Here is a 53,843-nt window from a genome sequence, read left to right as displayed (position 1 = left end):
GCAGTTGCCCGCGAGCGGAATTGGAGAGCGAGGACATCTTCTGCCCGGCCACATAAACCTCGCCCGCGGTCGGCGTATCCAGGCCGCCCAGCAAGTGCAGCAGTGTGCTCTTGCCCGCGCCGGAAGCGCCGACGATGGCCACGGTTTCGCCTGCCTGCACCGACAGATCCAAGCCGTCGAATACCGGCGTCTTCATCTTCCCTTCGGAGTAGGTCTTAGCCAGCTTCTCGGCGCGCATGACTTCGCCAGCGGCGCCTCCGCCGACACCACTTTCCAATGCCCAGGACTTACTCATAGCGCAGCGCCTCCGCCGGGTCGGTACGCGCCGCGCGCCACGCCGGATACAAGGTGGCGAGGAAACTCATGACCAGGGCGATCATCGCGATCACGGCCACGTCGCCGCCTTGCAGGTCGTAGGGCAAGCCAGTGATGTAGTAAACATCGGCCGGCAGCAGAGTGATGTTGAAGGTGGACTCGATCAGGCCGAGGATCGATTCCAGGTTGATGGTCAGCAACACGCCGCCCACCACGCCCAGCACGGTGCCGATGATGCCGATCAGCGATCCCTGCACCATGAATACCTGCATCACCCCGCGCGGAGTCAGCCCCAGCGTGCGCAAGATAGCGATATCGGCCTGTTTGTCGGTAACCAGCATCACCTGCGAGGAAACTAGATTGAAGGCGCCCATCGCGATGATCAGCGACAGGAGTATTCCCATTACCGTCTTTTCCATTTTCAGCGAGCTGTAGAGATTCGCGTTCTCGCTGGTCCAGTCGCTGATGCGGTAAGGTCCGCGCAGGTTTTCTGCCAGATCGCGGGCCACGTTCCAGGACTGGTCCATATCGTGCAGCTTCAGGCGCACGCCGGTAACGCCATCGCCCATCTTCAGCACGCGCTGCAGGTCGGACATATTGACCACAGCCAGGCCCTTGTCGATTTCGTTGTACCCGGCCTCGAAGATGCCGCTGACCTTGAAGCGCTTGATGCTCGGCATGGCACCCATGGGGGTGCTGCGCTCGTCGGCAAGCATCACCACCACGTTGTCACCCACGCTGACGCCAAGCCAGAGCGCCAGTTCCTGACCCAGTACCACATTGAAGGAGCCTGGCGCCAGAGAATCCAGGCTGCCCCGCTTCATCTTGTCCGCCAACACCGAAACCTTCTTCTCCTCGGCGGGAATGACGCCCCGCACGATCGCAGGCTGGTTACGGGCTCCCTTCAGCAGCGCTTGGCTATCGACGTAGGGAGCCGCACCCGCGACCCGCTTGTCCTGTGTAGCCACCATTACCGCATGCGGCCAATCCTGCATCGCATCGCCGGCGGCGCTGACCGTGGCGTGGGCGGTCATCTGCAGCATGCGGTCGCGGATCTCGCGCTGGAATCCGCTCATCACCGACAAGGTGGTGATCAGCACGGTCACGCCCAGGGCGATGCCTAGGATCGAGGCCAGCGAGATGAAGGAGATAAAGCCATTGCGGCGTTTGGCGCGCAGGTAGCGCAGGCCGATGGCGACAGGGATGGGTTTGAACATAGGCCGCTATGGTGCCATTGCGCGCCGGTGCCGCGAAGCATCCAGACTGCCGGCGGCCAGACGCAGTTCACGTCGGCGGGCTGCGGGAAGCGTATCCGGCCACCAGGACAGGCGCCTCGGCCTGCCCTGGCGATCCCGCCAGAGCAGGAAAGCCATCGGGCCGCGCCACTGCAGCTTGACGTTGTCGATGGGCTGGCCGTCCAGCGTTACCGGAAGGTCGTTGCCTGGGAAAAACAACTCATGGCCGGGCAACCGCCACTCCCGACGCGCCTGCCACGCACCATAAGCCAGCACTAAACCGCTTAAGGGCCAGGCGGCCCATCGAGGCATCGCAGAGGCCAGCACGGAGAATGCGGCAACCATACCCAGCACGAGCAGCGCGCCGATAACCCAGCGCGAGGGACGCCATTCAAGGCGGCAGCTGACGAATACGCTGGATAAGTGATGCGAGCGCGTCATCGGGACATTGCTCATAGCCCATGAACCAGCGCCAGAGCTTATCGTCCTCGCAATCGAGCAGCCGTAGGAAAACCCCGCGATCGGCGTCGGAAGCGCGCGCCCACTCGCGGTCGAGGTAACGGCCGAACAACTGGTCGAGCTCGCGCATGCCGCGTCGGCAGCGCCAGCGCAGGCGCTTCAGCTCAATCTCGTCTGCCTCGCTCATCCGCGCAACAGGCCCACCACAAGCACCGCCCACAGCACCCACACCACGCAGGTGGAAAGCACATACACAGTGAAGCGATGCATGACCTTGTTGTAGCTGCACTGGATCAAACTGTGCAGCACACGACCCGCAACGAAGCCCCAGGCGAGCCCAAGCACCAGCGGTGTCACTTGCTGGGTCAGGTAGGCCACGATCAGCGCCAGGTAAAACAGCACCGGCACTTCGAACAGGTTGCTGAAATTGTCGGCGGCACGGGTATCGACCAGGTGGGCGGATTTCTGCGCCGAGGTGGCCACGGCCTGGGGGTGGATCCGCAGGCGCCGCATCTCGGGGATGCGCACGGCATAGAGACGCACCCAGACGACTAAGGTCAGGGCGACCATAGCCAGCACGGGGTGAAAGATTTCGTTTCCGCTCATCCGCAACTCCCCAAATCGTCATTCCCGCGAAGGCGGGAACCCAGCGACTTTGCTATTGATGATCACTTCGGCAATAACTGGAAATCTTCCAGGTTTCGCTTGAGTCTCAGGTAACAAGATCAAAGACACTGGGTTCCCGCCTTCGCGGGAATGACGAGCAGGAAGAATTACGCCCGGCGCGCCAACATCAGCTTCTTGATTTCGGCGATGGCCAGCGCCGGATTCAGGCCTTTCGGGCAGGTCCTCGCGCAGTTCATGATGGTGTGGCAGCGGTACAGGCGGAACGGATCCTCCAGATCGTCCAGACGCGCGCCGGTGTCCTCGTCGCGGGAATCGACGATCCAGCGGTAGGCCTGCAGCAGGATCGCCGGGCCCAGGTAGCGCTCGCCGTTCCACCAGTAGCTGGGGCACGAGGTCGAGCAGCAGGCGCACAGGATGCATTCGTACAGGCCATCGAGCTGCTTGCGGTCCTCCGGCGACTGCAGACGCTCACGATCCGGCGGCGCCGCGGTCTGGGTGCGGATCCACGGTTTGATCGATGCGTACTGCGCGTAGAAATGGGTCAGATCCGGCACCAGATCCTTGACCACATCCATGTGCGGCAGTGGATAGATCGGCACCTCGCTCTTCTTGCAGTCGCTGATCGCGCGGGTGCAAGCCAGGGTGTTGGTGCCGTCGATGTTCATCGCGCACGAACCGCAGATGCCTTCGCGGCACGAGCGGCGAAAGGTCAAGGTGGGATCGATCTCGTTCTTGATCTTGATCAGCGCGTCCAAGACCATCGGCCCGCACGCGGCCAGATCGACCTCGTAGGTATCGGTGCGCGGGTTCTGGTCGTCGTCCGGACTCCAGCGATACACCTTGAAGACGCGCGGATTCTTCGCGCCCTTCGCCGGGAAGTGCTTGCCCTTCTGGACCTTGGAATTCTTCGGGAGCGAAAATTCTGCCATGTCTGTCTTCTATCCCGATCAGTAAACGCGCGGCTTCGGCGGCACCACATCCACGTCCTTGCTCAACGTGTACATGTGCACCGGGCGGAAATCGAAACTGCACTGGCCCTTCTCGTCCACGTTGACCAGCGTGTGCTTCTGCCAGTTGACGTCGTCGCGATCGGGGAAATCCTCGTGCGCATGCGCGCCGCGGCTTTCGTGGCGCTGTTCGGCCGAATTGATGGTGGCCACCGCGTTCAGCAGCAGGTTGTGCAGCTCGTAGGTTTCCAACAGGTCCGAGTTCCAGATCAGCGAACGGTCGGTCACCTTCACGTCCTCGAACGAGTTGAAGATATCGGCCATCTTGTCGCAGCCTTCCTTCAGCGTCTTCGAAGTGCGGAACACCGCCGCGTCGTTCTGCATGGTGGCCTGCATGTTGTCGCGGATCACCGCCGTCGGCGTGCCGCCGTTGGCGTTGCGCAGCTTGTCCAGGTGCGACAGCGCCTTGTCGCAGGCGTCGTCGGCCAGCTTGCTGTGCGGTCCGCCGGTCTTGATGGTTTCGGCGCAGCGGTTGGCGACCGCGCGACCGAATACGACCAGATCGAGCAGCGAGTTGGAACCCAGGCGGTTGGCGCCGTGCACCGACACGCAGGCTGCTTCGCCGATGGCATACAGACCCGGCACCACGGAATCGGGGTTGTCGCCGACCTTGCGCACCACCTCGCCGTGGTAATTGGTCGGGATGCCGCCCATGTTGTAGTGCACGGTCGGGATGACCGGAATCGGCTGGGTGGCCACATCGACGCCGGCGAAGATGCGCGCGCTTTCGGCGATGCCGGGCAGCTTCTCGTGAATCACTTCCGGCCCCAGGTGGGTCAGGTCAAGCAGGATGTGGTCCTTCTTTTCGCCGACGCCGCGGCCTTCGCGGATCTCGATGGTCATCGAACGCGACACCACGTCGCGCGAGGCCAGATCCTTGTAATGCGGCGCGTAGCGCTCCATGAAGCGCTCGCCGTTGCTATTGCGCAGGATGCCGCCTTCGCCACGCACGCCTTCGGTGATCAGGCAGCCCGCGCCGTAGATGCCGGTTGGATGGAACTGCACGAATTCCATGTCCTGCATCGGCAGACCCGCGCGCAGAGCCAGTCCGCCGCCGTCGCCGGTGCAGGTATGCGCCGAAGTCGCGCTGAAATACGCGCGGCCATAACCGCCGGTCGCCAGCACCACGCCCTGGGCGCGGAACAGATGCAGCGTGCCTTCGGCCATGTCCAGCGCGAGCACGCCCTTGCAGGCGCCTTCCTCGTCGAAGATCAGGTCCAGCGCGAAGTATTCGATCATGAAGCGCGCGTCGTGCTTCAACGACTGCTGGTACAGCGTGTGCAGCATGGCGTGGCCGGTGCGGTCGGCCGCGGCGCAGGTGCGCTGTGCCGGCGGGCCTTCGCCGTATCGGGTGGTCATGCCGCCGAACGGGCGCTGGTAGATCTTGCCTTCCTCGGTACGGCTGAAAGGCACGCCGTAGTGTTCGAGTTCGACGATGGCCGGAATGGCCTCGCGGCACATGTATTCGATCGCGTCCTGGTCGCCCAGCCAGTCCGAACCCTTGATGGTGTCGTAAAAGTGGTAGCGCCAGTCGTCCTCGCCCATGTTGCCGAGCGCCGCCGAGATGCCGCCCTGCGCGGCGACGGTATGCGAACGGGTCGGGAACACCTTGGTCAGGCACACCGTCTGCAAGCCTTTGGCCGCCAAGCCGAAGGTGGCGCGCAGTCCGGCGCCGCCGGCGCCGACCACGACCATGTCGTATTTGTGTTCGGTGATCTTGTAGGCCGAAGTCATGTCAGCTTCCTAATGCTATGCGGACCACGGCGAAAACGCTGGCCAGCGCGCCAAGGATGCAGATGAAGTACACCGCGATCTGCGCGGTCAGTGCCAGAGCATGGCTGTGCACGTAATCTTCGATGATCACCTGCAAGCCGAGTTGGGCATGCCAGAACATCGCCACCAGGAAGGCGATCAGCAGCATTGCGTTCCACGGCTTGGCGACGGCGTCGCCGGCAGTCAGGTAATCGGCATGCATCAGCCCGATCACGAAGTACAGGAACCAGCAGGTCAGTACGACCAGGGCGATGGCGGTCAGGCGTTGGACGATGAAGTGGTGGGTGCCTTGCTTCGCAGAGCCCAGCCCGCGCACGTCTTTCAAAGGAGTGCGGTAACGCGCGCTCATAGCCAGCCTCCGCGGGAGAAGATGAAGCCCCAGATGGCGCCGGTCAGCAGCAAGCTGCCGATCACCGACAACCAGCCGTTGCGGATGAAGGCGGGGATGCTGAAGCCGAAGCCCGCATCCTGCACCAGATGGCGGATGCCGTTGAGCAGGTGGTAGGCGAAGGCCCAGGTCCAACCGAACAGGATGGCGAACCCGAACCAGGAGCCGGCCAGCCTGCGTACGCAATCCCAGGCTTCGGGGCCGCTGGCCAAGGCCAGTAAGGCGGCGGCGATGAGCAGCGCGCCGACGGCGAGGATGATTCCGGTGGCCCGATGGACGATGGAAGTCGCCATCTGGATCTGCCAGCGGTACACCTGCAGGTGCGGTGAAAGCGGACGTTGTCGGGTCGCCATTCGCTGGGCTCGTTGTCTCGGCTGGGCGGTCTCCGTAGGACCGCGTTGGCTGGGCAGGCGTTACTCGATGACCGGTGGATCAGAAATCGATGCAACGTCCGTTTTTCTCCCAATCCCCGTAACGCGTCGGCTCGGGACCGTCGCGACCACCGATTTCCTTCGGTGTTACCGCTTCCTGCTCCACAGAGTCCCTTTCAGGCTGCTGTGTTCCGGGTACGGGATCGGGAATGGAAGGGGTTTCGCCTATCATGTTGTTCTCGCAACGCACAAAATTTTAATCCTCCCCCCTTTGCCTGACAACCTGCCCGTCTCCGCTGCGCCTTTCTTCGCCCTGCCCGACCATGCCGTGGTCGCGCTGGACGGACCGGATGCGACTGCCTTTGCGCAGGCCCAATTCGCCAACGATGTGGTTGCCCTGTCGCCCGGACATTGGCAATGGAACGCCTGGCTGACGCCCAAGGGCCGCGTCATTGCTGTGTTTGCGCTGCTCAAGCTGGCCGAGGACCGGATCCTGTTGCTGGTGCCCGACACCGATGCCGGCGAGCTCGGCACTCAGCTGCAACGCTTCGTATTCCGACGGAAGTTGAAGATCTCGGCGCCGGCCGGCCTGAAGGTCGGCGGCGCGTTGCGCGAGCCCGATTCGGCGCAAAGTGCGCGGATCGGCTTCCAGGGCAGCTCGATAGAACTCGATTACGGCGATGACCATCAGGCGCGCAGCTTGCTTATCGCACCGATGGAAGATCTGCCGTATGACTCGGAGTCGCATGCGCGCTGGACCACCCACGATCTGCACGCTGGACTGCCGCGCCTGCCGACGGGCCAGCGCGAACAATGGACGCCGCAGCAACTGTCGCTGGAGCGCCTGCAGGCTTTCAGCGTCAAGAAGGGTTGCTACCCGGGCCAGGAAATCGTCGCGCGCACTCACTTCCTGGGCAAGGCCAAGCGGGGGCTTGTATTGTTCGAAGGCGACGCACCCTTGCCGGTTGGTGCTGAGGTCAGCGATGGAGAACGTACGATCGGAACCCTCGTCAGCGTGGCCGATGGCCAGACGCCGCTCGCCTTGGCGGTCCTGCCACTGGACCGCCCGTCGGCGCCCCTGCAGGCAGGCGACATTGCCCTTCGCGAAATTCCGTTGCGGGACGGCCTGCAACGCTAGTAGCCGGTAGGAACCGCAGGAATCGTAGGAGCGACGTAAGTCGCGACTGATCTGTTATGTATTCGCGACTTACGTCGCTCCTACGCCTACGCCGTCCATCAGCATGCAAGCGATCAGGCCGCCAAGGTCTTGATCAGCCACGCCGAATAACGGTCGACGAAGCCTTGCAAGAATTTCTGCGTGCGCTCGTTGCCAATGCGGCCTTCTTCGTCGATCAGCTCTTCCTGGAACTGCACCGTCACCTCCGGCTGGGCCATGGCCAGCACGTCCAGACCGACGAACACGTTGCGCAGATGCTGCTGCGCCAGCGCCGTTCCGCGCGCGCCCGGCGAAGTGCCGATGACCGCGGCCGGCTTGCCGGCGAATGAATTACTGCCCGGCGGGCGTGAGCCGACGTCGATGGCGTTCTTGAGCACCCCCGGCATGGAGCGGTTATATTCGGGCGTGACGAAGAGCAGCGCGTCGGCTGCTTCGATCGCTTGCTTGAAAAGGATGCCGGGCGCCGGGTAATCGTGGTCGAAGTCCTGGTTATAGAGCGGAAGATCGGCGATCTCCACGCGCTGCAACACGAATCGCTCGGAGAACATCTTCCCCACCGCCAGCGCCAGCTTCTTGTTTATCGAATGCGTGCGCAGGCTGCCGACGATGACTGCGATCTTGATCTGGTCCATGCCGATCTCCTTGGGGAGGTACCGATACTAGCCAGCCATGCGCGACGGCGCCGTGCAGGCCGGCCTCAGGCAAGGCGATCCGCCGCTTTCACGATGTCCTCATCGCCCGGCAGCACCAGCAACGCCGCGCCGGCGAGTGGCGTATACGTATCCACGCCCACCACACGCTGGAACGGACGACCGGCGAAACCGGCTTCGGCGATGGCGGTGATCACGCCCTCGCCCACACCGGCCGAATGACGGCCTTCGTCGACGATCAGGATGCGCTTGGCCGACTTCGCCTGTTCGGCGATGAAGCTCTCATTGAGCGGCACCAGCCAGCGCAGGTCGACCACGCGCACTTTCCAGCCGTGCTTTTTATTGATCTCCCGCGCTGCGCGCAGGCTCATCGGCACGCCGTTGCCGTAAGTGAAGATCACCAGGTCGTCGGCGCGCTTGTCATCGGAATGCACGCTATAGATGCGACCTTCGCCCAAGACCATCGCCTGATCCGGCGCGGGATAAGCGGTCAGCCAGCCGCCGTCGCCGGCCTCGTACAGATCCTTGGTCATGTACAGCGCGATGGGCTCCAGGAAGATGCTCACCCGCCCGTCCACCTTGGCCAAGGCTGCCAATGTGCGCAGCATGGTGGCCGCATCGTCGCCGCGCGACGGACAGCCGACTACCAACCCGGGGATATCCCGCAGCGCGGTGATCGAGTTGTCGTTGTGAAAATGGCCGCCGAATCCGCGCTGATAGCCCAACCCGGCCATGCGCACCACCATCGGGTTGCGATACTGGTTGTTGGAGAAGAACTGCAGCGACGCCGCCTCGCCGCGGATCTGATCGCAAGCGTTGTGGAAATAAGCCAGATACTGGATTTCCGGCACCGGCAGCATGCCCAGGTTGGCGTAACCCTGGGCAAGGCCAAGGATCATGGTTTCATCCAGCAGCGTATTGAACACGCGGCTGTTCTTGAACGCTTTGTGCAGACCTTTGGTGACGGTGTACACGCCGCCCTTCTGCGCCACGTCCTCGCCGAACAGCAGCGCTTCCGGGTATTTGCAGAACAGGTCGTGCAGCGCGTTGTTGATGAGGATGGCCAGGTGCCGCGGCGGCTGAGCTTCCGGCAGTTTCTCTTCGCTTCCGAAGATCTGCAGGCGCTTTTCCGCATAGTCGGCGCGCGTGGCTTCAGCCATCACTTTCGCCGGTGTATACGGCGCCAACGGTGCGATCACGTCTTCCAGGCGCGTCAGCTTGGGCGTTTTGTCCGCAGCGTCGGCGGCGGCGAAACATTTGCGACGGATGCCTTCGTACAAGGCCAGCAGTTCCTGTTTCGTATACGAACCCGATTCCAGCGCGATCGCGGCCGAGCGCAGCAAAGGATCGCCCGCTTCCACCGCAACCAGTTCCTCGATCGGACGCCACTCGATCTCGAAGTCGGTGCCCGCGTGTCCCATGATCCGGGTAGTGCGCAGATGCAGGAAGGTCGGGCGGCGGGTACGGCGGCAATGCTCGACCGCCGCTTGTACCTGGCCATAGCCTTCGGCCAGATCGAGGCCATCGGCATAAAAGTAATCCAGGTCGCTGCGGTTGGAGAAATTGCGCTCGATCCACCCGCCCGGCGTCTTCACCGAGATGCCGATGCCGTTATCCTCGCAGACGAACAGCACCGGCGCCGGTAGTTTCTGGTACGACGTCCATGCCGCGGCGTTGAAGGCCGTCTGCGCAGTGGCGTGGTTGCTGGAGGCATCGCCGAAGGAGCAGATGGCGATGCTGTCGTCGGGAATCGGCGAGACATGGCCGATGCGCTTGGCCTGTTCGATCGCCACCGCCGTGCCCAGCGCCTTGGGCAGGTGCGAGGCGATGGTGGAGGTCTGCGGCAGCACCCATAGCGGCTTGGAGCCCCAGACCTTGTGGCGGCCGCCGGAAGCCGGGTCTTCCGAACTCGCCGCGAAGGACAGGGCCGAATCCATGATCGGGTCCATGCCCGGCAGTTTGCGGAAACGCTCGGCCATGAACGCGCCGGAACGGTAGTGCAGGAAGGCCGGATCGGTGTGACGGGTCAGTCGCGCGACCATCGCGTTGCCTTCGTGGCCGGAACTGCCGATGGTGTAGAAGACCTTGTTCTGCACCCGCAGCACGCGCGCCATCAGATCCAGATGACGCGAAACCAGCTGCGATTCCAGCAGCTCGACGAACGATTGCGCGTCCAGCGCGCTGCCTTCCAGCACCGCTTCTCCCGGTGCGGGTTTCGCGTCGGCCACCCCATTCCACTCCTGCACGAACTCGGTGAAGTTCTGGTCGCAGATTTCGGCGCGGTTGAGGCCTTTCATGCGGGCGGGAATGGGCTTGGCGGTCATTGGTCTTTCCGTAGGTCGGGCCTACGCGCCCGACTGCAATTGGTGGCGTTCCCGGAGAACCGGGCGTCGGGGGCGTAGCCCGACCCACGCTCAATCGATATGGGCCAACAAAGCAGCGTTTTCCGCCGGCGGTTCCGGCATCGCCACGAATCCGGACTGATTTCGCACGCGCGCCAGCCAGTTGCGCAGCGCCGGAAAAGGAGCGAGATCGAAGCCGCCGTGATGAGCGACATCGGTATAGGCGAACAGCGCGATGTCGGCGATGCCGTAATCGGCGCCGGTGAACCACTCGGCCGACTGCAGATGCGTTTCCATCACCGCCAGTGCCTGATTCCCACGCTCGCGCAATCGCGGGAGGTCGGCCCGGCGGGGCGAATCCAGCGGCGTCCATCCGCAGATGAAACGGGCGACGGCGATGTAGGGCTCATGGCTGTACTGTTCGAAGAACATCCAGCTCAACGCCTGCGCGCGCAGCCAGGCATCGGCAGGCAGATAACGGCTGCCTTCGGCCAGATAGCAGAGGATGGCGTTCGATTCCACCAGAATGCGGCCGTCTTCCAGCTCCAGCATCGGCACCTTGCCGTTGGCGTTCTTGGCCAGGTATTCCGGCGTGCGGGTCGCGCCCTGAGAGCTGTCGATTTCCACCCAGCGGTACTCGTGCCCGAGTTGTTCCAGCAACAAGCGCAATTTGTGGCAATTGCCGGAAACCGAATAGCCGTAAACGGTGATCATGCCCTGCTCTCCTTGTTGCGATGGGATATCCACTCTTCGCGCGACTGTCCCCAGATCTCGACCGGTTTTTCATCGTGCGGCGCGGGCAACCAACCCATGCGCAGAAAACGCGATCCCAGCTTCGCCGCAACCGTCTTCGAATTGACGTTGTCTTCGGCGATGGTGTGGATCACCTCGCTCCAGCCCAGGTGACCGAACGCCCAATCGGTCGCGGCGCGCGCGCCCTCCGGAGCGAAACCCCTGCCCCAATGCTCACGTGCGATGCTCCAGCCGACTTCCGTGCCCGGCCAGCCCTCGGGCTGCCATGGCCCCAATCGCCCGACCCATAGTCCGGTGGCTTTCTCGATCACGGAGAAGAACGCGAACCCCTGCAGATGCCACGCCCCGAAGACCGCAGCGAAACTACGCCACGCGATCGACCGTGGCTGTACGCCGCCGATATACCGCGAGGCTTCTTCGTCGGCGATGAAGGCCGCCCACGGCTCGAAGTCCTGCGCCTGTGGCGGGCGCAGGACTAAACGTTCGGTTTCCAGTTGCAGATCGAAGATACTCATGGGCTCTCGCTGTTCCTTCTCCCACTGGGAGAAGGTGCCCGTAGGGCGGATGAGGGTGTGGACTGTCAGCTTGTACAAATCCATCGCTGGTGCGTCATTCTCACGCCCTCATCCGTCGCTTCGCGCCACCTTCTCCCGATGGGAGAAGGAAAATCAGATCAGAACGCGTTTATACCTGTCAGCTCCCGCCCGATCACCAACTGGTGCACGGTCTCCGTGCCTTCATAGGTGATGACCGACTCGAGGTTCAATGCATGGCGGATCGCGGCGTGCTCGGTGGTGATGCCGGCGCCGCCGAGCAGGTCGCGGCATTCGCGGGCAATGTCGATGGCCATGCGGCAGTTGTTCCACTTCGCCAACGATACCTGGGCGGGCTGCATGTTGCCGGCGTCCTTCAGGCGACCAAGTTGCAGCGAAAGCAGCTGCGCCAGGGTGATGCGGCGGGCCATCTCGGCCATCTTGATCTGCGCGCTCTGGGTGGCGGCTACCGGACGCTCGAACAGGATGCGTTCCTTGGTATAGTCCAGCACTTCGTCCAGGCAGGCGATGGCCGCGCCGATCGGACCCCAGGTGATGCCGTAGCGGGCCTGGGTCAGGCAGCCCAGCGGACCCTTGAGGCCTTTCACATTGGGCAGGCGGTTGGCTTCGGGCACGCGCACGTTGTCGAAGAACAGCGCCGAAGTGACCGAGGCGCGCAGGCTCATCTTCTTGTGGATTTCCTGGGCCTTGAAGCCGGCGAAATCCTTTTCCACCACGAAACCCTGGATGCCGTCCTCGGTCTGCGCCCAGACGATGGCGATATCGGCCAGATTGCCGTTGGTGATCCACATCTTGGAGCCGTTGAGGATCCAGTCGTCGCCATCTCGCTTGGCGTTGGTCTTCATGCTGGCCGGATCGGATCCGCCCTGCGGCTCGGTCAGGCCGAAACAACCGATTACCTTGCCTGCGGCCATGTCCGGCAGCCAACGCATGCGCTGTTCTTCGCTGCCGTAAGCGTAGATGGGGTACATGCACAACGAGGACTGCACGCTGACGAAGCTGCGGATGCCCGAATCGCCGCGCTCCAGTTCCTGGCAGATCAGGCCGTAGCTGACCGCATTCAGGCCGCCGCCGCCGTACTGTTCCGGCAGGGAAGAGCCCAGCAGGCCCAGATCGGCGATCTCGGACACCAATTCCTTGGGAAACCGGGCCTGGTCGAAGGCGTCGCCGATGATCGGACGCACACGCTCGTCGGTGAAACGCGCCACCGTGTTCTGCACCGCGCGCTCCTCTTCGCTGAGCAGGGAACGGATGTCGAACAGGTCGTAGGGGTTCAGGGCCATGCGTGGGAAGCCGGTTTCGGACAGTCCACCATTGTATTCGGCGCCTATGTAGCGCCGTAACCCCCTAGTCCGCCGACCGCAAACGGAAAGGCCGGCGAAATCGCCGGCCTTTCTAGTTGATACGCCGAAGCGGCTCAGCCCTTGCTGTCGCCTTCCACCGAAGCGGTCTGGGTGACGACCTGTCCATCGACGACTGGCAGGCGGTCGCCCGGCTTCTCGTCCATGCGGATGGTCTTCTCTTCGCCGTCGAAGCGGTAGGTCACGTCGTAGCCCACCACCTTGTCGGTGTTGCCCATGGCGATGCGGGTACCGGGCTTGCTGCCCATGCGCATGGTGCCGGTGGTGCCGTCGGCATTACGATAGGTCACGTTGTAACCGGTCACGCGCGAGGACTCGGAGCTGGTGTTCTCGGTGTGGCACTGGCGCTCGGTGCGGCTGACCACCCGGCCACCGACATGGTTTTTGTCTACCTTGTTGCCGATTACGCCGCCGACCACGGCGCCCGCCGCGGTCGCGGCCTTCTTGCCGTTGCCGCCACCCACCTGGTTGCCCAGCAGGCCGCCGATCACCGCGCCTGCGACCGTGCCGCCGGCGTTGCCGTCGCGCTCGGGCAGGCGTTCCTGCACTACCACGTCGTTGCACACTTCGCGCGGAGTATTGGTGGTGGTGGTTTCCCGCACCGGCTCGCTGCCGATCACGGTGGCGTAGATCTTGTTCTTGTTGGTGATGGGGTCGACCTTGACCACTTCCGCATACTGCAGAGTGCTCGGTTCGATCTGGTTGTCGAGGGAAGCCTGGTCCAGAGCGGTATCGGTGCCATCGCCCACCGGCTCGCCGGTATTGGCATTGACGAACTCGGCAGGCTTATCGCGATTATTCATATAAGCCGCAGTGGCGATGCCGCCGAAAAGCAGCGCGCCAGTTGCGATGAGGATCGTGGTGGTATTGCTTTTCATGCCAATCTCCAGGCGGGCGGCCCCCGCGTTATCGATAGGTCAATTGCAGCACGACATAGCTGAACGACAACCGGTTTCGACCTGCCGAAACCGCCCGTAGCGTGAACCAGCTCGGAGACCATTGCTCGTGGTAGCGTGTCCTCCGTCACACCACTTCCGAATCAGACAAATGGCTACTCCTCTCCTGTTGCCCCTGCTGAACTGGGCCAGAAAACTGCGCTACCCGACCCTGTTCAAGATTACCGCTGCGCTGTTCGCGATCACGCTGTTTATCCCCGATCCGATACCGTTGGTCGACGAGATTCTGCTGGGTCTGGGCACGCTGCTGCTGGCCAACTGGAAGAACCGGAAAAGCCCCACCGTCATAGATTCGAACGATCCTCCGCGATAGGCATGAAGCATGCTGGTAGACAGCCATTGCCACCTGGACGCATCCGAATTCGATGCCGATCGCGTAGCGGTAATCCGCCGCGCCCGCGCCGCCGGAGTCGTCCAGCAGGTGGTTCCGGCGGTCGATGCCGAGCACTGGCCTCAGCTCCGCGATATCTGCCGAACGGATAGCGGCCTGTTTCCTGCCTATGGCCTGCATCCGATGTTCCTGGACGCGCATAAGCCGGAACACCTGCCGCAACTCGGCGAGTGGATCGCCCGCGAACGCCCCTTGGCGGTAGGCGAATGCGGGCTGGATTTCTTCGTCGAGGGTCTGGACGCAGACGCGCAGCAACTCTATTTCGATGGACAGCTGGCGCTGGCGCACGATTTCGATTTGCCGGTGATCGTGCATGCGCGGCGCGCGGTGGATGCGGTGATCGCGTCGTTCAAGCGCATCGGCAAGTTGCGAGGCGTGGTGCACAGTTTTTCCGGCAGTCCGGAACAGGCACAGCAACTGTGGCAGCTGGGTTTTCTGATCGGTATCGGCGGCCCGGCGACCTATACCCGGGCCAATCGCCTGCGCGGATTGATCGCGCATATGCCGCTGGAATACCTGTTGCTGGAAACCGACGCGCCCGACCAGCCCGATGCGGAAATCCGCGGCCAGCGCAATGAGCCGGCGAGGCTCGCGTACGTGTGTCAGACGATCGCAGATTTGCGCGGCGTGAATGCTGAAGCGATAGCGACGGCGACCACCGCCAATGCCCGGCGTCTTTTCAACCTACCCAATACGACGCAGGAGCTGGAAGGGCGGTAGGAGCGACGTGAGTCGCGAAATAGCGTTCTATGGAGAAGCCTCTTCGCGACTCACGTCGCTCCTACCGCCCCTACGACGCCCCTACCGCTCAGCTGCAAGAGGCTGCTTCTTCAACAGCAGCTCCAGCGCTTTGGCGACCATGGCGAAGGCGAAGGCGCCGGTGATATGCGTGGCCGCTCCGAGACCTGCGCCGCAATCCAATTTCAACGCCGCATCCGCGCCCAGCTGCGGACGCACGCCGCAGACGCTGCCATCGGCCTGCGGGTACTTGACGTTCTCCAGCGAATACACCGCCTGCACGCCGAAATAGCGATCCGGATTCTTGGGGAAATTGAACTCGCTGCGCAGCTTTTTCCGGATCAGCGCCAACAAGGCGTCGTGCTCGGTACGCGACAGATCGCGCAGCCGTATCTGGGTGGGATCGGTGCGTCCACCGGCAGAGCCGGAGACTACGATAGGTAGCTTGCGCCGGCGGCACCAGGCGATCATCTCGACCTTGGTACGGAAGCTGTCGCAAGCGTCCAGCACCAGATCGAACTCCCGGTCCAGCAGCTCTTCCAGATTGCCGCCGGTCAGGAACATGGGCACCGCGTCCACCTGGATCAGCGGATTGATCGCACGGCAGCGGTCCGCCATGGCTTCGGACTTGTTGCGGCCATACTGGCCCTGCAGCGCAGGCAACTGGCGATTGGTGTTGGAGACGCAGATATCGTCGGCGTCGATCAAGGTGAGATGCCCCACTCCGGAGCGGGCCAGCGCCTCCACCACCCACGAACCCACGCCCCCCATGCCGACCACGGCCACGCGGCTGCCGGCGTATTTTTCCACCGCCCCCTGGCCGTACAACCGGTCGATACCGGCGAAACGTTCGCGTAGTTCTTTCTTCATCTCACTATTGTAGACGTGGCGGAACCCGTGACGCGCGTCGTACTATTTCGGCACGACAACCCAAGGAAGCAAGCTTATGTCCAGCCAGCCCACGCCACCGTCCAACGCCACGCGTTATCTGTTCCTTTTCCTGATTGGGCTGGTCATCGGAATCATCGGCGTGGTGATGGTGTTGCGGGCGATCGAAGGACGCAAGACCTGGGAAGACCGTTTCCCCGAGGCGGCGATGCACGTCATGCAAGCCCATGTCGAGCAGCTGCGTTCGACCGCGACGGCCAATCGCTGCAGCGCGTCGGACGTACTGCCGCACCTGCAGACATTGCGGTCGATGGCCAATGATCTCGAGCCCGCCTTTCCCGGCATAAAGGAAGACGCGCGCTTCGCCCAGCATGCGGGAAAATTGCGCGCGACGCTGGACGGCGTGTTGGCGTCGCCGCCGCTCGGCTGTCCCGGCGTGGAAGCTGCGGTCAAGCAGATAGAGGAAGCCTGCAAGGCCTGCCATCAGGATTTCCGCGGCTGAATTCCCGCTGACGCTTTTCCGCCAATAGTCCGATCTTGGTAGGGATTGACGCCTGGTTCATGCAATGACGGACAGCATGGCTCCAGGTAGCGGGGGCTGCGGTGCAGACCCGCGACCACTTTCAACCGCCGCAGCCTGTGAGGGCTCTAAGGAGAATCGCATGAAAATCCGTCTGCTCGCCGTGGGTGCCATCGCGGCCGTTGCACTGGCCGGTTGCGCCACCACTTCACCCAATTATGGTTACGGCAGCCCGTCGCCCGCCTCGTCATCCGCGCGCTGCTACGACTGCGGCATCGTGACCCGTATCGATACCGTCAGCTCCGGCCGCACCGCGCCGTCCAAGACCGGCGCCGTGCTCGGCGGCATCGTCGGCGCGATCGCCGGCCATGAAATCTCCGACAAGACCGGCGGCAGCAAGGGCAACCAGAACATCGCCACCGTGGCGGGCGCAGTCGGCGGCGCCGTCGCCGGCAACGCCATCCAGAAGCGCACCACGGGTGACAGTTACGATGTGCATGTGCGCATGGACGACGGTCGTACGGTCGTCATCAACCAGCGCGACCTGGCCGGTATCCGCGAAAACACCTATGTTCGCGTGGTCAACGGCAAGGTGGTATTGCGCTAACAGCGGCTGTCGGATCGCCGATGAAAAAGGCCCGCAATGCGGGCCTTTTTCTTAGGGCAACGGCAGCTCGCCGCGATGCGCGCAACCGGCCAGTTGCAGTTCGCCCAGGTTGATCTTCGCCTGCCAGGCCGACGCCGCATCGGCCATTCCATCGGCGCAATAGCCGGGCAGTATTTCCACCGCCCCCTTGGGAGCAACCGACGTCCAGGCGTAGCCTGCGCCGACCTTTGTCGGGGCCACCACCTGTAGGGGCGGATTGTCCGGTCGCTGCAGCAGCCAACCGGTCGGCGAGAGCTGCAAGGACCAGAAGGGCTCGGTTCCGCTGGCGACGAATTGCGCCGCCTCCGGCGCGGAACCGCAACGTGCACCTTCGGTGTGCGCACGTTCGATCGCAACCACTTCCAGCTTGTCTTCTTTCTCCCTTACCCAGGCATCCAGAAAGAATTCCAGCTTGCCTCCGGACTGCAGAAAGCGATCCAGGAAAATTTGGGACTGCGGAGAAAGCGTGAGAATGCGCTGTCGATCGCTACCGCACGGCGTGAGCCCATAACCATCCTTGCCGATCAAGGCTTCTCCGCGGATACGCTGCACTTCCGCAGCGGCAGGCTTGCCGGACGGATCCGCATTTCCTGTCGCGGAACCCGCTTCACGCGCTGCACAGCCGGTCAGAACCAGCGCCAGCACGATCGAGACCATCGAGGTTTTCTGGGACTTGCGCGAAATCATCATATGAACACACCCTCCGCTGCACCGACCTGGCCGGTTGGATCATATCCCGGGCGATTCGTGTTGCACGGCATCACTACCACGATCGTTTTTCGCAGTATCTTCCTTTGTCCGCAGCACGGACGGTGTTATTCCCATTACATAAAAGGACTGACAGATGAACAAGGCACTTGGTCGTACGCTCGCCACCAGCACGGTGCTCGCCACCGCAATTGCAGTCGCTGCAGCCGTAGCCGCTCCGCGCAATGCTCCGTTCAATCCCTTGCAGGTCCGCATCGCGGCCGTGAACGCCAAAGCCGGCGACCTGCTGGGCGCCGTGGAAATCGTGATCACCAACACCAGCAACAAAGTGGTCCGTGTGCCCAAGTGGCAGCTGCCTTCCGATTTCCCGGAAACCAGCCTCTTCCGCATCACCCAGGATGGAAAGCCCGTCGCTTACGAAGGCGCGCAGGTCAAGCGCGGCCTGCCGCAGGCCGAGGATTTCGCGATCCTGCGTCCGCAACAAAGTCTGCGCACGGTGGTGGACCTCTCGTCCTCCTACGATCTTTCCAAGAGCGGCAACTACGAAGTCGCCCTGGCATCGCCCTTGCAGTACGCCTCGCTTTCCGACGGCAGCATGCTGCGTAGCGAACGCGGCACGCCCATGGTGATGCGCAGCCAGCCGCTGAAATTGTGGGTGGATGGCAGCGACGTACTGGGCGCGGCGAAAGCCGCCAAGGGTAAACCCGGCAGCGGCGGCACCGTGGTGAACGGAGTCAGCTACGTAGGCTGCTCAACCACCCAGATCAGCACGGCGGGCAATGCGGTCATCGCGGCGCGCAACTATTCCGAGAACGCCAAGAACTACCTGAATTCCGGCGCCACCGGCCCTCGCTATGGCACTTGGTTCGGTGCGTATACCAGCAGCCGCTACAGCACGGTTCGCGGCAATTTCACCGCTATCGATACCGCGCTCGACCAGAACGCCGGGCAGATAAAGATCAACTGCGGATGCAACCAGAGCTACTACGCCTATGTGTATCCGACCCGTCCCTACGAGATCTTCGTCTGCCGCGCTTTCTGGAACGCACCGTTGACCGGCACCGACTCCAAGGCCGGCACCCTCATCCATGAAACCAGCCACTTCAATGCCGTGGCCGGTACGGACGATATCGTTTACGGCCAGAGCGGCGCCAAGAGCCTGGCATTGAGCGACCCCGCGAGCGCCATCCAGAACGCCGACAGCCACGAATATTTCGCGGAAAACACGCCACAGCAGAACTGATCCGACCAAAAAAAGCCCGGCGCAATGCCGGGCTTTTTTTGTTTCGCTTCTACGTGGAAGACGCGGGTCGTGCGATCAGAGCGCTTCCACTGCGTCGGCCTGCAGGCCTTTCTGCCCTTGGACGACGGTGAAGCTGACCTTCTGTCCTTCCTTGAGGCTCTTGAAGCCCTGGCTTTGGATGGCGCGGAAATGCACGAACACATCCTCGCCATTCTCGCGGCTGATGAAGCCGAAGCCCTTGGCGTCGTTGAACCATTTGACGGTACCGTTTTCGCGATCTGCCATTTCTGCTAACTCCCTGGAACGGTTGGTGGATACGCCGTTGCTCCGGCGGCTGGTTGCAAGGAGGAAGCGTGTAACGTTGTAGCGGAACATGGTTCGACCGCATCAGGCCACAATGCACGGTGACCTTGGCAAGCGCAGCGGCTGAACAGTAACCCGCTATTTCTGAAAATGCAATAATTCCGCCAACCTTCGCGATACATCTAAGTTATTGATTTAATGGGGAGAAATTCTTGGAATTGCAGTCGTTGTATTACGCGCTGGCGGTGATCTTGGTTCTGGTGGGCATTGCGGGGGTGATCCTGCCTGCCCTGCCTGGCCTGCCGCTGGTGTTCGCAGGCATGCTGCTGGCGGCCTGGGCCGGCGACTTCCAGCAGATCGGCTGGGTCACGCTGGTGATATTGGGCTTGCTGACCCTGCTTTCGGTAGGCGTGGATTTCTTCGCTACTTTGATCGGCGCAAAACGCGTGGGCGCCAGCAAGAAGGCGCTGCTCGGCGCGGTGCTGGGAACCTTCGCCGGATTGTTCTTCGGTCCTATCGGCCTGTTCGCCGGGCCCTTCGTCGGCGCGTTGTTGGGTGAGCTGTGGCACGGACGTGAAATCGGCCAAGCCGCCAAGGTAGGCCTGGGAACCTGGTTGGGCATCCTGCTGGGCACGGTGCTCAAGTTGGGCCTGGCATTCGCGATGTTGGGCTTGTTCGCATTCGCCTGGTTCGTCTGATCCGGGCGACGGCTTCACCCCACACCAATACCTGGCTCCGGATACTCCCCTAGTCGGGGGAGAACGATGATTCGGAAGAATTGGAGCCGCAAGCGTGTGGCGTGGACGATCGCGATAACGGTGGCGATCACGACGCTGTGCGTGGTGCTGGCGATGAACTTCGCCACCCCGGAGAAAAAACTGGAGAAACCGGTAGCGCATCGGTACGCGATCTCCGATCCGGAATTCAGGCGCGAAATGTCGGTGATGCTGGGACCGACCATTTTGCCGGGCAACCGGGTGAAGTCGCTGCAGAATGGCGATCAGATTTTTCCGGCGATGCTGGAAGCGATCGGCGCGGCCAGGACTTCAATCACCTTCGAGACCTACATCTACTGGTCCGGCGAAGTCGGGAAACAATTCACCGCCGCCCTGTCCGAGCGCGCCAAGGCCGGCATTCCGGTCAACGTGATCATCGACTGGGCCGGCAGCATCAAGATGGACGATGAGCTGCTGGACCAGATGCGCGGCGCCGGGGTACGCATCCACCGCTACCGTCCGTTGCATTGGTACACGCTGGGCCGCATCAACAACCGCACCCACCGCAAGCTGCTGGTGGTCGACGGCCGCATAGGATTCACCGGCGGCGTCGGCGTGGCAGACCAGTGGTCCGGCCACGCCCAGGATCCCGACCACTGGCGCGATTCCCATTTCCGCATCGAGGGTCCGGCCGTTGCGCAGATGCAGGCCGCCTTCAACGACAACTGGATCAAGACCACGGGCGAAGTATTGAACGGACCGGCTTATTTCCCGGAGCTGCAGTCGGTCGGCGACGTCGACGCGCATCTGTTCATCGCCTCCCCTTCGGGCGGCAGCGAAAGCATGCACTTGATGTACCTGATGGCCATCGCCGCTTCCGAACAGTCCATCGACCTGGCCGCTTCCTACTTCGTCCCGGACCAATTGATAGTCCAGGCGCTGTTGGTGGCCCGGAAGCGCGGTGTGCGCATACGCATCCTGTTGCCCGGTGCGCATATCGATTCGGATGCCGTCCGCCTCGCCTCCCGGGCAGGATGGGAAGACCTGCTCTTGGCCGGAATAGAGATGAGCGAGTATCAGCCGACCATGCTGCATACCAAGATGTTGATCGTGGACCGCAAACTGGTTTCGGTAGGTTCCACCAACTTCGATATACGTTCGTTCCGGCTCAACGACGAAGCCAGCCTCAATCTCTACGATCCCGCGTTCGCCGAGGAAATGGCCGCGGTCTTCGAGAATGATCTGCGGCATTCCACGCTTTACACACATCAGATGTGGCAGCAACGGCCTTTAAAGGAGAAACTGATGGAGAAGTTCGTTCTCCCCCTCAAATCGCAACTGTGAGTACCGCATGATTCCGAACCGTTTCCAGTTCAGCCTCCTGGCTTCGGCTATGGCCGCCTCGTCCATTGCGATGGCACAGACCGCGCCTGCGCCCGCCACGCCTGAAGCCTGCGTGGCGATAGAAACCGATGCGACCCGCCTGGCCTGCTACGACCAGGCGCTGGGACGCGCGGCCAGCGACACGCAGGCCGCCGATGCCGCTGCCGAACTGGCCGCCGAACTCGCCAAGCAGGAACGCAAGGCGGCTGCGCCGGATGGCTCGGCGCCGCTGAGCGAACGCGCGCGCCACCGTCTAGGTTCGCTATTCGGCAACGACGATCAATACGCCGAAGCGCGCGCCAATGCCGGCAAAGGCTCGCTGCTGGACAGCCGCTGGGAACTGGCCAAGGACTCCAAGCTCGGCGTGTTCCAGATGCGCGCCTATAAGCCGGTCTATCTATTCCCGGCGTTCTGGACCAGCAACGTCAACGAAACCCCGTCTTCGCCCAATCCCGACAACACGGTCGAGACCCCGCAGAACCTCACCAGCGTGGAGGCGAAGTTCCAGCTCAGCTTCAAGACCAAGTTCGCCGAGAACCTGTTCGGCGACAACGGCGACCTGTGGGGCGCCTACACCCAGAGTTCGCGCTGGCAGGTCTACAACGGCGAGGAGTCGCGGCCTTTCCGCGAAACCAATTACGAACCGGAAGTGATGCTGGTCTTCCACAACAACTACAGCCTGTTCGGTTGGAAAGGCCGCATGACCGGCATCGGCATCAACCACCAATCCAACGGCCGCAGCGATCCGCTGTCGCGCAGCTGGAATCGGGTGATCCTCAACGTGGGCTTGGACCGCGAGAACTGGGCCTTCGTGGTGCGCCCCTGGTGGCGCATCTCCGACGGCAACGACGACGACAATCCGGATATCGAGAACTACGTCGGCCGCGGCGATGCGATGCTGGTGTACAGCAAGAACGGCCACGAATTCTCGCTGGTCGGCCGCCATTCGCTGCGCGGCGGCGAGGATTCGCACGGATCGCTGCAGATGGACTGGGGCTTCCCGATCGACCGCACCCTGCGCGGGCACCTGCAAGTGTTCCATGGGTACGGCGAAAGCCTGATCGACTACAACCACAAGGCCACTTACGTGGGCCTGGGCATCTCGTTGCTCGAGTGGTTCTGAGCGTTCGATCCGGCGCACCGCCGGAACAGGCGCTGGTGGCGGATCAATGCTCGCTACGCCAGCGCCGGTGCTCCACCATCAGGCACTCGTCCTGCACCACGTTGATGCCGCCGCGCAGCAGCGATTCGGCGAACGCGTCGTCGCGGATGCCGGTCTGCAGCCAAACCGTACGCGGACGCGCTTTCAGGATGTCCGGCAGATGCGGGGACAAGTCGCTGGATTTGCGGAACACGTCCAGCACGTCTACCCGCCCCTTGATGTCGCTGACCGCGCGCCACACCGGCCTGCCCAGGATCTCGGTGACCTCCGGGTAATAAACCGGCACCGGAATCACCTCGTAACCCACGCGATGCAGGTAGGCGGGGATCATGTGCGCGGGCTGCGCCGCGTGGGTCTCGGGCTTGATGCCCAGCACCGCGATTCGGCGCATGCCGGAAAGGAGCCGATCTATCTCGCCATGGTCCTGGATGAGTGCGCCGCGCATGGTTGCCCTCGGAATGTGTGTGGCAGGTAGATGCGGACATCCGCGCCGAATCCAAGGGCGCTTGAATGATGCCTGCAGGCAGTGGACTATTCGTGCCTTCCGCCCACAGCCTTCCGCCGCGATCCGTATGTCCAGCTTACCGCGTCCCAAACGCTCCTACGCCGCCTATAGCTCCGCCCTGCTGGGATTGCTGAGTCTGTTCGGCGTGCTGTGCTTCCATTTCCCCGAACTGCTGACCAGCAGGGAGTTCCGCGCGGTCTACAGCGAAACCTTCGCCAGGAACCTGCTGCTGGTGGGTCTGGTCGCCGCTTTCCTGTTGGGTACGCTCGCCATCCTGCGTGGCCGCAACCGACGCATCGCGCTGATCGGCGTGGGCAGCGCGACGTTGGCCGTGCTGGTGGGCGGGACCAACGTGCAGTTCGACTCGATCGGCAAGACCTCCTATTCGCTGGGGCTGGACTGGTTCGTGATCTCGCTGTTCTTCTCGGCGCTGGTATTCGTGCCGATGGAGCGTTTCCTGGGCAAGCGCGATATCTCGCCGCTGCGGCCCGGTTGGCGCACCGATCTGGCCTACTTCTTCATGAGTCACGTGCTGGTGCAGTTCATTCTGATCCTGGTCACCGCCTCGACCTCGACCATTGCCGGCCTGGCCATGTTTCCCTCGCTCAAGGCCGCGATCCAGTCGTTGCCGGTATGGGGACAATTCCTCATCGCCGTCTTCGTGGCCGATCTGGCCCAGGCGCTGCTGCATCGCGCTTACCACAACATCCCCTGGCTCTGGCGCTTCCACGCCGTGCACCACTCCAGCCGCGAGATGGACTGGCTGGCGGGTTCGCGCATCCATTTCGTGGAGATCGTGATGACCCGCAGCGCGGTGCTGCTGCCGTTATTGATCCTGGGTTTCTCGGCCTCGGCCGTGAATGCCTACGTGGTGCTGGTGGGCCTGCAGGCGGTGCTCGCGCACGCCAATCTGGGCATACGCTTCGGGCCGCTGGAATACCTGCTGGTGCTGCCGCGCTACCACCACTGGCACCACGCGCGTCAAAAGGAGTACATCGACGTCAATTACGCCATCCACCTGCCGTTGGTCGACATGCTGATGGGCACTTTCAAGCTGCCGCGCAAGCAGGAGGAGTGGCCGCAGGAATACGGCGTGATGAAGCTGGAGACCGTCCCGCGCGGCATCATGGAACAGCACCTGATGCCGTTCCGCAGAAAGAAGGACTACGACGACTACGTGGCCTGAAGCTCAGGTCCAGTCGGTCAATCCTTCGCGTGCGTAGACTTCCTTGAAGGCGGGGCGCGCCTTCATGTGCTGCGCATAGGCCTGCAATGCGGGCCATTCATCCGAAGGTTTTGGCATATTGCGCGACCAGCGCATCAGCATGGTCAGCAGGAAGTCGGCGGCGGACAGCTTTTCGCCTAGCAGATAGGGACCATTGGCCTCGAGGTGATCGGCGACCCGCTGCCAGGCGCTTTCGATCTTCAGGCGTGCGTGCTGTTTGACCGCTTCGACGTTGTCCGCGCCGGCGATCTCGGGTGGATAGAACCAGGCCCGATACGCCGGCTGCAATGTGTTGGCCATGAACAACGTCCAGCGGTAGTACTGGGCGCGCGCTGGCGAACCGGGCAGCGGCGCGAGGTCGGCTGCCGGATGGCTGTCGGCCAGATGCATGACGATCGCCGGCGCCTCGGTGATGGTCTGCCCGTCCTGCACCAGCGTGGGCACCACACCGGCCGGATTGAGTTTCAGGTATTCGGCCGATTTCTGTTCCTGCTTGTCGAAATCGAGCAGATGCAGAGTGTGCGGAACATCGAGTTCGATCAGCAGCCAGTGCACGACCAGGCTGGCAGTGCTGCGCGAACCATAAAGTGTCGTCGACATTCAAACTCCTGAAAGTTCTGAGCCCCTCTCCTACGGGAGAGGGGTTGGGGTGAGGGTACGGCGAAATCATGAGAGGTGAATCATCCAGACTTTGCCGTACCCTCATCCGCCTTCGGCACCTTCTCCCGGAGGGAGAAGGAGGAAAAAAATCATTCCACCACAACGGGAATCTTGCCTATCCGCGCCTGCCACTCGCGCGGACCGGTCTTGTGCACGGACTCGCCAGCGCTGTCGACGGCGACAGTCACCGGCATGTCCTTCACTTCGAATTCGTAGATCGCTTCCATGCCCAGATCGGCGAAACCGACCACGCGTGCGGCCTTGATCGCTTTCGACACCAGATAGGCGGCGCCGCCGACGGCCATCAGGTAGACGGACTTGTGTTTCCTGATCGCCTCGATCGCCGCCGGTCCGCGCTCGGCCTTGCCGACCATGCCCATCAAACCCGTCTGCGCCAGTACCTGCTCGGTGAACTTGTCCATGCGCGTGGCCGTGGTCGGGCCTGCCGGGCCGACCACTTCATCGCGTACCGGATCGACCGGACCGACGTAATAGATGAAGCGGCCTTTGAAATCCACCGGCAGCGCTTCCCCGCGATTGAGCATTTCCACCATGCGCTTATGCGCGGCGTCGCGACCGGTCAGCAGTTTGCCGTTGAGCAGCAGCACTTCGCCGGGCTTGAAGCTGGCGACGTCCTCGGCGGTGATCGTATCCAGGTCCACGCGGCGGCCTTTCGAAGTGTCGTAGGTCAGCTTCGGCCAGTCTTCCAGCGAAGGCGGCTCCAGCATCACCGGGCCGCTGCCGTCCAGAGTGAAATGCGCATGCCGCGTGGCCGCGCAATTGGGAATCAGCGCGACCGGCAGGTTGGCGGCGTGGGTGGGGAAGTCCTTGACCTTGATGTCCAGCACCGTGGTCAGGCCGCCCAGGCCCTGCGCACCGATACCGAGCGCGTTGACCTTCTCGTACAGTTCCAGCCGCAACTCCTCGGCACGGTTGGAAGCGCCGCGCGCCTGCAGGTCGGTGATGTCGATGGGTTCCATCAACGCTTCCTTGGCCAGCAGCATCGCCTTCTCGGCGGTGCCGCCGATGCCTATGCCCAGCATGCCCGGCGGACACCAGCCCGCACCCATGGTCGGCACGGTCTTCAACACCCAGTCGACGATGGAGTCGGAGGGATTGAGCATGGCGAACTTGGATTTCGCTTCCGAACCGCCGCCCTTGGCCGCCACGATCACATCGACCGTATTGCCCGGGACGACTTTCATATTGACCACGGCCGGTGTGTTGTCCTTGGTGTTGGTACGTTTGCCGGCGGGGTCGGCCAGCACGCTGGCCCGTAGTTTGTTGTCCGGGTGGTTGTACGCGCGGCGCACGCCTTCGTTGGCCATGTCCTCGACGCCCATGGTCGCGTCGGCCCAGCGCACATCCATGCCGATCTGCAAAAACACGGTGACGATGCCGGTGTCCTGGCAAATCGGCCGGTGGCCCTCGGCGCACATGCGCGAATTGATCAGGATCTGGGCGATGGCGTCCTTGGCCGCTTCCGACTCCTCGCGCTCGTAGGCGGCGGCGAGATTGCGGATGTAATCGACCGGATGGTAATAACTGATGTACTGCAGGGCGTCGGCGACGCTCTGGATAAAATCTTCCTGCTTGATCGCAGTGGAGGAATCTGGACTCACGACTGGCTCTGTGGCTGGCTGGGCTGCAAAACCGGATTTTACCTGAGTGGCGGGCCGTCATTGCGCCGGAGACGGTATTGCCGCAACGTTGCTCGAACCCACCGGAATCGCCTATGCCCGCCAATCCCCGCTTCCTGATGTGTCCACCCACGCATTTCGCGGTGGACTACGTGATCAATCCCTGGATGGAGGGGAACCTGCACTCGACGGACCCCGCCCGTGCGCAATCGCAATGGTCGGCGCTGCACGAGGTCCTGTCCGGTCTGGCGCGAATCGACCTGGTCGCGCCCGGCGAAGATCTGCCCGACATGCCCTTCACCGCCAATGCGGGACTGGTGCTGGGCGATGTGTTCGTACCCAGCCGCTTCCGCCATGCGCAGCGGCGTGGCGAAGAGGCTCTGTTCACCGAATGGTTCGCGCAACAGGGATTCGCCATTCGCCAGCTACCCGCGGACATGGATTTCGAAGGCGCTGGTGACGCGCTGCTCGACCGTGAGGCGCCCAGGCTATGGTTGGGCCATGGCCATCGCAGCGATGCGGGCATCGCGCAGGAGATCGCGGCGATGTTCGACTTGGAAACCATCGCCCTGCGCCTGTCGGATCCTCGTTTCTATCACCTGGATACCTGCTTCTGTCCGTTGAGCGGCGGCTGGCTGCTGTACTACCCGCCCGCCTTCGATGCCGAGGCCGTAGGCGCCATCGCCTCCCGCATACCCGAATCCCGCCGCATCGCCGTATCCGAACAGGATGCCCTCGCCTTCGCCTGCAATGCCGTCAACATCGGCACGACCGTGGTGGTCAACCGCGCCAGCGGCGAATTGAAGGCGACTTTGGCCAAAGCGGGATTCGAAGTCATCGAGACGCCGCTGGACGAATTCCTGAAGGCGGGCGGCGCAGCCAAATGCCTCACCTTGCGACTGGACGAACGATAGTCGGCCTCTCGATTTCGTAATTCGCGCCACCCACGGCACAATGCGGCATGGCCGAACCGACCCCTGCCCCGACTGCGCCGGCCACCGCCCATTCCAGGCAGGGCAAATCCGGTCCCAGCCTGCGCGAGCGCTTCAAGGCGATGCGCAACCTGCCGCCGTTCCTCAAGCAGATCTGGCAGACCAGCCCTTGGCTGACGATTTCCAGCCTGGGCCTGCGCCTGATCCGCGCGGTGCTGCCCATCATCACGCTGTACATCGGTAAGCTCATCATCGACGAGGCCGTGCGCCTGGTGGCGCTGGGCCTGCCTTTCGAATCGCTGGGCGAGGCCTGGCGTGGCGGTCAGCTCGACCATCTGCTGTGGCTGCTGGTCTTGGAGTTCGCACTGGCGATCCTGTCGGACCTGCTCGGGCGCATGGTCAGTTATGCGGACTCGCTGCTGTCAGAGCTGTTCACCAACGCCACCAGCATCCGCCTGATGGAACATGCGGCGACGCTGGACCTGGAAGACTTCGAAGACCCCGACCTGCAAGACAAGCTGGACCGTGCGCGCCGCCAGACCATGGGGCGCATGAACCTGATGAGCACGCTGTTCGGCCAGGTGCAGGATTCGATCACCGTCATCAGTTTCGCGGCCGGCCTGCTGGTCTACGCGCCCTGGCTGATCGCGCTGCTCGCGGTCGCGCTGATCCCGGCCTTCGTCGGCGAAGCGCATTTCAACGCGATGGGTTATTCGCTGAATTTCGCCTGGACCCCCGAGCGCCGTCAGCTGGAGTACGTGAAGCAGACCGGCGCCAGCGTGGAAAGCGCCAAGGAGGTGAAGATATTCAATCTCCACCATTTCCTGATCGCGCGCTACCGCACGCTGGCGGACAAGTTCTTCAAGGCGAACCGCTCGCTGGCCAAGAGACGCGCGGTGTGGGGCGCGTTGTTCGCAGCCCTGGGAACCTTGGGTTACTACATCGCCTACGCCTATATCGCCTGGCGCACGGTGCGCGGCGATTTCACCATCGGCGACCTGACCTTCCTGGCCGGCAGCTTCAGGCGCCTGCGGCAATTGCTGGAAGGGCTGCTAGTAGGATTTTCGCAGGTGGCCAGCCAGGCGCTTTACCTGGACGATCTGTTCTCCTTCTTCGAGATCCAGCCGGAAATCACTTCGCCGGAAAACCCCGTCGCCGTACCGAAACCCATCGTGCGCGGATTCGTGTTCGAGGATGTGGGTTTCCGCTATCCCGATGCGGAACGCTGGGCGGTGCGCCATCTCAGCTTCGAACTAAGGGCCGGCGAGGTGCTGGCGCTGGTCGGCGAGAACGGCGCCGGCAAGACCACGCTGGTGAAACTGCTGGCGCGGCTGTACGACCCCGACGAAGGCCGCATCCTGCTGGATGGCGTGGACTTGCGCGAGTACGACATCGAGGACCTGCGCGCCAACATCGGGGTGATCTTCCAGGATTTCGTGCGCTACAACCTGACCGCCGGCGAGAATATCGGCGTGGGTCAGATCGACGCGATGGCCGACGACGCGCGCATCCGCGACGCGGCGCGCCGGGCGATGGCCGACGAAGTCATCGCCACCTTGCCCAACGGTTACGACCAGCTGGTCGGGCGCCGCTTCAAAACAGGCGTGGATCTCTCCGGCGGTCAGTGGCAGAAGATCGCCATCGCCCGCGCCTACATGCGCGATGCGCAAGTGATGATCCTGGACGAGCCCACCGCGGCGCTGGATGCGCGCTCGGAGTTCGAAGTGTTCCAACGCTTCAAGGAACTGTCGGACGACCGCACCGCCGTGCTGATCTCGCACCGCTTCTCCAGCGTGCGCATGGCCGACCGCATCCTGGTGCTGGAACAGGGCCAGTTGGAAGCCAGCGGTACCCATGAGGAATTGCTGGCGCAGGGCGGGCGTTATGCGGAATTGTTCGAACTGCAGGCCTCGGGCTATCGTTGACGCAAGCAACCACCAGAAGGAACGGCATGAAATTCTTCGCATTGATCGCACTGATGGCGCTGAGCGGACCGGTTTGGTCCGAAACCGGCCTCGGCCCCGACTACGCCGTCGCCAAAACGCTCGCCGACCAGGACGAAGCTTCGCTCGCACCGGCCGAATCGGCGAGCTTGCGCGAATTGCAGGGAAAACTACTGGGTGAAGCCGTCGCCGCCTGCGCCACGCCCACGCCCGACCTTTCGCCGTTCGTGGTGGTGATGGAACTCGGCCCCGACGGAAAAGTCGTTCGCACCTGGCTGGAGGGTTCCTCGCTGCTGGGGATGTGTTTCCGAAAATATGTCGCCGGCCGCACTTTGATTGTGCCCTCGCGCGTGCCCTTCTACACATCGATCGAGTTGTCTTTCAGCAAATAGCTCGACAAAACATCGGAACAGTGACGGAACGACCGTTGCTCCGTACGGCGCCGGCATCGGTTCGACTTATGCCCGAAGCGTAGGCACCGTAGGATTAAGTCAGCGAGAACGCGTCGCCATCCAACATCGCCGGGAAGCGCTCGCGATGCGCCGCCAGCTCCGACCCGGAGATGACGCTGCTGACGACGCCCTCCTCACCGGTGGTCTCGATCAGCGGCTGGCCCAGGAAATCGATCACCGCGCTGTCGCCCGAATATTCCAGCCCGTTGCCATCCACGCCGACGCGGTTCACCGCGGCGACGTAGCAGAGGTTTTCGATCGCGCGCGCGCGCAGCAGCGTCTTCCACGCATACGCCCGCGCCGCCGGCCAGTTGGCGACGAAAATCTGCAGGTCGAAATCCAACTGACCCTCGCGCTCCACGTTATAGCGGTTGCGCGAATACACCGGGAAGCGCAGGTCGTAGCAGACCAGCGGATTGATGCGCCAGCCTTTCCATTCGACGGTCAAACGTTTCTCGCCGGCGGCGTAGCGCTTGTGCTCGCCGGCGTAGCGGAACAGATGGCGCTTGTCGTAGTACCGCAGCTCGCCATCGGGCGTGGCCCACAGCAGGCGGTTGAACACGCCGTCATCCGTCCGCAGTTGCACGCTGCCGGTCACTACCGCATTGAGCAAGGAAGCCTGTTCTCGTATCCACGCCACGGTCGGTCCGTCCATCCCTTCGGCCTTGTCGATAGCGTCGTTGCTGAAACCGCTGGTGAAGGTTTCGGGCAGGATCACCAGGTCGGTGATATTCGCGAACGGCTTGATCAGATCGCCGTAGTATTCGCGGTTGCCCGCTGGGTCGTGCCAGCGGGTGGCGCCTTGTACGAGTGAGATTCTGAGATCTTGCATGCCGTTACCTTGCTATTTTCTTGATAGGAATGCCGTAGAAGCGACGTAAGTCGCGAATAAAAAAAAGGCCCGCACGGTATCAATCGCGACTTACGTCGCTCCTACGCGTTCCTAAGCGCCCTACGGCTCTCATTCAGAGCTTCAGCAACCGCTCGATCGCCGCATCCATCGTCGCATCATTCTTGGCGAAGCACAGCCTCGCCAGGCGTTGTCCGGCGGGCGGGGATTCGTAGAACGGCGACAGCGGAATAGCGGTGACCCCATGCTCCACCGTCAGCCATTTGACGAATTCGGCGTCCGGCAGGTCGCTGACCGCCGAATAGTCCACCAGTTGGAAATATCCGCCCGGCACCGGCAGCGGCTTCAGTTTCGTCGCCAGCAATTGCTCGCGGAAACGGTCGCGCTTGGCCTGATAGAACGCGCCCAGCTGCTCGTAGTGTTCCGGCTCGTCGCGGATCATCGCCGCGAACGCGTACTGCGCGGGCGAGAAGCTGGTGAAGGTGTTGTATTGGTGCACCTTGCGGAATTCGGCGCTCAACGCGGGCGGCGCGATCGCATAACCGATCTTCCAGCCGGTGCAGTGATAGGTCTTGCCGAAGCTGGAAACGACGAAGGCGCGCTCGGCCAGTTCCGGATAGCGCAACACCGATTCATGGCGCCGACCGTCGAAGACGATGTGTTCGTAGACCTCATCGGAGACCAGGAAGATATCGGTACCGCGCAGTATTCCGGCCAGCTGGCGCAGATCGGCTTCCCCCAGCATCGCGCCGGACGGATTGTGCGGGCTGTTGATCATCAGCAGGCGGGTGCGCGGGGTGATGGCCTCCTGCACTTTCCGCCAGTCCACGGCGAAGGTCTGCGGATCCAGGGCCACGTGCACGGCCTTGGCCCCGGCCAGGTCGATAGCCGGTTCGTAGCAGTCGTAGGCCGGGTCCAGCACGATCACTTCCTCGCCCGGCCGCACCACCGCATGGATGGCGTTGAAGATCGCCTCGGTGGCGCCGCTGGTCACGGTGATCTCGGTATCGGGATTCACTTCGGCGCCGTAGCAGCGCAGTATCTTGGTGGCGATGGCCTGGCGCAGCGCGGGTACGCCGGTCATCGGCGCGTACTGGTTATGGCCGGCGCGCATGGCGACGGCCAACTCGTCCACCAATCTTTGCGGCACGGCGAAGTCGGGAAAGCCTTGGCCCAGATTGACCGCGCCATATTCGGCAGCCAACTGGGACATGACGGTGAAGATGGTGGTGCCTACCTTGGGCAGCTTGGTTTCGAAGGGCATTGGCCGTTCCGTGGATCGCAGGGGGACGTGGGAAAGGGAGTGTACGCAATGATGGAGACCGGTGATGATGGCGCCATGGACGGGAATGCGATTCAAGACGAGGAAGTGGCGAAGCTGGCGAAGGCCTACGCCGCCGCCCACTATTTCGTGACCGTCGGCCACCGGGAATGGTTGTTCGGCGTAGGCCAACTCGCCGAAGACATCGAACGCGAACTGGGCGCGGAAAGCTATCTCTTCATCACCGCCTGGAATCCGCCCGCCAATACCGCCACCGTGGCCGACAACGTGGCCGCCGACGAGCATCTGCAGGCCCGTATCCGGGACGGCGGGTTCCACCATTGCTCAGCACTGGGAAGCAACGCCCAGGGCGGCGCCGTGGAATACGGCTGGGTCGTCCTGAACGTGCCGCTGGAAACCGGCGACGCCTGGGCGCGCGAATTCGGCCAGGCCGGCACCCTTTACTGGAAACGTAATGAAACGGTGCGCCTGCGCATGCTCTGGCCGCGCCCGTCCGGCGTGGCCGACGAACCCCATATCGACTGGGCGGGATGAGCTAGGGCCGGAAGTAGTGGGAGCGGCGTCGTTATTGTTTCCGGCCGGATCAACAGCAAGGCAAACCAGGCGCGCCGTTTACAATGGGCGTAGATGACCCCTTCCCCGCACTCCTCCCTGCCGCTGCTCGCCGCACGCGGGCTGACCTTCACGCGCAACGACGAGCCAGTGTTCGGGCCGCTCGACTTCGTGGTCGCCGCGGGCGAGGCCTTGTTGGTGCAGGGCGACAACGGTGCCGGCAAGACCACCTTGTTGCGCGTCCTGGCCGGATTGCTGCGCGCCGATTCGGGCGAGATCGACATCGATGGCCGCACCGCCCAGGCCAGTCTCCGCTCACGCGCCATCGCCTACCTGGGCCATCTGCCTGCGATGAAGGCGGACCTGAACGCCTTGGAGAACCTGGATTTCCTGTGCGGCCTGCACGGGCGCCGGGCGCGTCAGCTGCCGGGCGATGCGCTGGGAATGGTCGGGCTGGCCGGTCACGAAGACAGCTTGGCCCGCCAGCTTTCCGCCGGACAGAAAAAACGCTTGTCCCTGGCCCGTCTATGGCTGTCGCCGGCGCCGCTCTGGCTGCTGGACGAGCCCTACGCCAACCTGGATCTGGATGGCATCAATCTGGTCAACCGGATGATTTCCGCGCATCTGCGCGATGGCGGGGCCGCACTGGTAACCACCCATGGCGCCTACGCCGCGCCGCCGGTGCAGACGCGGATGCTGGCGCTGGGACGCGTCGCATGAACGGGCCTTCCCTGTTCCAGGCCGGCAGCGCGCTGTTGGTTCGCGATCTGCGCCTGCTCTGGCGCCGGCGCGGCGATGCCTTCCAGCCGGCCCTGTTCGCCCTGCTGGTGGTGGTGTTGTTCGCTTTGGCGCTGGGCGGCGAAGCGCAGGCGCTGGCGAAAGTGGCCTCGGCGGTGATGTGGGTCGCGGTGTTGCTGGCCGGTCTGCTGTCGCTGGATACGCTGTTCCGCGGCGATGCCGACGATGGTTCGCTGGAGCAATGGATCCTCGCCCCCGTGCCCTTGGCCTGGCTGGTGGCCGTGCGAGTGCTCAGCCACTGGCTGACGACCGCGCTGCCGCTGATCCTGGCGACGCCTGTGCTGGGGGAGCTGTTGCACCTTCCCCGCGACCAACTTCCGGTCTTGCTGGCCTCGCTGGCCTTGGGCACGCCTCTGCTCAGCCTGCTGGGCGCGGTGGTGGCGGCGCTGACGGTCGGCATGAGGCGCTCTGGTATTCTTGTCGCCTTGCTGGCGTTGCCGCTATATGTCCCCGTGCTGATTTTCGGCGCTGGCAGCGTCGCCCGCAGCGCGCAGGGCCTGGACGCCGTCGGCGCACTGCTCTTCCTCGGCGCAGGACTGGTGCTGGCACTGGTCCTGGCCCCTTTGGCCGCTGCGGCGGCGATCCGCATCGCATTGCACTGAAGTTTCCGTACGCATGAATCCCGTCCTGCTCTGGTTCCACCAACTCGGCTCGCCGCCGATCTTCGACCGCTTCGCGGCCCGCTGGGCGCCGTGGTGTTACGCCGTTGCTTTCATCCTGATGGGCGTCGGCCTGTGGCAGGCGTTCCAGGTGCCTGCCGATTACCAGCAGGGCGACAGCTTCCGCATCTTCTACATCCACGTACCCAGCGCGATGATGAGCATGCTGGTATTCGGGTTGATGGCGGTGTATGCGGCCATCGCGCTGATCTGGCGGATCAAGCTTTGCGAAATCCTGGCCATGGCCTGCGCGCCGGTCGGCGCCGCCTTCACCGTCATCACCCTGGTCACCGGATCGATCTGGGGCAAGCCGATGTGGGGCACGTGGTGGGATTGGGATCCGCGCCTGACCACGGAACTGATCCTGCTGTTCCTGTATCTCGGCGTGACCGGCCTGTACCACGCCATCGACGATCGCCGCGCCGCCGCGCGCGCTGCCGGCCTGCTGGCCATCGTGGGCGTGGCGCTGTTGCCGGTCATCAAATATTCGGTGGTGTGGTGGAACTCCCTGCACCAGGGCCAAACCATCAGCCTGTTCGGCGACTCCAAAATGGATCCCAGCATGCAGCTGCCGTTCTGGCTGATGTTCGTGGCCGTGCAGTTCTGGTTCGCGGGTTCGCTGTTGTCGCGGGCGCGCGCCGATAATTTGCGGCGCGAATCGGGGAAAGATTGGGTGGCGAAACTGGCGGCGCAATCATGACTTATGTCAATTATGTGATCGGCGCCTATGCAGCATTCGCCGTCGTCATGCTGTGGGATTTCATCGTTCCGCGTCTGCAGATCCGCCGTGAACTGCGGGCCGCCCGCTTGCGCAAGGCACGCGCCGCCAAGCGCAATGAGTCCGTGGAGCTGAGCCGATGAACCCCGTCCGCCGTCGCCGCCTGTTGTGGGTGCTGCTCTTGGTGGCCGCTGCGGCCATCGCCACTACCCTCGTGGTCTTCGCTCTGCAACGCAATGTCGCCTACCTGTATACGCCCGCCGAAGTGCTGCGCGGCGAAACCGGAGAGCGTGCGCGCTTCCGTCTGGGCGGCATGGTGGAGAAAGGTTCGTTCGAACGCACGCCCGGTTCGTTGGAAGTGCACTTCAAAGTCACCGATGGCGATGCGTTGCTGCCGGTGGTCTACAACCGCATTCTTCCCGATCTGTTCCGGGAGGGTCAGGCGGTGGTGGCGACGGGTACGATGAAGAACGGAGTATTCGTGGCCGAGGACGTGCTGGCCAAGCACGACGAGAACTACATGCCCAAGGAAGTCGCCGACAAGATGGGCATGGCGCACAAGAAGCACGACGTGCAGGCGCCCGCCGCGGCCTCGACGGAAACCCGCTAGGTGCTGCCCGAACTCGGCCAGATAGCGCTGGTCCTGGCGCTGCTGATCGCGGGCCTGCAGGCGGTATTGCCTTTGGCTGGCGCGCAGCGCGGCAAAGCCGGCTGGATGGCAGTCGCCCGTCCCGCCGCCTATGCGCAATTGTTCCTGGTGCTGGGCGCGTTCGTTGTTCTGACCGTCGCCTTCGTCACCCAGGATTTCTCGGTCAAATACGTGGCCGAGAATTCGAATTCGTTGCTGCCCATGGTGTATCGCTACACCGCGGTCTGGGGCGCGCACGAAGGTTCGCTGCTGCTGTGGACGCTGGTGCTGGCGGTGTGGAACGCGGCGGTGGCCGAATTCTCGCGCGGCCTGCCCGAACGCGTGATCGCGCGCGTGCTGGGCGTGATCGGCCTCATCAGCCTGGGCTTCCTGTCCTTCCTGATCTTCACTTCCAATCCCTTCATCCGCCTGTTGCCGGCGCCGCTGGAAGGGCGCGATCTCAATCCGTTGCTGCAGGACGTGGGCATGATCATCCACCCGCCGATGCTGTACATCGGCTATGTGGGTTTCGTGGTGCCGTTCGCTTTCTCCATCGCTGCCCTGATCGACGGCAGCGTGGATGCGCGCTGGCTGCGCTGGACGCGGCCGTGGACCAATGTCGCCTGGGGCTTCCTGACCATCGGCATCGCCCTGGGCAGCTGGTGGGCGTATTACGAGCTGGGCTGGGGCGGCTGGTGGTTCTGGGATCCGGTGGAGAACGCCAGCTTCATGCCCTGGTTGGCCGGCGCCGCGCTGTTGCACTCGCAAGCGGTGACCGAGAAGCGCGGCAGTTTCCGCGGCTGGACTTTGTTGCTGGCCATCGCGGCGTTCTCGTTGTCGTTGCTGGGCGCGTTTCTGGTGCGCTCCGGCGTGCTGACCAGCGTGCATGCCTTCGCCGCCGACCCCTCGCGCGGACTTTTCATCCTGATCTTCCTTGGTCTGGTGATCGGCGGATCGTTGGTGCTCTACGTATTGCGGGTGCCGCGACTCGAACAGGGCGCGCCCTTCACCGCCGGCTCCCGCGAAACCTTGCTGCTGGCCAACAACGTGCTGCTGACCTGCGCCTGCGCGATGGTGCTGCTGGGCACGCTGTATCCGCTGCTTGCCGATGCGCTGGGGCTGGGCAAGATTTCGGTGGGGCCGCCCTATTTCGGCCTGCTGTTCCTGCTGCTGATGGCGCCGCTGGTGCTGCTGCTCCCGTTCGGGCCGCTGACCCGCTGGCAGCGTGAGGAGATGTCGCGGCCGCTGCGCATGCTGGCGCCCTGGGCGGTGCTGGCGCTGGTGCTGGGAGCGATCGCCTACTTCACCGCGCCGCAGGGGAAATGGAAAACCGCCGCCGGCATCGCCACCGCCGCCTGGGTCGCCTTCGGCACCTTGCGCTTCCTGTGGTCGCGCTTCCAGTCCAAGGGCAATCGTTTCACCGCCGAGATGCTCGGCATGACCCTGGCGCATAGCGGCATCGCCGTGTTCCTGATCGGCGCGTTGCTGGTGGAAGGCCTCAATGTGCAACGCGAACTGGCGATGACGCCCGGACAGTCGGAGCAGATCGGACGTTACTCGTTCCTCTACGAAGGCGTGGACGAACTGCAAGGCCCCAACTACCTGGCCACGCGTGGGCATGTGCAAGTTCTTCGCGGCGGCCAGCCGCTGGTGCTGCTCAATCCCGAGAAACGCGCCTACGCCAGCGGCGGACAGGTCATGACCGAAGCCGGTATCCATCCAGGGCTGTTCGGCGATGTCTATGTCGCCCTGGGCGAATCGCTGGGTGGGCAGGCGCGGGCGGTGCGCATCCATATCAAGCCGTTCGTGCGCTGGATCTGGTTGGGCGCGGGCTTGATGGCGCTGGGCGGTTTCGTCACCGCCACCGACCGGCGTTTCCGCAAACCCGAGGACAAGCGATGAGCCAACCCGCACCGAAGAAGCCGCACACCGGCGCGTTCGTCTTTGCCGGCGTGATCATCGCGCTGTTTTTCATCGGCCTGATGGGACTGTTGTATTACGGCGTGCAGCAGTCCGACCGCGCCGGCCGCGACGCCCTGCCCTCGCCGCTGATCGGCAAGCCCGCGCCCGCCTTCGACCTGCCCTTGCTGCACGAGCCCGGCAAGCGCTTCACGCTCGCGGAACTGCGCGGCCAGCCGTTCGTGATGAACGTATGGGGCAGCTGGTGCCCGGAATGCCGCGTCGAGCATCCGGTAATCAGCAAGTTCGCGCTGACCAAACGCGTACGCTTCATCGGCTACAACCTGAAGGATCCGCGCGAGGACGCTTTGCGCTGGCTGGAGCAGTACGGCAATCCGTATCTGATGGTGATCGCCGACGAGAGCGGCCGCACGGCGATCGACTGGGGCATCTACGGCGCTCCGGAAACCTTCCTGGTGGACGCCAAAGGCATCGTTCGTTGGAAGCATGTGGGGGCGATCACCGACGAGATCATCGCCGAGGAACTGATTCCCGCGCTCGAAAAGGCCGAAGCGGATAAGCGATGAGAGCCCTGCTTCTGCTCGCGATGCTGTTGCTGTCTCCGCTGGCGCGCGCGCAGGCCAGCGATCCGACGCCTCTGCGGTTCCGCGATACGGCCCAGGAAACGCGTTTCCACCAGCTCACCGCCGAGCTGCGCTGCGTGATGTGCCAGAACCAGTCGCTGGCCGATTCCAACGCGCAAATCGCGCACGACCTGCGCCGCGAAGTGCTGGACCTGATGAACCAGGGCAAGTCGGATGAGGAGATCAAGCGCTTCCTGGTCGACCGTTACGGCGAATTCGTCCTGTACAAGCCCGATATCGCCGGCAGCACCTGGTTGCTGTGGTTCGGTCCGGCGCTGCTGCTGCTCGCGGGCGGTGGCATCGTCTTCCGCATAGTGCGCAAGCGTAGCGCGGCCGGTGCCGTGGCCAACGACGACAATCAGGAATGGTGATGGGCACGTTCATCGCAATCGCCGTGTTGCTGACCCTGGCCGTCTTGGTCGGCGTCCTGTGGCCGCTGTGGCGCGAATCGCGGACGCTGGTGATCGGGGGAGTCATAGCGCTCGGCCTGGCCACGTTCGCCCTCTACCGGGTCATAGGCACGCCCGCATCGATCGAACAAGCCGCCAACGCGATGCCGGCCTCTCTTGAAGCCGCCATCGCCGAATTGCGGACCGAGCTCAAGCGCAATCCCAACCAGCCCGAAGGCTGGCAGCTGCTTGGAAGAACCCTCGCCTCCGAAGGCAAGCCGGCCGAAGCCAGCGATGCCTTCGCACAGGCGGTGAAACTGTTGCCCGATGATCCGAACCTGCTGGTGGAAGCCGCGCAGGCGCGTCTTTATGCCTCACCCGACCGCAAGCTGGATGCCCAGGCCATTGCCTGGGTGCAACACGCGTTGTCCCAACAACCCGGACACCAGCGGGCGACCTGGCTGCTGGGAATTTCGCAACGCCAGAACGGGCACCCGGCCGAGGCGGCCAAGACCTGGGAACCTCTGCTTTCCGAGGTGGATCCCGCCACCGCCGCTACCTTGCGTCAGCAGATCGACGCCGCCCGCAAAGAAGCGGGCCTGCCGCCGCTTCCGGCGGCCGCTGCGGTCGAACCCGCTGTTCAGACCGCCGGCGCCAATGCGCTGACGGTGAAAGTCGCGCTCGATCCGGACTTCGCATCGCGCGTACGCCTGCGCGGAGAAACCACGGTGTTCGTGATCGCACGCATCCCCGGCGGTCCACCGATGCCGGTCGCGGTGGAAAAGCACACGCTGCAGGACCTGCCGCTCACATTGACCCTGGACGACGGCGACAGCCCCATGCCCACGCAGAAGCTTTCTGCGTTGAAAGAAGTGGAGCTGATCGCGCGCTTGTCGGCCAGCGGCGATCCGATGCGCCAGGAAGGAGATCTGGAATCCAAGGCGGTGCGCGTGACCCTGCCTGCCGCTGCGCCTGTCGAACTGGTGCTCGGCGCTACGAGCCCGTAACTTCCGCCAGAGCAGCGCGGGATTGCTTTTCCTTCTCCCACCGGCGCCCGCAGGGTGGGAGAAGGAAAGAACGCACCGCCTCGGATGCCGTTCGTCGGCGCGACATATAAGTAGCTTGCAATTACATAGCGCGCTATTTATATTTCGCACATGGCAACCAAGACCCCCGCCCGCTCCCCCAGAACCAGCGCCGATGCGCTGCTGAAGCTGGACAACCAGTTGTGCTTCACCCTGTACTCGGCCTCGCTGGCGATGAACAAGGTGTACCGCAAGCTGCTGGCCCCGCTGGGCCTGACTTATCCGCAGTATCTGGTGATGCTGGTGCTCTGGGAACGCGACGAGCTGACGGTGTCCGAGATCGGCGAGCGCCTGTTTCTGGATTCGGCCACGCTGACGCCGTTGCTGAAGCGGCTGGAAGCCTCCGATCTGCTGACCCGCACCCGCTCCGCCGACGACGAACGTCAGGTCGTGATCGCGCTTAGCCGCAGCGGCAAGGCATTGAAGGCCAAGGCGGGACAGGTGCCCGAAGGCGTGTTCTGCGCCGCAGCGCTGGGCATAAGCCAGCTCGGTCAGATCAAGTCGCAGTTGGAAACGCTGCGTAACAATCTCATCGCCAATACCCCCGCTCATTGATTCGCATGCAAAGCTCAATACGTTCGGTATTTATATATAGCGCGCTATAAAATAGCTAACTATTAAACCCGGTGACGGCCACCGGTCTCTTCCCAGCCGTCCTTCAATCAGGAGATACCCCATGTCCATCGAAAAAGTCCTTTACCGCGCCACTGCCACCGCTACCGGCGGCCGCGACGGCCGCGCCGTTTCTTCCGACAACGTGCTGGATGTAAAGCTGACCACGCCGCGCGAATTAGGCGGCGCCGGCGGCGATGGCACCAACCCCGAACAGTTGTTCGCCGCCGGTTATTCGGCCTGCTTCATCGGCGCGCTGAAATTCGTTGCCGGCCGCGAGAAAATCGCCCTGCCCGCCGATACCGCCATCGAGGGCAATGTCGGCATCGGCCAGATCCCCAATGGCTTCGGCATCGAAGTCGAACTGAAGATCTCGCTGCCCGGCCTGCCGCGCGAACAGGCCGAATCCCTGGTCCAGATGGCTCACGTGGTGTGCCCGTACTCGAACGCCACCCGCGGCAATATCGACGTGACGCTGACCCTGGTGTGATGTCGCCGCACGGCGCCGTCTTCCAAGACTGCCGCCGATAACGCGCGCCGCGCGGCTTGAGCCGCGTGGCGCGCTGCTAAACTCGCCCGATGACCGAATTCATTCCAGCGGGCACCCGCTTCCACCCACTGCCCTCGCCTTTCCCGATGAAGCGCGGCGGCGAACTGCATGGCGCACGGGTCGCCTACGAGACCTGGGGCGAATTGAACGCGGCGCGCGACAACGCCGTCCTGATCGTCACCGGCCTGTCGCCGGATGCCCATGCCGCCAGCAATGCCGGCAACCCGGAGGCCGGTTGGTGGGAACCGATGCTGGGCCCGGGCAAGCCCATAGATACCGATCGGTGGTTCGTGGTGTGCGTGAATTCGTTGGGCAGTTGCAAGGGTTCCACCGGTCCGGCTTCGATGAATCCCGCGACCGGTCGCCTGTACCGTCTCGATTTCCCCGAACTGTCGATCGAGGACGGTGCGGACGCCGCCCGCGAAGTCGTGCGCGGTCTCGGCATCGATCGGCTGGCCTGCCTCATCGGAAATTCCATGGGCGGCATGACCGCCCTGGCGTTCCTGCTGCGCCACCCCGGCCTGGCGCGCACCCACATCAATATTTCCGGCAGCGCGCAGGCCCTGCCGTTTTCCATCGCCATCCGTTCGCTGCAGCGCGAGGCGATCCGGCTGGACCCGAAATGGAACGGCGGCGACTACGACGACGCCTCCTATCCGGAATCCGGCATGCGCATGGCGCGCAAACTGGGCGTCATCACCTATCGGTCGGCGCTGGAATGGGACGGCCGCTTCGGCCGGGTACGGCTGGAATCGGACCACCCGGACGAGGAACCCTTTGGCCTGGAGTTCCAGGTCGAGAGCTACCTGGAAGGCCACGCGCGTCGCTTCGTACGCCGCTTCGACCCCAACTGCTATCTCTACCTCAGCCGCTCGATGGACTGGTTCGACCTGGCCGAAGTCGCCGGCGGCGATGTGCTGCAGGGGCTGGCGCGGATCAAGGTGGAAAAGGCGCTGGCCATTGGCGCGGCCACCGACATCCTGTTCCCGCTGCAGCAACAGCAGCAGATCGCCGACGGCCTGCGGGCGGGCGGGGCCGAGGCGGAGTTCCAGCCGCTGGAATCTCCACAAGGACATGATGCGTTCCTGGTGGATATCGAACGCTTCGGACCGGCCGTTCAGGGCTTTCTGTCCGCCTTATAGCGATTGGACGTGGGAGCGGCCTCCGGCCGCGAGCTCTTCCCCAAGGATCCAAGCCAGAGCTCGCGGCCGGAGGCCGCTCCCACATCGTTCTGCTACTGGCGGATTTGAGCGGCTAAAATGCCCCCACGCTTCCGCCGGATTCACGCCATGACCACGCTCGATTTCCCCGGCCACGACAAACTGATCGCCTCGCTGGACGCAGCCGTCGCCCTGGGCGACGACCGCGCCATTACCGATGCGCTGCGCAAGACGCTGTGCGAAATGATCTGCGACGAGGACGTGGCCCTTCCCGAATGCGTGCTTGAGCCCATCGCCGACCACTACGCCCGCCGCGAGCTCTACACCAGTCCCGAACACGGCTACAGCGTGGTGGCGATGACCTGGGGACCGGGCCAGGGCACCAAAATCCACGACCATTCCGGCATGTGGTGCGTGGAGGGCGTCTGGAAGGGCCGGCTGGAAATCACCCAGTACGAATTGGCCGAGCGCGACGACGAGCGTTACCGCTTCGTCGCCGCCGGCACCATCGAAGCCGGCACCGGCTCGGCCGGCAGCCTGATTCCGCCGCACGAGTACCACACCATCCGCAACCCCAGCGACAAGGCCATCGCCGTGTCGCTGCACGTCTACCAGCGCACCATGGTCCGCTGTGGCGTGTTCTCGCCGACTGGTGATGACGCGGAATGGCAAAGCCGCGGCGAGCGTTTGTTGGGCACCGACCAGATCGTGCCGAACTGATCCTGAGCCGCGTAACCACGGCTCTGGCTAAAAACGGGTTGTCGAGATGGTCCGTCAAGATTAAGTGTCGTCATCCCAGCTTTCGCTGGGATGACGATCTCTAGCTCTCAGTGCCCCCCGTCCGCGCTTATCTTGTCCAGGTCGATGCCCTGCGAGCGCAGGATGCCGACCGTGAGCAGCGCATAGACAGCCAAGTAGGCGAAGCAGGCCACACCGACGATATAGCTCATCTGCATGCCGATGCCGTCTGCGGCCAGGCCTTGGATCCAGCTTACGATGCCGCCGCCCATGATCATCATGATCAGCAAGCTGCTGCCTTGATTGGTGTGCTTACCCAGTCCGGTGATCGACAATGCGAAGATGCAGGGCCACATGGTGCTGCAGAACAGGCCGACGCTGATGAAGGCGACCGCGCTGGTCTTGCCGCTGGTGAACATGCCGATCAGCAACGCGGCGATACCGCAGACCGCGAAATACAGCAGCATGCGCGCCGGGCTTCCGCGGCTGGCCAGCGTGGCCAGGATCATCAAGGCGATGACGAACACATAGCCCAGGAACTGCGACACTTCGTGCCTGGCTATCGCATTGACCGCCAGGAACACGCCGAAGGCCAGGAACGGCAGAATCAGCGTCAGTAGACGCTTGGCGCCGGCGCCGACGTTGAAGGCGCCGGCTGCGCCGGTCCAGCGGCCGATCATCAGACTGGCCCAGTACAGCGATACATAAGGGGCCACCGAAGAAGTGGAGATGCCCAGGCTTTCCTGCAGATAGGCCGGTAGGTTGGCCACCGTGGAAACCTCCACCCCCACGTACACGAAGATCGCCAGCATGCCCAGCACCAGCTGCGGGTAACCGAACGCCGAGGATTTATGCAGCAGCTTGGAGTTGTCCCGTGCTTCGGATTCGGTAACCTGGTCCAGGTCGATGCGGTCCGGCACCGAGGAGAATTTCAGGAACACGGCCACCAAGATGAAAGCCAGGCCCAGCACCAGGTAAGGCGTCTTCACGCTTTCGATGCTGGCTTCGGTGCCGCCGGCGGCGACGCTGCCGAAAATCGCCACACTGACCAGCAGCGGCCCAATGGTGGTGCCGAAGTTGTTGACGCCGCCGGCCATGGTCAATCGCTGCGAACCGGTGTGCGGGTCGCCCATCACGATCGCCAGTGGATTGGCCGCGATCTGCTGCAGCGAGAAGCCCAGGCCGACGATGAACAAGCCTGCGAGCATTAGCTTGAACGATCCCAGGTTCGCGGCCGGGTAGAACAGCAGGGTGCCGATAGCCGAAATCACCAGACCCAAGGCGATGCCATTCTTGTATCCGATCCGGTTCAGGACGTCGCCGCCGACGAACATCGACACCACGAAGTAGATAATCGACCCGACCGTATAGGCCACGTAGAACGCCACCGAGACCAGCTGGCTTTGCGCGTGGGTCAAGCCAAAGGCGGTCTTGAACACCGGAATCAGGATGTCGTTGCTGGCCGCAACGAACCCCCAGAAGAAAAATACGGTGATGAGTACACCGAACTGCGACCAGCGGGTCTGTTGTGTCGTCATGGCTGTTGTCGTTATCCCAGAGGTTTGAATGTCGGCAGGACGATGCGGCGGGAACCCCATGCGACCCGCACCACCAGGACTCGGTCCGGACGTGCGGCGCACGCGGATACTAGTGGTTCGTTGCCGCCCGCAGTGGCCCACCTGGCTGACAGCGCTGTCAAGATACCCAAACCTTTCCGGAATGCATCCCGCGCTGCAGCATGGCCAGGCGATCCAGCGGCCTCGCCCGACGTTGACCCACCCGTAGGAAGTGGGCAATCGCCCCGTGCTCGGCTATACTTCGCGGCCGCGCCGAAGTGGCGGAACGGTAGACGCAGCGGACTCAAAATCCGCCGCCCTTAAAAGCGTGTGGGTTCGAGTCCCACCTTCGGCACCAGGAAGCCCCGCATTACGTCGGGGCTTTTTCTTGCCTGTCGCTCTTCCTAGGGAAGTGCGTGCGAAAAATTCTCTTTTGCAGCGACGACTGTCCGTCGACCTCGAGCCCGGTCCGCGAAGGGACAGATTAAAAGTGCCACGACTCACATTAGTTTGATGAACGCCGCTAGCCCCAGCGTGACCAACGCCCGCCGGAAATGAATCGCTTGCACCTGTCAAGGAACAGTTGCGTATCAGCGCGATTAGGCGTAGTTCTGGCCTGGATTCTTTCTCCATTTCGACCAAGCAATGGACCGTCCTTTCCAACCGCAATGTGATGACAGCGATGGACAGGATTGTTCCGCCGGCAAGTAGCAGTCCGTAAGTGCCGCTACTCCTGATCTTTTTGCTAGATTGAGCTCGCGGCGATCTGCCCCGACGAACGCACAGCCCTTGAACGCATCCTCCGATAACTCCAATCAAGGCAAAGTCGATAGCGCCGGATCGTTTCGCGTCCGCTTGCCGGTGGATCTATGTAAGCGCGGGGAGTTGCGCGTAGAGCGCTTCCTGGACGCAGCCACCGAGGTGTTCACCGAAAAGGGCTACCAACACGCGCGCCTCAGCGAGATAGTGGCCCGTGCGGGCGGTTCGCTGGCGACCCTGTACCGCGTATTCGGCGACAAGGAAGGCCTTGCGCACGCCATCATCCAGCGTAGGCTCGAGGACCTCAGCGCGCGCCTTACCGATCTCAACCTGTCGGGCCTGCCTCCGCAACAAGCCTTGCATCAGGCGGCCGAACGCATCGCCGAAGGCATGGCCACTGCGGAATCGGTGGTGATCCACCGCATCGTCATCGGCGAAGGCCAATCCTTTCCGGAAATGCGCGATTGGTTCTTCGATCACGCCGTGGCGGCGGTACGGGGCAGCTTAAGGGAATACTTCGAGCAGGAAGTCGCCGCCGGCCGCCTGAAAATAGCGTCGCCCACCACGGCATCTAGCCAGTTCTTCATGATGCTGTTCGGCGACCTGGTGATTCGCGTTTCCAGCGGCAATCTCAAGGAACCGGACGCCGATGAACTGCGCGCCTACGCCCAGGCAGCGGTCGATCTGTTCCTGCACGGCGCCTTGCCCCGCTAACCCATCCGTTGCGCGATACGGCCGCTCACACGGACCGAATATCCCGCGATGCATGCTTCCGCCCAATTGGTGGGCGCGGACGATGCATGGATCTCAAGAGCGGTTATCCGTATTGGGCTATCAAGAGCGGGCTGATGCAGGCGTTCCCACCGTTGCGAGCGGATCTGCGATGCGAAGTGGCGGTCATCGGCGGCGGTATCACCGGGGCGCTGATCGCCGATGAGTTGGCCGGACACGGCCATGACGTGGCCCTGATCGAACAGCGCGACGTCGGCTGGGGAAGTTCCTCGGCCAGCACCGCCCTGCTGCAGTACGAGATAGACACCCACATGACCGAGCTGGCCAAGCGCTACGGCGAAGCCGATGCGGTGTTGGCCTACAGCAAATGCGCCGAAGCCATCGGCATGCTGCAGGACAAGGCGCGCGACATCCGCGATGTGGATTTCGGCTGGATGGACAGCCTGTACTACGCCAGCAAGCGCCGCCACGCGAACGTATTGCGGGATGAGTTCGAGCTGCGCCTGCGCCATGGCTTCCAGGTGGAGCTGCTGGAGCGCGACGGCGTGCGGGAACGCTACGGTGTCGACGCACCCGTAGCGATACTGAGCCACCAGGCGGCGCGCATCGATCCTTACCGCATGGCCTACCGCTTGCTGGCGCGCCTGCAGAAACGCGGCAGCCCAGTTTTCGATCGCACCCAGGTCGAAAACATCCACGCCACTTCGCGTGGCGTCACCCTGCGGACAGCGGAGGGTCATGCGATCCGTGCCGATCATCTGGTCCTGGCGGCAGGCTACGCCAACCAGCGCTGGTTGAAGAAGAAGGTGGCGCAGAACCGCAGCAGTTACGCCTTCATCACCGATCCCATCGAAGACGAAGGGCTGGGGCCGCTAAAAGGCACAATGATGTGGGAATCGGCACGTCCTTATCTGTATATGCGCAGCACAGGCGATGGACGTCTGCTGGTGGGCGGAGAAGACGACAGCATCGATATTCCCTCCAAGCGCGATGCGCGGGTGAAGAAGAAGGCGCGAACGCTCGGCAAGAAGGTCGCCGACTTGTTTACGCACTTGCCGCTCGCGCCCGCGTTCGCGTGGGCTGGAACCTTCGCCGAAACCGAGGATGGGCTGCCCTTCTTCGGAGCGCACGCGCAGCACGGGCCGCGCGTCCATTTCGCCATGGCCTACGGAGGCAACGGGATTACCTACAGCATGTTGGGCGCCGGATTGTTGCGGGCGTCGATAGAGAAGCGCAAACATCCGCTGAGCGCATTATTCGGCTTCGGCAGACTCGATCGTTGAAGGCACGTCGAAACCGGACACCGCTTTACCTGCGCTGCCTTTAGGCTTGAAACATCGAAGGCCCAGTCTTTCCGGGTTTTATCCCGGATCGGCTGAGCCTTCTAGTTAGAGTCCGGCTTCGTCTTGTCGATTTCTGCCTTTCTCCAACGGTTGCGAGCTTATGCCCGCCGACGTTACCGCCACGTCAAAAATAATCGCCGTTTGTCGGCAGATTCAAGGCCACCAGCCGCGTCCGGTCATAGCGTAGCGATCGGCGGCGCGTTCGAACGGATTGCGAACGCTGACGCCGCCGCAAACCAGGTAAAGAGGCAGGAAAAGCGGACCCAGAACCATGTACTGATAGACGTGCGCACGCTCGTGGTCGCCGATCTTGATTCGCGGGTGGTCGCAGCGGCCGGCGCGATGTTCGTAGGTCAGGCATTCCGAATCCAGCGTATCGCCGGTGTGCAGGATGGTGTTGCCGAAGGTGATCGCCCCACCCGGCCCCCATGGCCAACGATGGAAGACCAGCGCGAAATCCCGGCGGCTGAACTGGGCGCTGGCGCCGAACAGCAGGCCCACGCTTCCGCCGATCAATCCGATCAGGGTATTGGGCAACGTCCACAGGATTCCGAGCAGGCGCAACACAGCCGACGCGATTTTCGCCATCGCCATTCAATCTGCTTCTTGCGGCATCAGCAGCCACAAGATCAGGTACACCAGGATGCCGGGGAAGGCGGCAGAGGCGATCGATACGATCACGAACAGCGCCCGCAACAAGGTCGAGTTCCAGCCGAAGCGGTGCGCAATGCCGCCCATCACCCCGGCCAGCATGCGGTCGTTGAGCGAACGGGCGAAGGGTTTGGTTTGGTCAGCCATTGCGAACTCCCGGGGTAGGCATTGCAAAGTCTAGCGCGTCAACGCGCGGGTGCGATCGTGTGGCGCAGTTTCCGCAGCTGTCCACCGAACCACGTCGAAGCATCCTGCTCCCTGCCCTGGCATTTCACCCGATACGGGCGCCCGCTCATGCTGCTTTCGCTAGCGGCGCGCTGAATGAACTGTTCGGCCGTATCGACCTTGCCTTTCTTCAGCAGGTAGTCGTATTTGCGCTGCAGGTGGGCGCGCGCCTCGACCGCGCCATACCAACTGCCGTTGCGCTGGAACTGGCAGCCCGAATGCGATAGCGCGTCCATCAGTTGTCCGATTTCTTTTTTTGCGGCTGGCGATGGCGCGGCAAAAGCCAGCATCGGGGCCAGCGAGAGTGCGTAGAAAAATAGTGCTTTCGGTAACATTTATTTAATTCGTGTGGAATCTGTAGGAGCGACGTAAGTCGCGACTCACGTCGCTCCTACAACGCTCAACGCGCGCGTTTTGCCAGCCATTCGTGGATCGCCGTGGGCACTTCGCGCTGGGCCCGGCTGGACACATAGATGCCGATGTGTCCGCCCTTGAAGCTCAATTCGGTGTAATCGCGCGTGCCCGCCAGCTTCTGCAAGGCGCGCGATGCATCCGGGGGTACCAGATGATCCTGTTCGGCGAAGATGTTGAGGATGGGCATGTCCACATAGCCCAGGTCCACCGGCTCGCCGTCGATCTCGATACCACCGTTGACGAAACCGTTGCCCTGATAGAACTGCTTGATGAACTGTCGGAAGGCTTCGCCCGCCAGATCGGGCGAATCGAAGATCCATTTTTCCATGCGCAGGAAATCCTCGATCGCATGCTTGTCGTCCAGGATGTCGATCAGTCCCACGTATTTCTGCAGGTGCAGGCGGAACGGCTTCAGCATCAGGTAGCTGGAATTCATCAGGTCCGCCGGCACATTGCCTAGCGTGTCGACGAACAGGTCCACGTCCATGTTCTGCGTCCAATTGGACAGCATGTTGTCCGCCGTGTGGAAGTCCACCGGGGTGACCATGGTGATCAGATTCTTGACTTTCTCCGGGTGCAGCGAGGCATAGCACAGCGAAAACGCGCCGCCCTGGCAGATGCCGAGCAGGTTGATGGCCTCCAGCCCGAAGCTGCGGCGCAGATGGTCGACGGCACCACCGATGAAGCGATTGATGTAGTCGTCCAGCATCAGAAAACGATCGGAGCGGTCCGGATAACCCCAGTCGATGATGTAAACGTCCTCGCCGCGCGCCAACAGCCCTTTCACCAGCGAGCGGTCGGACTGCAAGTCGACCATGTACGGACGGTTGACCAGTGCGTAGGCGATCAACAGCGGCACCCTGGCGGTCGGCGCATGCTCGCCGACGAAGCGGTACAGCACCACCTTGCCGTCGCGCCACACTTCCTGCTTCTGGGTGGCGCCGTACTGGACGTTGTCGACTTCGGGCAGGGTCTGCAATCCTGCGGCGAGCTTCTGCTGCAGGGTCATGGCTTCCTGGGCCAGCGCGTCGGGGGTGATGTTCAACGGTCCGTTCATTTACGTGCCTTCTTGCCGGAACGCTTCTGTTTGCCTGCGGCGTCGGATCCGATAGCGTCGGGTGTGTTGACGGCCGCATAGCGAGCGACCCAGTCCTTCATCGACACTACCCGACCATTTCCCGAAGGGATCGATGCGGCCTTGGCGACTGTCTTCGCTTCGGGCCGCTTCTTGATGGGTGCCGGTTTGCCGGCAGGTTTCTGGCTGACGACCGACGCCTTCTTGGAAACGGCTTTCCTGCTCACGCGCTTGGCCGTCTCCTTCTGCTCTACGACGGCGGGCTTGGCCGCGAGCTTGCGCGCAGCGGTCTTGCGCGGCGGCGTCCGTTTGCCGGCGGGCTTTCGTACCGGCTGTGGCTTACGAGCGACGGATTTGGCAGCGCGGCGCGGCTTGGGTTTCGCAGGCGTAGCGGCAGGTTCAGGCGCCGAAGGCGCCGCCGCTGCCCTGCGCTCGGCGACAGGACGGGAACCTGCGGAAGCGGCGCGCCGCAACGCGCGTTCCAGATCGGCGATCTTGCGGTGCGCCGAATCGATCTCGGTCCGGGTCGGCATGCCGAACAGGCCGGTCAGGTGCTCCACTTCAAGCTGGATGGCGGCGCGCAGGCGCATCTGCGCATTGGTGAGCGCGCCATAGACCTCGCGGAATTCGGCCGACAAGGCGATGCCGGCGTAAGCCTGCTCGGCCGAATCGATCCACAGATCGAACAGCGCCCGTGCACTGGTGATCTGGCGTCCCGGCTCCTCATGGGCGGTGAGCTTGTCTTCGAACACCTCGAAGGCGCGCTGTGCGCACTTCATCATCAGGGCATTGAATGCCTCGGTCTGCTGCTGGTAGTCCTGCTGCGCGAGCTGCAGGGCCTGCCAGCGCTCCTGGTGTTCGCGGTACTGGCCGAAAGCGGGCAATTGCTGCCAGCGCTGGCTCTGCTGCTGGAAACCCTCCAGATAGGGTTTGACCTGGTCCAGCCATTCGTCCAGCCCATTGGCGCCCTGCCCGCGCATGGCTTTGAACATGTCCGGGAAAGGATTGTCTGCGTTCGCGCCCATGGCCCGGCGCCAGGCCTGACTCACGTCGGCGGCGTTGCTGTCCTGGCCCGCGAATTGCGCCGCTACCTGCTGCATCTGCCCGAACCACTGGCTGGCCTGCTGGTTGAAGCGTGCGACCGCGTCGTTGGCCTGGCTGGGTCCGCCGGGCATCAGCTGCGACCACCAATCCACCGCCTGCTGCCATTGGCTGCTGGGTTGCGCCGGTGCCGCGGCGCCCAGTCCACCCTGCCGCATCGCCTGACCCCAGGCGCTCCAGTACTGCCGGGCCATCGATTCGAAATCGCCCTTGTTGTCGAAGCCGCTACCGAAACCGTTGCCGAACATTCCCAACCCTCCCAGGCCACCTCCCGATCATAGCAATCGTCGGTTTCCCCGCGGTTATTTCCACGCTTCGTTCAAGGCTTGGGGATGCGCAACGTCTTGCTGATCATCAGGGAGCCGGACAGCGCGAACACCAGCACCAGCGGATGCAGCAGCCACGGTCCCAGACGGACCGAACCGAACCATACCGATTCTCCCAGGTCGCCGCCGGCCGCGGCCACGGCGAGCAATACCACCAGCAGCAGACTGGTAGGAATGGGCGTACCCTCGAAATACTTCACCTTGTCGTCTTCCCCCGACAACTGTTCGGCGGTGACGTTGTAGCGCGCCAGACGGCTGACGCCGCAGCACACGAAATAGCTCAGCACCACCCAATCCCAACCGCCCTGGAGCCCGCAGGCATAGGCCAGCGCCGCCGGAGCGACACCGAAGGAAATCACGTCGGCCAACGAATCCAGTTCGCGGCCCAGCGTGGACGAGGACTTGCGCCAGCGCGCGATGCGTCCATCCAGCGCATCGAAGATGAAGGCCAGCGGGATCAGCGCCATGCCGATCATCAGATCGCGCACGTTTCCTTCGTGCAGGTAGCGCATCGATGCGAAGACCGCGCCGGTGCCGCAGAAGGCATTGGCCAGGGTGAACCAGTCGGCCAAGTGGAAGTCGCGCAGCATGGAGAAATGGCGGGGCATGGGTGTTCCTGATCGGACAATGCCCACAGACTGCCAAAAGCGGTGTTAAGGCCGCAAGGCGTCGAGAAGGACACGTGGGAGCGCCGTCTCGGCGCGAGCTCTTCAGACACAAGGCAGCCCTTGATCGGCCCTACGATGCTTCGCTGGTGCAAGTTAAAGCCCAAAAGCTCGCGGCGGGACGCCGCTCCCACGTCTTCGAACGCTTTAACCTCCTTCCGAGTAGTCAGGGCTGCACTGGAATCGCGAACTGCCCCTTGTCGACCGTGCCGGCGCCGCGTGGCGTGGGTTCGATCACAGCGTCAGTGGGCTTTTTGCCTTTGCCGTCCAATTGCGCCGACACCTGATCGAGCGCCGCATATACGTATGGCAACAAGGCCACATAGCGCGCGCCATACGCCGGCAGGGCGAGGAAGCCGTCGAAATGCTGGGCATGTTTGACTTGCCAGTAACTGACATCGCGCCCGGCGGCCTTGGAGGCCGCGACATAAGGCGCGCTAGTGAAGGCTTGCGGCACCAGACCGTCGTCCGTTCCATGAATCACCACCACGGGCAGGCCCTTGCGCGGCAACGATGCAGCGGTGGCCGCCAGGCCTTTCTTGAACGCTGAATCATCGGGCTGATCCAGCAAGGCACGCAGGCATTGCAACCCCGGCAGGGTGAGATCGGGCGCCGCCAGCTTGGAATCGATGATGCCCACCCCTGCGCCAGGTGGGATGCCGCTGCCGTCGGACCACCACGCCTGGCGCTCGGCCGAGGTGGCGGCACGTGGCGAAAAATCGGCGTTCTGCGCCGAGAACGAATAGCCGCAGGGATGGCCGCCGGCACCCGCACCGCTATATGCCGAGGCATAGGTCACGGCCACCGCGCGCCACAGATCGAAGCCGACGCTCAACGCCCCCGCAGTGAGCGCCTGATCGGTCCAGCCGCGGCTGCGCAACTGATCGTAAGCGGATTTGGCCTGTGCCTTCGCCTCCGCACCTTCCACCAGTCCCGCGGTCTTCAGCGCGGCGCAGCGTGCTGTCCACAATGGTTCCGCCTGCGCGCGCAGAGGCGGCTGCGGCAAGGACTCGACGGGCAAATGCAGCAGCGCGCAGGGCATCAGCAGCGCCGCTTCGGTGGTGACGTCGTAAAGGGTTGTTCCGCCATTGCTTGGCATATAGACATTGGGTTCGCCAGCGACCACCGCATCCAGCCAGTCCTTGTCGGCGCCGCTGCCTTCCAGTTCGGCGGCACGCAACACGGCGCCGCCGCCATTGGAAATGCCCACCGCGATGACGCGGGTGTTGGCGAAGGTGAAGGGACGCGCCTGCGGATAAGCGCGGCCGAGTGCGGACAGCGCGAATTCAGCCGCCTGCTTCACGTGGCGGCCCCAATCCGCCTCGGGGTTGTCGGTGGAATGCGCATGCTTGAACGCCACCCCGGAGGAAGTTCCGGACACCTCGGGCACGAAGGCCAATCGTTCCTCATCGGACTGGCCGCGGGTGCCGTCCAGGCGGACGCCGGTGCGCGTATCGAGGTCGTAATAATCGGTCCCGGCGCCTTTGTCGGTATAGGCCACGGCGCAGCCTTTCGGCAGCCCCCAGGCGCCGGCGACGGCGATCGAACCGTAGATGCCCCGAGAACCCGACGAGGCGGTCACCACCACGCACCGCTTTTCCAGATCGAAGCTGTCCGGCACCTGCAACAGCACGCGGTGCGGCTGTGAGGCTCCTTCCAACTTCGCGAATGCGGCGAATTCCCGGCCCGGCACGTCGGCGACGCTGCCATAGGCCTGTCCATAGCCGCCGCCAGGCGAAAGGTCGGCGATACCGCGCCAGTTGTTCCAGATCGCGCGCCTGCGCAGCTCGGCCGGCGTCGGATGGTCGGGATCGGCGAATGCGGGAGCGACCATGCCGCGCAGGCCGTCCAGCCCCAGCCCGGCGGTCAGCAGATCGTCGCCGTTGCGGTGTTCGGTGATGCGTTGCGGTTCGATCAAGACGGATTCCTTTGCCGCGTTGCGTTGCGCGGCGCTGCCGGAAGCAGCCGCGGCTACGAGCGCGAAAAGCAGGTACGGCAGTCGCGACGTCATATTTCGTCCAAGGTTCCGGTCCATGCCACGAAACTAAACCATGCGGCCGGCCGCGTCATCGTACTTTGGTACCACGCAGCACGTGTCACTATGCTGCTACGGTTCCTCATCCCCACGCGCGCCAGTCACGCGTCAACCCGGAATACCCAGCCCGCATGCCCAAGTTGCTGATCGCCGACGACCATCCGCTGTTCCGCGCAGCGCTGCGCGGGGCCGCAACCGATGCCGTGGCCCAACTCTCGGTGCTCGAAGCCGAATCGCTAGAGGGCGTTCTCTCTGCGTTGGAAGCGAACCCCGACATCGACCTGGTGCTGCTGGACCTGCACATGCCGGGCAACCACGGCCTGGCGGGGCTGGCCGCGATCCGCGCGCAGTATCCGGAGGTGGCGGTGGTGGTG

62 protein-coding genes and 1 tRNA gene (2 of these 63 cut by a window edge) are annotated in these 53,843 nt (G+C 63.3%); 31 read left to right on the top strand and 32 right to left on the bottom strand.

Annotated elements, in window-relative coordinates; all coding sequences use genetic code 11:
- The 10 genes from lolD to J2W94_RS03870 all read right to left on the bottom strand — a co-directional run.
- Positions 1-295 carry the 5' portion of a lipoprotein-releasing ABC transporter ATP-binding protein LolD gene (gene lolD, locus J2W94_RS03915; protein ID WP_310090392.1) on the bottom strand. It extends 443 nt beyond the left edge of the window, so the window shows 295 of its 738 coding nt (coding positions 1-295); it begins with the start codon at positions 293-295; the stop codon falls past the left edge of the window.
- Positions 288-1,532, bottom strand: a complete 1,245-nt coding sequence (locus J2W94_RS03910) for a lipoprotein-releasing ABC transporter permease subunit (protein ID WP_310090391.1) — start codon at positions 1,530-1,532, stop codon at positions 288-290. The genes lolD and J2W94_RS03910 overlap by 8 nt, the downstream gene beginning before the upstream one ends.
- A 6-nt stretch (positions 1,533-1,538) precedes the next feature.
- Entirely contained in the window at positions 1,539-1,862 is a 324-nt protein-coding gene (locus J2W94_RS03905) for a hypothetical protein (protein ID WP_310090390.1), read from the bottom strand.
- Positions 1,863-1,941: 79 nt separating this feature from the next.
- Positions 1,942-2,196: a succinate dehydrogenase assembly factor 2 gene (locus tag J2W94_RS03900; protein WP_310090389.1), complete on the bottom strand. Its 255-nt coding sequence runs from the start codon at positions 2,194-2,196 to the stop codon at positions 1,942-1,944.
- On the bottom strand, positions 2,193-2,615 hold the full coding sequence (locus tag J2W94_RS03895) for an MAPEG family protein (protein WP_310090388.1): 423 nt from the start codon (positions 2,613-2,615) through the stop codon (positions 2,193-2,195). Before J2W94_RS03895 ends, J2W94_RS03900 begins: the two co-directional genes overlap by 4 nt.
- Positions 2,616-2,782: 167 nt before the next feature.
- On the bottom strand, positions 2,783-3,565 hold the full coding sequence (locus J2W94_RS03890) for a succinate dehydrogenase iron-sulfur subunit (RefSeq protein ID WP_310090387.1): 783 nt from the start codon (positions 3,563-3,565) through the stop codon (positions 2,783-2,785).
- 18 nt (positions 3,566-3,583) lie between these two features.
- Entirely contained in the window at positions 3,584-5,377 is a 1,794-nt protein-coding gene (sdhA, locus tag J2W94_RS03885; protein ID WP_310090386.1) for a succinate dehydrogenase flavoprotein subunit, read from the bottom strand.
- Between the two features lies 1 nt (position 5,378).
- A complete protein-coding gene (sdhD, locus tag J2W94_RS03880; protein ID WP_310090385.1) occupies positions 5,379-5,765 on the bottom strand; it encodes a succinate dehydrogenase, hydrophobic membrane anchor protein in 387 nt (128 codons plus the stop codon).
- Positions 5,762-6,157, bottom strand: a complete 396-nt coding sequence (gene sdhC, locus J2W94_RS03875) for a succinate dehydrogenase, cytochrome b556 subunit (protein ID WP_310090383.1) — start codon at positions 6,155-6,157, stop codon at positions 5,762-5,764. Before sdhC ends, sdhD begins: the two co-directional genes overlap by 4 nt.
- Before the next feature lie 79 nt (positions 6,158-6,236).
- Positions 6,237-6,407 carry a DUF1674 domain-containing protein gene (locus tag J2W94_RS03870; protein ID WP_310090382.1) on the bottom strand — a complete coding sequence of 57 codons (171 nt, stop codon included), beginning with the start codon at positions 6,405-6,407 and terminating at the stop codon, positions 6,237-6,239.
- A gap of 39 nt (positions 6,408-6,446) precedes the next feature.
- Here J2W94_RS03870 and J2W94_RS03865 point away from each other — a divergent pair, with 39 nt between their 5' ends.
- Positions 6,447-7,313 (top strand): YgfZ/GcvT domain-containing protein, encoded by an 867-nt coding sequence (locus J2W94_RS03865; RefSeq protein ID WP_310090381.1) that lies wholly within the window; start codon positions 6,447-6,449, stop codon positions 7,311-7,313.
- Between the two features lie 113 nt (positions 7,314-7,426).
- On the opposite strand, the gene J2W94_RS03860 is transcribed toward J2W94_RS03865, so the two are convergent.
- From J2W94_RS03860 to J2W94_RS03835, 6 genes are all read right to left on the bottom strand, one after another.
- Positions 7,427-7,984, bottom strand: coding sequence for an NADPH-dependent FMN reductase (locus J2W94_RS03860; RefSeq protein ID WP_310090380.1), 558 nt, complete (start codon positions 7,982-7,984; stop codon positions 7,427-7,429).
- A gap of 65 nt (positions 7,985-8,049) precedes the next feature.
- Positions 8,050-10,326 carry a thiamine pyrophosphate-dependent enzyme gene (locus tag J2W94_RS03855; RefSeq protein WP_310090379.1) on the bottom strand — a complete coding sequence of 759 codons (2,277 nt, stop codon included), beginning with the start codon at positions 10,324-10,326 and terminating at the stop codon, positions 8,050-8,052.
- Positions 10,327-10,416: 90 nt separating this feature from the next.
- Positions 10,417-11,058: a glutathione S-transferase family protein gene (locus tag J2W94_RS03850; protein ID WP_310090378.1), complete on the bottom strand. Its 642-nt coding sequence runs from the start codon at positions 11,056-11,058 to the stop codon at positions 10,417-10,419.
- The gene (locus J2W94_RS03845; RefSeq protein ID WP_310090377.1) at positions 11,055-11,612 is read right to left on the bottom strand and encodes a GNAT family N-acetyltransferase; all 558 of its coding nucleotides are present in this window, start codon (positions 11,610-11,612) and stop codon (positions 11,055-11,057) included. Before J2W94_RS03845 ends, J2W94_RS03850 begins: the two co-directional genes overlap by 4 nt.
- Positions 11,613-11,770: 158 nt before the next feature.
- A complete protein-coding gene (locus J2W94_RS03840) occupies positions 11,771-12,934 on the bottom strand; it encodes an acyl-CoA dehydrogenase family protein (RefSeq protein ID WP_310090376.1) in 1,164 nt (387 codons plus the stop codon).
- A 134-nt stretch (positions 12,935-13,068) separates the two neighbouring features.
- Entirely contained in the window at positions 13,069-13,890 is an 822-nt protein-coding gene (locus tag J2W94_RS03835) for a glycine zipper 2TM domain-containing protein (RefSeq protein ID WP_310090375.1), read from the bottom strand.
- A gap of 169 nt (positions 13,891-14,059) precedes the next feature.
- On the opposite strand from J2W94_RS03835, the gene J2W94_RS03830 reads away from it, so the two are divergent.
- Both J2W94_RS03830 and J2W94_RS03825 read left to right on the top strand, forming a co-directional pair.
- On the top strand, positions 14,060-14,281 hold the full coding sequence (locus J2W94_RS03830; protein ID WP_310090374.1) for a DUF6116 family protein: 222 nt from the start codon (positions 14,060-14,062) through the stop codon (positions 14,279-14,281).
- A 9-nt stretch (positions 14,282-14,290) separates the two neighbouring features.
- Entirely contained in the window at positions 14,291-15,079 is a 789-nt protein-coding gene (locus J2W94_RS03825; RefSeq protein WP_310090373.1) for a TatD family hydrolase, read from the top strand.
- 81 nt (positions 15,080-15,160) lie between these two features.
- Here the strand turns inward: J2W94_RS03825 and J2W94_RS03820 are convergent, their stop codons facing one another.
- Positions 15,161-15,967: a tRNA threonylcarbamoyladenosine dehydratase gene (locus J2W94_RS03820; protein WP_310090372.1), complete on the bottom strand. Its 807-nt coding sequence runs from the start codon at positions 15,965-15,967 to the stop codon at positions 15,161-15,163.
- Between the two features lie 76 nt (positions 15,968-16,043).
- Here J2W94_RS03820 and J2W94_RS03815 point away from each other — a divergent pair, with 76 nt between their 5' ends.
- Entirely contained in the window at positions 16,044-16,487 is a 444-nt protein-coding gene (locus J2W94_RS03815) for a hypothetical protein (RefSeq protein WP_310090371.1), read from the top strand.
- 160 nt (positions 16,488-16,647) lie between these two features.
- Positions 16,648-17,112, top strand: a complete 465-nt coding sequence (locus J2W94_RS03810) for a glycine zipper 2TM domain-containing protein (protein ID WP_310090370.1) — start codon at positions 16,648-16,650, stop codon at positions 17,110-17,112.
- 51 nt (positions 17,113-17,163) lie between these two features.
- Here J2W94_RS03810 and J2W94_RS03805 read toward each other — a convergent pair whose 3' ends face one another.
- Entirely contained in the window at positions 17,164-17,841 is a 678-nt protein-coding gene (locus tag J2W94_RS03805; RefSeq protein ID WP_310090369.1) for a hypothetical protein, read from the bottom strand.
- A 154-nt stretch (positions 17,842-17,995) separates the two neighbouring features.
- Here J2W94_RS03805 and J2W94_RS03800 point away from each other — a divergent pair, with 154 nt between their 5' ends.
- Positions 17,996-19,102, top strand: coding sequence for a M35 family metallo-endopeptidase (locus J2W94_RS03800; protein WP_310090368.1), 1,107 nt, complete (start codon positions 17,996-17,998; stop codon positions 19,100-19,102).
- Positions 19,103-19,177: 75 nt separating this feature from the next.
- Here J2W94_RS03800 and J2W94_RS03795 read toward each other — a convergent pair whose 3' ends face one another.
- Positions 19,178-19,387 (bottom strand): cold-shock protein, encoded by a 210-nt coding sequence (locus J2W94_RS03795; protein WP_093280354.1) that lies wholly within the window; start codon positions 19,385-19,387, stop codon positions 19,178-19,180.
- Between the two features lie 230 nt (positions 19,388-19,617).
- Between J2W94_RS03795 and J2W94_RS03790 the strand changes: the two genes are divergently transcribed.
- The 3 genes from J2W94_RS03790 (at position 19,618) to J2W94_RS03780 (ending at position 22,627) form a co-directional block, all read left to right on the top strand.
- Positions 19,618-20,103, top strand: coding sequence for a DUF456 domain-containing protein (locus J2W94_RS03790; protein WP_310090367.1), 486 nt, complete (start codon positions 19,618-19,620; stop codon positions 20,101-20,103).
- A gap of 153 nt (positions 20,104-20,256) precedes the next feature.
- The gene (locus J2W94_RS03785; RefSeq protein ID WP_310091568.1) at positions 20,257-21,465 is read left to right on the top strand and encodes a phospholipase D-like domain-containing protein; all 1,209 of its coding nucleotides are present in this window, start codon (positions 20,257-20,259) and stop codon (positions 21,463-21,465) included.
- Between the two features lie 7 nt (positions 21,466-21,472).
- The gene (locus tag J2W94_RS03780) at positions 21,473-22,627 is read left to right on the top strand and encodes a phospholipase A (RefSeq protein WP_310090366.1); all 1,155 of its coding nucleotides are present in this window, start codon (positions 21,473-21,475) and stop codon (positions 22,625-22,627) included.
- A gap of 43 nt (positions 22,628-22,670) precedes the next feature.
- Here the strand turns inward: J2W94_RS03780 and J2W94_RS03775 are convergent, their stop codons facing one another.
- Positions 22,671-23,111, bottom strand: coding sequence for a CoA-binding protein (locus J2W94_RS03775; RefSeq protein WP_310090365.1), 441 nt, complete (start codon positions 23,109-23,111; stop codon positions 22,671-22,673).
- 127 nt (positions 23,112-23,238) lie between these two features.
- On the opposite strand from J2W94_RS03775, the gene J2W94_RS03770 reads away from it, so the two are divergent.
- Complete coding sequence (locus J2W94_RS03770) at positions 23,239-24,357, top strand: sterol desaturase family protein (RefSeq protein WP_310090364.1); 1,119 nt, start codon at positions 23,239-23,241, stop codon at positions 24,355-24,357.
- 3 nt (positions 24,358-24,360) lie between these two features.
- On the opposite strand, the gene J2W94_RS03765 is transcribed toward J2W94_RS03770, so the two are convergent.
- Positions 24,361-24,996, bottom strand: a complete 636-nt coding sequence (locus tag J2W94_RS03765; RefSeq protein WP_310090362.1) for a glutathione S-transferase family protein — start codon at positions 24,994-24,996, stop codon at positions 24,361-24,363.
- Positions 24,997-25,145: 149 nt separating this feature from the next.
- On the bottom strand, positions 25,146-26,678 hold the full coding sequence (locus J2W94_RS03760) for a fumarate hydratase (RefSeq protein WP_310090361.1): 1,533 nt from the start codon (positions 26,676-26,678) through the stop codon (positions 25,146-25,148).
- 113 nt (positions 26,679-26,791) lie between these two features.
- Here J2W94_RS03760 and J2W94_RS03755 point away from each other — a divergent pair, with 113 nt between their 5' ends.
- From J2W94_RS03755 to J2W94_RS03745, 3 genes are read left to right on the top strand one after another with little or no spacing between them, the layout of a single operon-like run.
- The gene (locus J2W94_RS03755) at positions 26,792-27,610 is read left to right on the top strand and encodes a dimethylarginine dimethylaminohydrolase family protein (protein WP_310090360.1); all 819 of its coding nucleotides are present in this window, start codon (positions 26,792-26,794) and stop codon (positions 27,608-27,610) included.
- A gap of 47 nt (positions 27,611-27,657) precedes the next feature.
- Positions 27,658-29,553: an ABC transporter ATP-binding protein gene (locus J2W94_RS03750; protein ID WP_310090359.1), complete on the top strand. Its 1,896-nt coding sequence runs from the start codon at positions 27,658-27,660 to the stop codon at positions 29,551-29,553.
- Positions 29,554-29,579: 26 nt separating this feature from the next.
- Positions 29,580-29,963, top strand: a complete 384-nt coding sequence (locus J2W94_RS03745; protein ID WP_310090358.1) for a hypothetical protein — start codon at positions 29,580-29,582, stop codon at positions 29,961-29,963.
- Between the two features lie 94 nt (positions 29,964-30,057).
- Here the strand turns inward: J2W94_RS03745 and J2W94_RS03740 are convergent, their stop codons facing one another.
- Positions 30,058-30,855, bottom strand: coding sequence for an amidohydrolase (locus J2W94_RS03740; RefSeq protein ID WP_310090357.1), 798 nt, complete (start codon positions 30,853-30,855; stop codon positions 30,058-30,060).
- A 133-nt stretch (positions 30,856-30,988) separates the two neighbouring features.
- The gene (locus tag J2W94_RS03735; RefSeq protein WP_310090356.1) at positions 30,989-32,137 is read right to left on the bottom strand and encodes a pyridoxal phosphate-dependent aminotransferase; all 1,149 of its coding nucleotides are present in this window, start codon (positions 32,135-32,137) and stop codon (positions 30,989-30,991) included.
- A 48-nt stretch (positions 32,138-32,185) separates the two neighbouring features.
- Here J2W94_RS03735 and J2W94_RS03730 point away from each other — a divergent pair, with 48 nt between their 5' ends.
- The 14 genes from J2W94_RS03730 (at position 32,186) to J2W94_RS03665 (ending at position 42,569) form a co-directional block, all read left to right on the top strand.
- Positions 32,186-32,689 (top strand): DUF3293 domain-containing protein, encoded by a 504-nt coding sequence (locus tag J2W94_RS03730; protein ID WP_310090355.1) that lies wholly within the window; start codon positions 32,186-32,188, stop codon positions 32,687-32,689.
- 93 nt (positions 32,690-32,782) lie between these two features.
- Positions 32,783-33,427, top strand: coding sequence for a heme ABC exporter ATP-binding protein CcmA (ccmA, locus tag J2W94_RS03725; RefSeq protein ID WP_310090354.1), 645 nt, complete (start codon positions 32,783-32,785; stop codon positions 33,425-33,427).
- Positions 33,424-34,107, top strand: a complete 684-nt coding sequence (ccmB, locus tag J2W94_RS03720) for a heme exporter protein CcmB (protein WP_310090352.1) — start codon at positions 33,424-33,426, stop codon at positions 34,105-34,107. The genes ccmA and ccmB overlap by 4 nt, the downstream gene beginning before the upstream one ends.
- Positions 34,108-34,120: 13 nt before the next feature.
- Positions 34,121-34,864 carry a heme ABC transporter permease CcmC gene (ccmC, locus tag J2W94_RS03715; protein ID WP_310090351.1) on the top strand — a complete coding sequence of 248 codons (744 nt, stop codon included), beginning with the start codon at positions 34,121-34,123 and terminating at the stop codon, positions 34,862-34,864.
- The gene (gene ccmD, locus J2W94_RS03710) at positions 34,861-35,025 is read left to right on the top strand and encodes a heme exporter protein CcmD (RefSeq protein WP_310090350.1); all 165 of its coding nucleotides are present in this window, start codon (positions 34,861-34,863) and stop codon (positions 35,023-35,025) included. Before ccmC ends, ccmD begins: the two co-directional genes overlap by 4 nt.
- Complete coding sequence (gene ccmE / locus J2W94_RS03705) at positions 35,022-35,492, top strand: cytochrome c maturation protein CcmE (protein ID WP_310090349.1); 471 nt, start codon at positions 35,022-35,024, stop codon at positions 35,490-35,492. The genes ccmD and ccmE overlap by 4 nt, the downstream gene beginning before the upstream one ends.
- Positions 35,493-37,412 carry a heme lyase CcmF/NrfE family subunit gene (locus J2W94_RS03700; RefSeq protein ID WP_310090347.1) on the top strand — a complete coding sequence of 640 codons (1,920 nt, stop codon included), beginning with the start codon at positions 35,493-35,495 and terminating at the stop codon, positions 37,410-37,412.
- A complete protein-coding gene (locus J2W94_RS03695) occupies positions 37,409-37,996 on the top strand; it encodes a DsbE family thiol:disulfide interchange protein (protein WP_310090346.1) in 588 nt (195 codons plus the stop codon). Before J2W94_RS03700 ends, J2W94_RS03695 begins: the two co-directional genes overlap by 4 nt.
- On the top strand, positions 37,993-38,424 hold the full coding sequence (locus J2W94_RS03690; protein WP_310090345.1) for a cytochrome c-type biogenesis protein: 432 nt from the start codon (positions 37,993-37,995) through the stop codon (positions 38,422-38,424). The genes J2W94_RS03695 and J2W94_RS03690 overlap by 4 nt, the downstream gene beginning before the upstream one ends.
- Entirely contained in the window at positions 38,418-39,449 is a 1,032-nt protein-coding gene (locus J2W94_RS03685) for a tetratricopeptide repeat protein (protein ID WP_310090343.1), read from the top strand. Before J2W94_RS03690 ends, J2W94_RS03685 begins: the two co-directional genes overlap by 7 nt.
- Before the next feature lie 150 nt (positions 39,450-39,599).
- Positions 39,600-40,082: a MarR family winged helix-turn-helix transcriptional regulator gene (locus J2W94_RS03680; RefSeq protein ID WP_310090342.1), complete on the top strand. Its 483-nt coding sequence runs from the start codon at positions 39,600-39,602 to the stop codon at positions 40,080-40,082.
- Between the two features lie 121 nt (positions 40,083-40,203).
- The gene (locus J2W94_RS03675; RefSeq protein WP_310090341.1) at positions 40,204-40,629 is read left to right on the top strand and encodes an organic hydroperoxide resistance protein; all 426 of its coding nucleotides are present in this window, start codon (positions 40,204-40,206) and stop codon (positions 40,627-40,629) included.
- Between the two features lie 89 nt (positions 40,630-40,718).
- Positions 40,719-41,831, top strand: a complete 1,113-nt coding sequence (gene metX, locus J2W94_RS03670) for a homoserine O-acetyltransferase MetX (protein WP_310090340.1) — start codon at positions 40,719-40,721, stop codon at positions 41,829-41,831.
- A 147-nt stretch (positions 41,832-41,978) separates the two neighbouring features.
- Entirely contained in the window at positions 41,979-42,569 is a 591-nt protein-coding gene (locus J2W94_RS03665) for a cysteine dioxygenase family protein (protein ID WP_310090338.1), read from the top strand.
- 107 nt (positions 42,570-42,676) lie between these two features.
- On the opposite strand, the gene J2W94_RS03660 is transcribed toward J2W94_RS03665, so the two are convergent.
- Positions 42,677-44,125: an MFS transporter gene (locus J2W94_RS03660; RefSeq protein ID WP_310090337.1), complete on the bottom strand. Its 1,449-nt coding sequence runs from the start codon at positions 44,123-44,125 to the stop codon at positions 42,677-42,679.
- A gap of 290 nt (positions 44,126-44,415) precedes the next feature.
- On the opposite strand from J2W94_RS03660, the gene J2W94_RS03655 reads away from it, so the two are divergent.
- The 3 genes from J2W94_RS03655 to J2W94_RS03645 all read left to right on the top strand — a co-directional run bounded on the left by J2W94_RS03655 (position 44,416) and on the right by J2W94_RS03645 (position 46,917).
- Positions 44,416-44,501, top strand: a tRNA-Leu gene (locus tag J2W94_RS03655).
- 431 nt (positions 44,502-44,932) lie between these two features.
- Positions 44,933-45,616 (top strand): TetR/AcrR family transcriptional regulator, encoded by a 684-nt coding sequence (locus J2W94_RS03650; protein WP_310090336.1) that lies wholly within the window; start codon positions 44,933-44,935, stop codon positions 45,614-45,616.
- An 86-nt stretch (positions 45,617-45,702) separates the two neighbouring features.
- Positions 45,703-46,917, top strand: coding sequence for an NAD(P)/FAD-dependent oxidoreductase (locus J2W94_RS03645; RefSeq protein ID WP_310090335.1), 1,215 nt, complete (start codon positions 45,703-45,705; stop codon positions 46,915-46,917).
- 213 nt (positions 46,918-47,130) lie between these two features.
- Here the strand turns inward: J2W94_RS03645 and J2W94_RS03640 are convergent, their stop codons facing one another.
- The 7 genes from J2W94_RS03640 to J2W94_RS03610 all read right to left on the bottom strand — a co-directional run bounded on the left by J2W94_RS03640 (position 47,131) and on the right by J2W94_RS03610 (position 53,445).
- On the bottom strand, positions 47,131-47,571 hold the full coding sequence (locus J2W94_RS03640) for a hypothetical protein (RefSeq protein ID WP_310090334.1): 441 nt from the start codon (positions 47,569-47,571) through the stop codon (positions 47,131-47,133).
- Entirely contained in the window at positions 47,572-47,775 is a 204-nt protein-coding gene (locus tag J2W94_RS03635; protein ID WP_310090333.1) for a PspC domain-containing protein, read from the bottom strand.
- 38 nt (positions 47,776-47,813) lie between these two features.
- The gene (locus J2W94_RS03630; protein WP_310090332.1) at positions 47,814-48,188 is read right to left on the bottom strand and encodes a DUF5329 domain-containing protein; all 375 of its coding nucleotides are present in this window, start codon (positions 48,186-48,188) and stop codon (positions 47,814-47,816) included.
- Positions 48,189-48,253: 65 nt separating this feature from the next.
- On the bottom strand, positions 48,254-49,324 hold the full coding sequence (locus J2W94_RS03625) for a class III poly(R)-hydroxyalkanoic acid synthase subunit PhaC (RefSeq protein WP_310090330.1): 1,071 nt from the start codon (positions 49,322-49,324) through the stop codon (positions 48,254-48,256).
- Positions 49,321-50,691 carry a class III poly(R)-hydroxyalkanoic acid synthase subunit PhaE gene (gene phaE, locus J2W94_RS03620; RefSeq protein WP_310090329.1) on the bottom strand — a complete coding sequence of 457 codons (1,371 nt, stop codon included), beginning with the start codon at positions 50,689-50,691 and terminating at the stop codon, positions 49,321-49,323. The genes J2W94_RS03625 and phaE overlap by 4 nt, the downstream gene beginning before the upstream one ends.
- A gap of 71 nt (positions 50,692-50,762) precedes the next feature.
- Positions 50,763-51,377, bottom strand: coding sequence for a CDP-diacylglycerol--serine O-phosphatidyltransferase (gene pssA / locus J2W94_RS03615; RefSeq protein ID WP_310090328.1), 615 nt, complete (start codon positions 51,375-51,377; stop codon positions 50,763-50,765).
- A 223-nt stretch (positions 51,378-51,600) separates the two neighbouring features.
- Positions 51,601-53,445: a 3-hydroxybutyrate oligomer hydrolase family protein gene (locus J2W94_RS03610; protein ID WP_310090327.1), complete on the bottom strand. Its 1,845-nt coding sequence runs from the start codon at positions 53,443-53,445 to the stop codon at positions 51,601-51,603.
- A 155-nt stretch (positions 53,446-53,600) separates the two neighbouring features.
- Here J2W94_RS03610 and J2W94_RS03605 point away from each other — a divergent pair, with 155 nt between their 5' ends.
- On the top strand, positions 53,601-53,843 hold the beginning of the coding sequence (locus J2W94_RS03605; RefSeq protein ID WP_310090326.1) for a response regulator transcription factor. Its footprint extends 423 nt past the window's final position; only the first 243 of its 666 coding nucleotides appear in the window; it begins with the start codon at positions 53,601-53,603; its stop codon lies off the right edge, out of view.

The sequence above is a fragment of the Pseudoxanthomonas sacheonensis genome (genome assembly GCF_031455975.1).
Lineage (GTDB): Bacteria > Pseudomonadota > Gammaproteobacteria > Xanthomonadales > Xanthomonadaceae > Pseudoxanthomonas_A > Pseudoxanthomonas_A sacheonensis_A.
The sequence above is the reverse complement of the archived record's forward strand: the minus strand, read 5'-3'. Positions and strand labels throughout refer to the sequence as shown.

What these genes read in the sequence shown, in the direction of transcription:
- J2W94_RS03905 (WP_310090390.1), bottom strand. Translation starts at nt 1,862, where the DNA reads ATGCCTCGATGGGCCGCCTGGCCCTTAAGCGGTTTAGTGCTGGCTTAT.
- J2W94_RS03870 (WP_310090382.1), bottom strand. Translation starts at nt 6,407, where the DNA reads ATGATAGGCGAAACCCCTTCCATTCCCGATCCCGTACCCGGAACACAG.
- J2W94_RS03750 (WP_310090359.1), top strand. Translation starts at nt 27,658, where the DNA reads ATGGCCGAACCGACCCCTGCCCCGACTGCGCCGGCCACCGCCCATTCC.
- J2W94_RS03860 (WP_310090380.1), bottom strand. Translation starts at nt 7,984, where the DNA reads ATGGACCAGATCAAGATCGCAGTCATCGTCGGCAGCCTGCGCACGCAT.
- sdhD (WP_310090385.1), bottom strand. Translation starts at nt 5,765, where the DNA reads ATGAGCGCGCGTTACCGCACTCCTTTGAAAGACGTGCGCGGGCTGGGC.
- J2W94_RS03685 (WP_310090343.1), top strand. Translation starts at nt 38,418, where the DNA reads ATGGTGATGGGCACGTTCATCGCAATCGCCGTGTTGCTGACCCTGGCC.
- J2W94_RS03745 (WP_310090358.1), top strand. Translation starts at nt 29,580, where the DNA reads ATGAAATTCTTCGCATTGATCGCACTGATGGCGCTGAGCGGACCGGTT.
- J2W94_RS03800 (WP_310090368.1), top strand. Translation starts at nt 17,996, where the DNA reads ATGAACAAGGCACTTGGTCGTACGCTCGCCACCAGCACGGTGCTCGCC.
- J2W94_RS03780 (WP_310090366.1), top strand. Translation starts at nt 21,473, where the DNA reads ATGATTCCGAACCGTTTCCAGTTCAGCCTCCTGGCTTCGGCTATGGCC.
- J2W94_RS03840 (WP_310090376.1), bottom strand. Translation starts at nt 12,934, where the DNA reads ATGGCCCTGAACCCCTACGACCTGTTCGACATCCGTTCCCTGCTCAGC.
- pssA (WP_310090328.1), bottom strand. Translation starts at nt 51,377, where the DNA reads ATGCCCCGCCATTTCTCCATGCTGCGCGACTTCCACTTGGCCGACTGG.
- J2W94_RS03825 (WP_310090373.1), top strand. Translation starts at nt 14,291, where the DNA reads ATGCTGGTAGACAGCCATTGCCACCTGGACGCATCCGAATTCGATGCC.
- J2W94_RS03665 (WP_310090338.1), top strand. Translation starts at nt 41,979, where the DNA reads ATGACCACGCTCGATTTCCCCGGCCACGACAAACTGATCGCCTCGCTG.
- J2W94_RS03645 (WP_310090335.1), top strand. Translation starts at nt 45,703, where the DNA reads ATGGATCTCAAGAGCGGTTATCCGTATTGGGCTATCAAGAGCGGGCTG.
- J2W94_RS03635 (WP_310090333.1), bottom strand. Translation starts at nt 47,775, where the DNA reads ATGGCTGACCAAACCAAACCCTTCGCCCGTTCGCTCAACGACCGCATG.
- J2W94_RS03820 (WP_310090372.1), bottom strand. Translation starts at nt 15,967, where the DNA reads ATGAAGAAAGAACTACGCGAACGTTTCGCCGGTATCGACCGGTTGTAC.
- J2W94_RS03845 (WP_310090377.1), bottom strand. Translation starts at nt 11,612, where the DNA reads ATGAGTATCTTCGATCTGCAACTGGAAACCGAACGTTTAGTCCTGCGC.
- ccmE (WP_310090349.1), top strand. Translation starts at nt 35,022, where the DNA reads ATGAACCCCGTCCGCCGTCGCCGCCTGTTGTGGGTGCTGCTCTTGGTG.
- J2W94_RS03910 (WP_310090391.1), bottom strand. Translation starts at nt 1,532, where the DNA reads ATGTTCAAACCCATCCCTGTCGCCATCGGCCTGCGCTACCTGCGCGCC.
- J2W94_RS03675 (WP_310090341.1), top strand. Translation starts at nt 40,204, where the DNA reads ATGTCCATCGAAAAAGTCCTTTACCGCGCCACTGCCACCGCTACCGGC.
- J2W94_RS03690 (WP_310090345.1), top strand. Translation starts at nt 37,993, where the DNA reads ATGAGAGCCCTGCTTCTGCTCGCGATGCTGTTGCTGTCTCCGCTGGCG.
- ccmC (WP_310090351.1), top strand. Translation starts at nt 34,121, where the DNA reads ATGAATCCCGTCCTGCTCTGGTTCCACCAACTCGGCTCGCCGCCGATC.
- J2W94_RS03830 (WP_310090374.1), top strand. Translation starts at nt 14,060, where the DNA reads ATGGCTACTCCTCTCCTGTTGCCCCTGCTGAACTGGGCCAGAAAACTG.
- J2W94_RS03770 (WP_310090364.1), top strand. Translation starts at nt 23,239, where the DNA reads ATGTCCAGCTTACCGCGTCCCAAACGCTCCTACGCCGCCTATAGCTCC.
- J2W94_RS03630 (WP_310090332.1), bottom strand. Translation starts at nt 48,188, where the DNA reads ATGTTACCGAAAGCACTATTTTTCTACGCACTCTCGCTGGCCCCGATG.
- J2W94_RS03625 (WP_310090330.1), bottom strand. Translation starts at nt 49,324, where the DNA reads ATGAACGGACCGTTGAACATCACCCCCGACGCGCTGGCCCAGGAAGCC.
- J2W94_RS03610 (WP_310090327.1), bottom strand. Translation starts at nt 53,445, where the DNA reads ATGACGTCGCGACTGCCGTACCTGCTTTTCGCGCTCGTAGCCGCGGCT.
- J2W94_RS03855 (WP_310090379.1), bottom strand. Translation starts at nt 10,326, where the DNA reads ATGACCGCCAAGCCCATTCCCGCCCGCATGAAAGGCCTCAACCGCGCC.
- phaE (WP_310090329.1), bottom strand. Translation starts at nt 50,691, where the DNA reads ATGTTCGGCAACGGTTTCGGTAGCGGCTTCGACAACAAGGGCGATTTC.
- J2W94_RS03785 (WP_310091568.1), top strand. Translation starts at nt 20,257, where the DNA reads ATGAACTTCGCCACCCCGGAGAAAAAACTGGAGAAACCGGTAGCGCAT.
- sdhC (WP_310090383.1), bottom strand. Translation starts at nt 6,157, where the DNA reads ATGGCGACCCGACAACGTCCGCTTTCACCGCACCTGCAGGTGTACCGC.
- J2W94_RS03755 (WP_310090360.1), top strand. Translation starts at nt 26,792, where the DNA reads ATGCCCGCCAATCCCCGCTTCCTGATGTGTCCACCCACGCATTTCGCG.
- ccmA (WP_310090354.1), top strand. Translation starts at nt 32,783, where the DNA reads ATGACCCCTTCCCCGCACTCCTCCCTGCCGCTGCTCGCCGCACGCGGG.
- J2W94_RS03680 (WP_310090342.1), top strand. Translation starts at nt 39,600, where the DNA reads ATGGCAACCAAGACCCCCGCCCGCTCCCCCAGAACCAGCGCCGATGCG.
- J2W94_RS03810 (WP_310090370.1), top strand. Translation starts at nt 16,648, where the DNA reads ATGAAAATCCGTCTGCTCGCCGTGGGTGCCATCGCGGCCGTTGCACTG.
- J2W94_RS03765 (WP_310090362.1), bottom strand. Translation starts at nt 24,996, where the DNA reads ATGTCGACGACACTTTATGGTTCGCGCAGCACTGCCAGCCTGGTCGTG.
- J2W94_RS03850 (WP_310090378.1), bottom strand. Translation starts at nt 11,058, where the DNA reads ATGATCACCGTTTACGGCTATTCGGTTTCCGGCAATTGCCACAAATTG.
- sdhA (WP_310090386.1), bottom strand. Translation starts at nt 5,377, where the DNA reads ATGACTTCGGCCTACAAGATCACCGAACACAAATACGACATGGTCGTG.
- J2W94_RS03695 (WP_310090346.1), top strand. Translation starts at nt 37,409, where the DNA reads ATGAGCCAACCCGCACCGAAGAAGCCGCACACCGGCGCGTTCGTCTTT.
- J2W94_RS03775 (WP_310090365.1), bottom strand. Translation starts at nt 23,111, where the DNA reads ATGCGCGGCGCACTCATCCAGGACCATGGCGAGATAGATCGGCTCCTT.
- J2W94_RS03730 (WP_310090355.1), top strand. Translation starts at nt 32,186, where the DNA reads ATGATGGAGACCGGTGATGATGGCGCCATGGACGGGAATGCGATTCAA.
- ccmB (WP_310090352.1), top strand. Translation starts at nt 33,424, where the DNA reads ATGAACGGGCCTTCCCTGTTCCAGGCCGGCAGCGCGCTGTTGGTTCGC.
- J2W94_RS03895 (WP_310090388.1), bottom strand. Translation starts at nt 2,615, where the DNA reads ATGAGCGGAAACGAAATCTTTCACCCCGTGCTGGCTATGGTCGCCCTG.
- metX (WP_310090340.1), top strand. Translation starts at nt 40,719, where the DNA reads ATGACCGAATTCATTCCAGCGGGCACCCGCTTCCACCCACTGCCCTCG.
- ccmD (WP_310090350.1), top strand. Translation starts at nt 34,861, where the DNA reads ATGACTTATGTCAATTATGTGATCGGCGCCTATGCAGCATTCGCCGTC.
- J2W94_RS03890 (WP_310090387.1), bottom strand. Translation starts at nt 3,565, where the DNA reads ATGGCAGAATTTTCGCTCCCGAAGAATTCCAAGGTCCAGAAGGGCAAG.
- J2W94_RS03805 (WP_310090369.1), bottom strand. Translation starts at nt 17,841, where the DNA reads ATGATGATTTCGCGCAAGTCCCAGAAAACCTCGATGGTCTCGATCGTG.
- J2W94_RS03835 (WP_310090375.1), bottom strand. Translation starts at nt 13,890, where the DNA reads ATGAAAAGCAATACCACCACGATCCTCATCGCAACTGGCGCGCTGCTT.
- J2W94_RS03660 (WP_310090337.1), bottom strand. Translation starts at nt 44,125, where the DNA reads ATGACGACACAACAGACCCGCTGGTCGCAGTTCGGTGTACTCATCACC.
- J2W94_RS03735 (WP_310090356.1), bottom strand. Translation starts at nt 32,137, where the DNA reads ATGCCCTTCGAAACCAAGCTGCCCAAGGTAGGCACCACCATCTTCACC.
- J2W94_RS03900 (WP_310090389.1), bottom strand. Translation starts at nt 2,196, where the DNA reads ATGAGCGAGGCAGACGAGATTGAGCTGAAGCGCCTGCGCTGGCGCTGC.
- J2W94_RS03740 (WP_310090357.1), bottom strand. Translation starts at nt 30,855, where the DNA reads ATGCAAGATCTCAGAATCTCACTCGTACAAGGCGCCACCCGCTGGCAC.
- J2W94_RS03795 (WP_093280354.1), bottom strand. Translation starts at nt 19,387, where the DNA reads ATGGCAGATCGCGAAAACGGTACCGTCAAATGGTTCAACGACGCCAAG.
- J2W94_RS03640 (WP_310090334.1), bottom strand. Translation starts at nt 47,571, where the DNA reads ATGGCGATGGCGAAAATCGCGTCGGCTGTGTTGCGCCTGCTCGGAATC.
- J2W94_RS03815 (WP_310090371.1), top strand. Translation starts at nt 16,044, where the DNA reads ATGTCCAGCCAGCCCACGCCACCGTCCAACGCCACGCGTTATCTGTTC.